Below are 56,645 nucleotides of genomic sequence, written 5' to 3' on the forward strand. Positions count from 1 at the left end.
TCCCCGCCCTCGAAGCGGACCACGGCCTCCAGCCGGATCCGCTCCCGCGCGGCCCTCTCAGCGTCGGTCAAGCCGCCGCCCTGCGCGTACCTCATGCCCCAGGGCTACCGGATCCACAGCCCCACCGTCAGGCGAACAGCCCCGACATCACCCAATCAAGTTCAGTACGGCCGCGTGCAGGTCCTGCGACCAGATGCCTTCGTCCGCCTGGCTACCGGCGACACCTTGCTGTCCTGGTTCATCGAGGTGGACCGGGCCACCGAGAGCCCCCGCCAGCTCGCGGCCAAGTGCCGCCGCTACCGCGCCTACGAGCTCACCGACCTGGAGTACCGGCAGCACGGCGTCTCCCCCGGGGTCGTGTTCGTCGTCCCAACCGAGCACCGAGCCGACCGAATCCGCCGTGTCATCGCCAGCCAACCGCTCGACGCCCGCGGCCTGTTCTGGGTGGCGACCAAGGCCGAGGCCGTCCAGACGCTGATCCGGCCCAAAATCCCGTAGCTCCATTCCAAAGTCCAAATCTGTCCGTAGTTTCATCACCTACGAAAGGAGGCTCTATGGCAAAAACGGCCATACCTATGCCCGACCAAGACAAAGACTTCGACTTCACGAATGAACGCCAGATGGCGCACCTCGATGTGGCGGCCTACTTCTACAAATCCGGCACCATCTGCGCTCGCTGCCTGCGGGATCGGATCATCCCGGCCTGGCCCATCCGGCGGCCGGGTGGCGCCACCACGGAGAACATCCTGGACGAGTATGCCAAGACGCTTGGCTTCGACCGGGACCGGCCGGCCTTCTCCTCGTACAAGTTCCCGCACCGGATGACGTACAGCGAACTCATGGACAGTGACCGCTGCTACGTCTGCCGCCGCAAGTTCTGATGCCCCGCGGGGGCGTCCACCCGGCTGGCTGTTAGCCCGACAGCCGGCCCGGCGGGCGCCTTGCCCGGGGCTGCTTGAGCGCTGAGCCTCAACCCGAAATCAGCGCTTGCACCTTGCATGAAAGGGGGTCAGCCATGTCTGAGCTGACCACCGAGATCCTGCGCGAGATCGCTCCGCAGGGTGTAGCGGGCCTGCTGCCCGCTGCTGTCCAGATCGGCGACCGCGCCGGGGTCATCCTGCGCGAGGTCGACGCCGACCTGGTCGAGCTGTACCACGCCGGCCAGATCACGCCGGTCGTCCTCCAGGAGCTTGAGTTCGAGCCGGTAACCGACCCGGCTGCCCGGGCCGAGGCCCTCCACGAAGCGGTCGAAGCCCTGGCCATCTGCCGCCGCGTGGCGCTGGAGAAGCACGCCGAGCAGCACCAGGCTCACCAGGGCCAGCTCGGCGCCATCCGGCAGTACGCCGTAAACCGGCACGAGGACGGCGACATCTGCCGTGAAGGCCTGGAGGACTTCCTGGCCGCCTTCGACTTCGAGCCGTACATCACCCGAGTCAGGGTCGACTACACGATCTCGGGCTCGTACGAGGTCGAAGGCCACGACGCTGCGTTCGTCGAGGAGGACGCCCAGGGCTACGTCCAGCCCAATCTGTCCAGCCTGGACGACGTGGTGGATGAGTCCTCGACCTTCGAGGTCACCTGCGTCGACGTGACCGAGCTGTAGAGGCCAGCCATGGACCTGCAGCTGCGCATCACGTTCGCTTCTGGCAGCAGCCCGCTCGACATCGAGCTGGCTCGCGTCTGGCTAGCCGAACAGCTCCGGTTCTTCACTGGGCTGGCCATCGCCGGCTACGCCGACGCCGTCCACCCGGTCACCACGTTCGAGATCACCGCGCTGTCGTACGTCGACACCGAGTAGATCGCACCTTTCCACTCTTCATTTCGGGAGCCCGTGCTAACCAGCGCGGGCTCCCTTTCTCATGCCTTCGGGCAGAAAGGACGGCAGCCATGCCTGCCAATGTGGAATCGATGTTCTCCGTCAGGGAGATGCCCTGGCATCGCGAGGGGCTGGTCCTGGACCAGCACCCGCGCACCTGGGCCGAAGCCCGGCAGTTGGCCGGCCTCACTTGGGACCCCATCACCGAGTCGGTCTACGAGCTGGTCGGCGTCGACGGCCACGGGCAACCGCACTACCGGGCCATTGAGGGCTGGCAGCGCATCGCTCGGTCCGACACCTCAGCCACGCTGTGGATCAACCGCGACAGCTACGCCGTGATCGACCACGGCGAGATGGGCGAGATCGTGGAGGCCCTGCTGGCCCAGCCCAACGTGAAGTGGGAAACCGCGGGCGTGCTGGACGAGGGCCGATCGGTCTGGTGCCTGGCGCTGCTCGACGAGCCGATTGTCCTGGCCGGCGACGCCACCACCGTGACGCTGCCGTACATCGGCATCACCAACCGGCACGGCTTGCCAGGCGGCTGCACCGCCCGCTGTACCGCAGTCCGCATCGTCTGCGGCAACACCTTCCGCGCCGCCGAGCTGGAGGGCGACCGCACCGGCACGACGTTCACGTTCATCCACAAGCGCGGCTGGCGCAACCGACTGACCCAGGCCCGCGAAGCCATCACCGGCGCTCGGCGCGAGATTCGCGCCTACGAAGAGCTGGCCACCGAGCTGCTGGGCATCCGCATCACCTCTCAGCAGCGTGAGCTGTTCGTCCGGGAGTTCATCCCCATGCCGCCCGAGGGCCTGGTGACCGACCGCGTCGCTCGGAACGTCGAAGACGCTCGGGCAGCCATCCGCGGCATCTTGGCGTCGCCCACCACCGCGCCGGTGGCGCACACCGCCTACGGGCTGGTGCAAGCCGCTGGCGAGTACCTCGACCACGTCCGGCGGTCCAGAAGCTGGGAAACCAAGCTCAACCGGACCCTCATTAAGCCGGAGCCGCTGAAGGCTCAGGCGCTGAGGCTGGTGCGGGAGGTGGTGGCGGCATAAAGCAACGGCTCCTCGGCGAAAGCCGGGGAGCCACTTCTGTCTTGCCATATTTCATCAAGAGAGTAATCATAAGGAATAGATAGTCATGAGTTCCAAAAAGCGACTTGATAAAGGGCTGCGGAGGCTGAATAAGTTCGAGCGACAGGAAGCAAAGGAGGTTCCGACCGGCGACACGCTGGTGGACTACATCAAGCTACTGTACGAGATGGACCAAGAAGCTAAGCATGCAGCCAAGCTGAGAAAGGACGGTGATGCCAGGTAGCGAACGACAGGTTGAAGATCTCGTTTTCACCACCGAGCCATGGCTGCTGCTAGTCGCTCGGGTGTCAGACTCAATGCAGATCGACGCTCTTCCCGCTCAGAAAAAGCGGCTCCTTGAGTATGCCTCGCGGCAAGCCCGACCTTTTGCCTATGTAGAGTTCGATGAAACCGCCTACAAGGGAGCACGGGCGGTTTTTAGGAAGAAGGTCATAGACCCTATCCTGCGAGCCCGATCACTCGCCATAGTCACCTTCGACAAGATCGACCGCTTTAGTCGGGATTCGTCGAGCGACGAGCGCGCCCTCTTCGGCAATCTGCTAAAGCAAGGGAGGATCGAGCTACACTTCCCGTCCGATAACCTCTTCATCCATCGCGACTCACCCGCTCCAGACTTGTTCCGCCTTGACATTGGCGTGGCTCTTTCTAGCTACTATGCCAGCTCAACCCGCGATAATGTCAAGCGCAAGTTTGAGGAGATGGTCGAGGACCGGGGCGAGTGGATCGCCAAAGCCCCCATCGGCTATCGGAACATCGACACGGGCGTCCATCGAGACGGCCCCAAGAGTCGAACGATCAAAGACATCAAGCCCGATGATAGATCGCGTCACCTCGCGGTCATGGCATTCGAGCTCCGGGCTACAGGGATGTCGTATTCTGCCGTCACCAAAAAGCTCCGGAAAGCTGGCATGGTGTCGTCCGAAAAAGGGCGCCCCATCCCCAAGCGCCAGGTGGAGCATCTGCTGCAGAACCCGTTTTACATGGGCCAAATGCGCTACCGCGGCCGCCTCTATCCACACAAGTACGAGCCCCTGATTCCTCGCTGGCTATGGAAAAAAGTGCAGGAGGTCAACGAGCGCCGTTCCACGGGACGGACGAAGTACGCCTCTAAGGAACATCTTTACCGCGACCGCATTCACTGTGGCATCTGCGGGTACACCGTTTTAACGGATGGCCCCAAGAAGGGCAAGTACTACTACCTTAAGTGCACCGAGTATGGCGGCAAGCATGGCGCTAAGTGGGTCAACGAATGGCAGATCACGGAGCAGGTGGCTTCGAGAGTTTTTGCCAACATTCGTATACCGGACGAGCGAGTTCCGTCACTCCTGAAGGAGCTGGAGCAAGACTCAGAGCAGGAAGCTCGGTTCCATAAGGAGAAGATCCGTCGGCTCCGAGCCGAGCACAGCCGGCTGGATGAGGAGGTGAAGGACATGTTCCGCGATCGGCATCGATTCACCATCCGTCCAGAACTCTTCGATGAGCTAGTCTCCGAGAAGACTGATCGACAGGCTGAGATTGGAGAGCAGATTGATCAAATAGAAAGCAACAATAGCCCTCAATTCCTCAAGTCCGCAAAGGGGCTTGTCAAGCTAGCGAGCCAAGCCCAGGGCCTCTTCCTGAGCGAGGATGTGAGGATGAGCCAGAAGAACAAGCTACTTAGCATTCCACTCTCGAACCTCACATGGGACGGCGAAAATATAGATTTTGAGCTCAAAAAGCCCTATGCAGCTATTTCAAGCTGCCAAGATAATGACAACTGGAGGGCCTTAGTGTCCAAGTTTAGAACTGAGTGTCGTGCGGAGATATTGGCACTGGGGCACGACATCAATTTTCGCGAGCTCACATCTGATATTTAACCCGCCCCACCCGGAGAGGCCGTGATCAGTGAACGCATCCTTCCGGGTGAGGAACCAGCACGGCTAGGATGCAGGCCATTCGCTCATGCTGCGCGAGAGCAAAGCTTGTCGCAGACCTCGTTGGAGAAGAAGTCAAGAGTGGCCGGATAGTCCATCCAGCTGAAGAACTGCCTCCCGAACTACAAGCTCGCCTGGATGAAATCAGACCAAAATGAAGGCTCCCACCTCCTCGCTTCATCCAAACGTTAAGACCATCACTCAACCTCAAAGAAAAAGAGTTGTGCTTACTTAGAGGGGGTGGTGAGTGACGGCCTTAACTGGATATACCATCGCATACGCACAGCATTGACGCAATAGTGAAATATCGCTAGGCGTCAGGCTGGAGCGAAGCGCCGGGCGCGAGGCAGCAATAACAGGCTCCTTTGAACCATTAAACATAAGTAGCTTGACTGGCCCCGGTAAATGCGATGGACAGGCAGGGGCTGCCCCTGTCACAGTGCGTGAATGGACCACGAGAGGCTTCGCCAGAAGCTTGCGCCGGAATCCGTCATGATCACCTTGGTCAGGGCGGGTAGCTTCCTGTCAGCCTACGAGCTGATCAAGTCGGAGATCGTCGAGAAGGTGCACGGCTTCTTCTGGAACGGGTTTCAGGACGGGCACCACACCTACGACGAGGCGCGGTATCAGCAATCGGTGCTGGTCCGAAACCCGAAGAACAGGTACGCCGCCTCCTGTGACTGGCTGGTTGAGATGGGCGCGCTCACGGCTGAGCAGGTCACGACACTCGGCGCCATCCAGAAGCACCGCCACGAGATCGCCCACGAGTTGCCCAAGCTGGTAATCGACCCGGACTTTGAGGTCAGAACGGACCTGCTGCTGGCTGCAGCGGAGGTGGTGCGCCGGCTAGGCGTCTTCTGGGGCTCGATCGAGGCGGACACCAACCCCGACTTCGACGGCACGGAGGTCGACTACGACGGCATCAAGTCAGGGTCGTACCTGCTCATGGAGTACCTGGTCACCATCGCTGGGCTGGCGGGGCAGGAGCAGCCCACCAGTGAGGCCGAACCAGTCTGACAAGCTCCTCCCCGGCGCGGCATGCAGCCCGGCTCTGAAATCCGTTGGCGGAGTGGTGGTCACCTGCCAAGGTGAGCAGATGACGGACAGCACCTTCTACTCCGACCGCACGGGTCACACGGTGCCGCGGGTTGACGAAGAACTTTCGGCATCCGTGTGGCGGGGCCTTGCTGCGCTCATCCAACGCCGGATCAAGGACGGATCGCTCGCCAGAGCCTTCCCTCAGTACGGCTGCACGGATGGGGACAGCTACATCACGGGAACCGACGAGGTGGCGTTCCTGGACTCGCTCGGAGTGCTGGTGCCCAGCCTCACAAGGACCGCCCTGCTTGATCCAGATCACCAGCCTGCCACCCTGGCCATCCTGGACGTCATCGACTTCGTAGCGCTCAACATCGATAAGCCAGCCCGGCGCGCTCACCACAGCTTCATGCAGCACGACCACCTGTTTTTCGATGATCAGCGCGAGGCGGACCCGTACCGGTTCAACACGCCTGCTCTCACTCCGGGGCAGGCTGAGTTCCAGCGGGACATCGAACTGATCTTCGCTCGGAACGGGATCGCGTTCACGCTCGGCGATGATCTTCGCATCCGGCGCCTCGGTCCCCCGGAGTCACGGTCTGTGATCTCAGACTTCAAGCCAGCCACTGGGGACGAGGCGCTGGACGCCAAGCTGACCGAGGCCGTGACCAGGTTTCTGTCTACAAGCCCCAGTGATCGCCAGGATGCGCTGGAGAAGCTGTGGGACGGCTTCGAGCGGCTCAAGACCCTGGAGCTAGGCGGGAAGGACAAGAAGGCGTCCGCGACTCAGCTCCTCGACCGAGCCGCTCACGGCTCTGAGGCGTTCCGCATGGTCCTGGAGCAGGAGTTCAAGGCGCTCACCGAGATCGGCAACAGGTTTACGATCCGACACCACGAGCACGACAAACACCCAGTGCCAGCTGACGCGGCTGTGGACTACCTCTTCGTGCGGATGTTGTCGCTGGTCTCTCAGATCCTTCGGGCAACGGGCCGACTGGCAGCCTGACCCTGGCGGGCCGAGTAGGGGCGCGCCACCTACCCGGCCCGCCAGCAGTGCTCGCTCGCTGCTGGCCGATCAGCTGCTACTCCTGGTCGTCGTCCTCGTGCACACGCCGCCACGTCCGGCGAATCGCGCCCCACGACTCCAGCACGTCCGGAACCTGGTCCAGCACGCCCTTGGCCGCGAAGAGGAAGATGCTCAGCACGCCGGCGCCAGCCAGCAGCGACAGGATGATGGTGGAGTCCACCGGTTCAACGCTCCCTTGGAACGGGTGGTCGAACCGGCAGGCACAGGGCAGGCTCAGTCCGACCACAGTGATGTGGTCTGGACTGAATCCCTATACCCGACTACCAGGAGACTCAGCGGCAAAGCTGGTGGAGCAACCGGCACAAACTGATCGTGCCTACGACTTGATCTGCCACACACTGCCTTCGCACGTCTTGAGAGGATCCGGCGCCCGCTGTCGGTGGCGGGACGGAACGTCGACACGACCCCGACTGGCTCAACCATCTGATTGGCCCGGAGGGGTAGGGCAGCCGCAAGGTCGGACTTCCGCCCTGCGTGGGCTACACGAGGACCCTAACAACATCGCTGCCCCGGCCGCCAAGGGATTTTCGGGGGTGCAGGACGGCCAAGGAGCGTGCCCCGGGAACACGCGCCCCAGGGCGTACGCCATCCTCCCGGTTGGCCGGCTCGCTGAGGACAGTGCCCACCTGTGGCTATGGGTGACCAACGCCGACCTGTTCCGGCAGATCAAGGTCATGGAGGCCTGGGGCTTCCAGTACCGAAGCTGCTTGACCTGGATCAAGCCCCGCTTTGGGCTCGGACAGTACCTACGCAACCAGACCGAGCACCTGCTGCTCGGCATCCGCGGTAGGGCCCCCATCCAGTTCCAGGGTCAAGGGGTCCTGGTTGTACGCCCCGCTCCAAGATCTCAGCCACAAGTCCGAGGAGCAGTACGCCGTCATCGAGCGGTGCTCCCCCGGCCCGTACCTGGAGCTGTTCGCCCGCCGCCGCCAACCCGGCTGGGGCGTCTGGGGCAACGAGGTGACGTGCAATGTAGCGCTGTAGCCCCACACCGGTGAAGGTCATGCCCTGCGGACAAGTCCGCGAGGCATGGCCGCCGAAAGCTGCTGTCGAGCTCCATAGCCACAGCAGGGACAGACTCTGGCAATTTGATAAAAACTATCATAATCTAAAGATATTAATGAGGGCAATGCCCGAATGAAACATCGCTCCGCTAATTCCTCAGCAGACGACCCTCGTCGCATGACGCATGAGACCCAGGTGCAGATGAAGGACTTCATTCGCACCTCGACGGCCAACCAGGGCTTGCCCGAGAAAATTACAGATCAGGCGGCGCTGCGCGAAGCAGCCCGGTTCGTCAAAGGCCGCGGCTGACGCTAGACCTTCCAGATAATCTCGATCCGACTGGTATCGAAGATCCACCGCTTGTAGCGATACTTCCCGCCAGCTGATTTCACGATCACCTTGTCGATGACTAGCCCAATGATCTGGCGCCGCCAACCAAGGTCCGGCATGTTAGCCCACGCGTCGCGCAGCGGGGTGTCAATCGGCACCGCCACCAGCGAACGCTTTGCGCTCAGCTTCTCAAGCCGCTTCGTGACACTGTTCAGGCTGGCTTCCGCCGCTTCCTTAGCCAACATGAACTGGTCACGGCCGAGGTTGTCAGGGTTGTCGCCGTAGTAATCCGCAATGAGGGCGTCCAGTCGCTGCCGTTTCGCCTGGTGCTCGGCTAGGGCCTCACCCAGCCCATCTGCAGCATCCTCCGTCTCCGCCAGCGCGCGGGCGAACTCCTCGCTGTCGAAGCGATACAGTATCGCCTCGGTTACGAAGTCCTCCAACGGTTCCGCCAGACGGGATATACGACCGCACGCTCGCTGCGATCCGGCGCTATCAAACTTCTTACACCGATAGCGGGGCTTAGGAGCGTCTCCGCCGGGATCACAACTCCGTTTCCCGTACATCCTCTTCCCGCATATGCCACAGAAGGCGAAGCCACTCAGCAGGTACTTGTACGGATCGCCCCGGCTATGGATGAAGCGCTTATATGCCTTCAGGGCAATCTGGAGCTCTTCCCACTCCTCGGGTGTGACGAATCCGTCCCAGCAAGCGTCATACAGCGTGCCATGGTGCTCCCGCTTCCCCATATAGCGAGGCCAGCTCAGCATCCTGACTATGGTCTGACGCTCCCATCGCCTGCCCTTGACGGTTGGGATCTCACGGGCGTTGAGGTCAACCGCAATCGACGCCAATGACTCGCCCTGGATGACCCGTCGGCGTATTTCCAGCCAGATCGCTCGCTCGTGCGGGATGTGCGTGATGCCGTCTGGCTCGAACCCGTACGCCCGCGAGCCGCCGTTCGGCAGCCCGTGGCGAGCTTGAGCAGCCTTCTTGCTGCGGACTCGGTCCGAGATGTTGTCGCTCTCGCCGGCCGCCGTGTTCACGGCGTCGCGGATGGCCTTACGGCCGACGCTGGTGCGCAGGTCGTAGTAGCCACCGCGGGTGGTGACGATGGTGTGCAGGCTGGTCTTCTTTGACCAGACCAGGTCGATGAGGGCCTCAGCTTCGAGTGGCTTACGAAACAGGCGGGTGACCTCGACGCACAGGATGATGTCGACGCCGCTGGCGCGGACCAGCGCCATGAGCTTCTCGAAGTCCTCGCGCTCCTCGCTGCTGTAGGAGGAGGCCGAGATGTCGTTGTCATCGAAGCTGGCGACGTGCAGCCAGTCGGGCCTCGACAGGCGGAAGACCGCGCACTCATCGAGCTGGATGGCAACGTTCTCGCCGCGAGCAGCCGGGTCTTTGGCGTCGTCATCCGACAGCCGCGCGTAGTCAGCGACGCGTTGGAGTGAGTGCGGACCTGCCAGAACTTGGACGCTGGGCATAAGAGCATGCCTCGTTATGTCCGAATTGTACCATCCGACAGGTCCCTTTGCCAGCACTCGCCTGGGCGAGCGTCCGCGCGCTCTGGCGGCTGCGGGAGGTGCCCTCGGCCGCGGCGGCCCTCGCCGCCGTGCTGGACGGCTCGGTGGCTCTGCTCGGCCGCGCCCTGCTCACCCCGCTCGGCCCGGATCGCGCCGAAGCCGGGACCGGGGCGGGGGCCACAGGCGCACCACGGGACCGGGACAGGCCGACGGGCGGCCGGTTCCCCGTGGCGAGGAACCGGCCGCCCGTCGGTTGAGCGGGCGGCGGGCGATCAGGCCCAGCTGGAGTGCAGCGGCTTGCCCTCGGCGTAGCCGGCCGCGCTCTGGATGCCGACCACGGCCTTCTCGTGGAACTCCTCCAGGCTGGAGGCGCCCGCGTAGGTGCAGGAGCTGCGCACGCCGGCGACGATCGAGTCGATGACGTCCTCGACGCCCGGGCGGGCCGGGTCGACGAACATCCGCGAGTGCGAGATGCCCTCCTCGAAGAGCGCCTTGCGGGCGCGGTCGTAGGCGGAGTCCTGCGACGTGCGGTTGCTCACCGCGCGCGCCGAGGCCATGCCGAAGCTCTCCTTGTACTGGCGGCCGTCGGCGGTGGTCTGGAGGTCGCCCGGGGCCTCGTACGTCCCGGCGAACCAGGAGCCGATCATCACGTTGGACGCGCCGGCGGCCAGCGCCATCGCGACGTCGCGCGGGTGGCGGACGCCGCCGTCGGCCCAGACGTGCTTGCCGAGCCGGCGGGCCTCGGCGGCGCACTCCAGGACGGCGGAGAACTGCGGGCGGCCGACGCCGGTCATCATCCGGGTGGTGCACATGGCGCCGGGGCCGACACCGACCTTGAGGATGTCGGCGCCCGCCTCGACCAGGTCGCGGACACCGGCGGCGGAGACCACGTTGCCGGCCACGATCGGGATCTGCGGGTCGAGCCCGCGCACCGCGCGCAGTGCGCTGATCATCGACTCCTGGTGGCCGTGCGCCGTGTCGACCACCAGGACGTCGGCACCGGCCTCGACCAGGGCCTTGGCCTTGCCGGCCACGTCGCCGTTGATGCCGACGGTGGCGGCGACCCGCAGGTGGCCCTGCGCGTCGACGGCCGGGGTGTAGAGGGTGGCGCGCAGCGCGTTCTTGCGGGTCAGGATGCCGACCAGGCTGCCCTCGGCGTCGACCACCGGGGCGAGCTTGCGGTGCGCCCCGCTCAGCTTGTCGAAGGCGGCGCGCGGGTCGATGCCGTCCTCCAGCAGCAGCAGGTCGCGGGACATCACGTCGGCGAGGCTGGTGAAACGGTCGACGCCCTGGCAGTCGGAGTCGGTGACCACGCCGATCGGCTTGCCGTCCTCGACCACGACCAGCGCGCCGTGCGCGCGCTTGTGCAGCAGCGAGAGGGCCTCGGCGACGGTGGCGCCCGGGGCGAGGGTGAGGGCGGTGTCGTGCACCAGGTGGCGCTGCTTGACCCAGCCGATGACGTCGGCGATCACCTCGGTCGGGATGTCCTGCGGGATGGCGACCAGGCCGCCGCGGCGGGCGACGGTCTCGGCCATCCGGCGGCCGGCGATGGCGGTCATGTTGGCCACCACCAGCGGGATGGTGGTTCCGGTGCCGTCGTTCGAGGAGAGGTCGACACCCTGCCGGGAGCCCACGGCGGAGCGGCTGGGGACCATGAAGACGTCGTCGTACGTGAGGTCGTACGAGGGCTTGAGGTCGTTCAGGAAGCGCATGTAAAAGGGCTCTCTGGCTGGGAGAAGGTACACCTCGGGTGCGGTTGCGGCGAGGCCGCCGGGCGCACTCGGGCGCCCGGCACCCAACGTTCGATTCTCCGCTACCCCGGGATCAAAAGCCAGTTCGGGTGCGATTGCTGGCACAGTGCACAACACGTGATCACCGGAGCCGTCCCGGGCTTGGACGTTCCTCCAAGTGATCGCCTTTTCGCCCCGGCCAGGGCCGCTCCCGTAGCATTCACGCGGTAACGGCGAGGCAATCCAGGAAAGCGGCAGCGGGCATCATGACGGCGGGCGTGGACATCGAGCAGGACATCGAGCAGGGCGGCGGCCCGGCGGCCACCGAGGAGGAGATCGACTACGGTCCCGGCCTCGACCCCGAGCGGCTGCGGCTCTGCCTCGACGTGATCGCCGAGCTGGACGAACTGCACGTCGACCACCCGGACGCGATCACCGTCCGCCAGGCGGTCGGCGGCATATTCCGTACGCTCAAGCAGCGCCGCCGCCAGGAGACCCGGGCCCGCAAGACCGCCAACGACCGCGAGGTCACCGCGCGCACCGCCACCGGCGCACCGAGCCGGATCGACGACGAGACGGCCGGCGCCTTCGGCCTGACCACCGTCACCACCACCGAGATCGCCGGCATCCTGGAGCGCCCCCGCTCCTGCTACACCTGCAAGCAGCGGTACGTCGAGGTGGACGCCTTCTACCACAACCTCTGCCAGAGCTGCGCGGTGAAGAACCGCGCCCGCCGCGACGCCCGCGCCGACCTCACCGGCAAGCGCGCGCTGCTCACCGGCGGCCGGGCCAAGATCGGTATGTACATCGCGCTGATGCTGCTCCGCGACGGCGCGCACACCACCATCACGACCCGCTTCCCCAACGACGCCATCCGCCGCTTCACCGCGATGCCGGACAGCGCCGACTGGCTGCACCGTCTGAAGATCATCGGCATCGACCTGCGCGACCCTGCCCAGGTCATGGCACTGGCCGACGAGGTCGCCGCCGACGGCCCGCTGGACATCCTGATCAACAACGCCGCGCAGACCGTGCGCCGCCCGCCGGAGTCGTACCGCGAGCTGGTCAACGCCGAGTCCGCGCCGCTGCCGGCCGGCATGCTCCCGCAGTCCACCACGATCGGCCGCTTCGGCAGCGGCAGCGTCGACCTGCCCGCGCTGCCCGCCCAGGCGAGCGGCGGCGGCGAGCGGATCTCCGCCGAGGACGTCACCTCCCTCGCCCTGGTCACCGGCTCCGCCACGCCCGCCCGGATCGAGGCCGGTACCGCGATCGACGCCGGCGGCCTGGTGCCCGACCTCGCGCCCACCAACAGCTGGGTGCAGACCGTCAACGAGGTCGGCCCGGTGGAGCTGCTGGAGGTCCAGCTCTGCAACTCCACCGCGCCGTTCATCCTGATCAGCCGGCTGCGCCCGGCGATGGCCGCCTCGGCGTCCCGTCGCAAGTACGTGGTCAACGTCTCCGCGATGGAGGGCGTCTTCACCCGCGGTTACAAGGGCGCCGGCCACCCGCACACCAACATGGCCAAGGCCGCGCTGAACATGCTCACCCGCACCAGCGCGCAGGAGATGTTCGAGTCCGACGGCATCCTGATGACCGCCGTCGACACCGGCTGGATCACCGACGAGCGTCCGCACCCGGACAAGATGCGCCTGGCCGACGAGGGCTTCCACGCCCCGCTCGACCTGGTCGACGGCGCGGCCCGGGTCTACGACCCGATCGTCCGCGGCGAGCAGGGCGAGGACCTCTACGGCTGCTTCCTCAAGGACTTCGACCGCGCCGCCTGGTAGACCCCGCGAACGGAGAACCGAGTTGACCACCGCACCGCTGATCGGCGCCGGCGTGATCGTGCCCACCGGGGACGGCCGGGTCCTGCTCGGCCGCCGGATCACCGCCGGCGAGCCGCCCACCTGGAGCCTGCCCGGCGGCAAGGTGGACGACCCGGGCGAGTCCTTCGAGCAGGCCGCCGCACGCGAACTCGCCGAGGAGACCGGCATCGTGCTGCCGGCCGCCGCCATGCGGGTGCTCGCCGTGCTGCTCGACCACGAGCTCGGCCGCCCCCGGCTCACCGCGGCCGTGCTCGCCCCGCCGAGCCTGGCCGCCGCCGTGGTCACCGAGCCGCACGCCTGCGCCGGCTGGGAGCGGGTCGCGCTCGACGCCCTGCCCGAGCCGATGTTCTACCCGTCCGCCCTGGTCCTCGGCAGCTGGCTGCCGGACCTGGCCGCCGTCCGGCGCGCCGGGACGCACGCCTACCCCGTCACCCGCAGTGCGCAGGTGACGGGGTAGGGCGCGCGACCGGTCAGCCGTTGCGGACGGCCTCCGGGCCGGTGATCCGCTTCAGCAGCGGCAGCGTCGAGGCGATGATGCCCAGCGAGGCCGCCAGTCCGAGCGCCACCAGGACGAAGTACACCGTGCCCGGCGACACCAGGTCGTACTCCATCTGCGACTTGAGGAACATCACGGACGCCGCGAAACCGGTTCCGGTCGCGATCGCGGCCACCACCACCAGCGGCAGCGCGCTCTCCAGAGCGATCACCCGCTGCAGCAGGCGCAGCGGCGCGCCGGTCAGCCGCAGCATCGCGAACGGCCGCTTGCGGTCGGACAGGAGACCACGGCCCTGGTCTCCGGTCCCCCGCTGAGGGCGCCCCGGTTCTCGTTGACGGTGCCGATGATGCAGACCGTCGCCGTGGTGACGAAGAGGGCGAGAACGAGGCCTGCGACGGATCGGAAGCCCGCCTTCGGGTCGTCGGCGAGGCGCCGGACGGCGATCAGCGTGGCCGGGCGGCTGGTGCGCCGGACGGCGATCAGCGTGGCCGGGCGGCTGGTGCGCCGGGCGACGCCCCGGGCGGCGGCCATGGTGAGCCAGGGGCCCGCGATCACCAGACCGAGCGTAGCTGGCGAGAACAGGGCGCCGACCTGGGGGAACAGTGATGTCGCGGACGGGTTCGAAGCAGGCAGTGGGCCCCGGGCGGGCGTGAGCGGGAGGCGGCCACACGCCCGCCCCCCGCTCCACACGGGCGGCCCGACAAGCCCCCACAGCGAGTCGGACCCGCCGCGTCCCGGCACATGGAGGACGCGGCCACGGCCAGCCTGCCCCACGCGGCCCACCCCTGCCGAGGGCCGAACGTCCCGGTCCTGCCACCTCCCGGCGCCGATCGCGCCCCCGGCCCGGGAACGCCACCGGGCCGTCAGGGCCCGTACCGGGCGGGCGCGGTGGTGCGAGCGCGCACGGCTCTTGTGCGCGGGCCGGGGCGGGGGGAGATTGGGAGCCGGAGCCCGGCGGACGATCCCGGCCGGGCGCCCGGAGCACCGCTGCGACCCACCACCCGAGGAGCACGCATCGTGTCCAGCACTCCCGGCCCGGTCCCGGTCCGGCCCGCGTCGCTGCCGCGGCGGGCCGGACGGCAGCTGCGGCGGGCCTTCGGCACCCACCCCGATCCCATGGTCCGGCCGCTGGACCGGTCGCGCAGCCGGGCGTGGTGTGCGGCCGGGCTGGGGCTGCTCCTCGGCCTGGCCGCCGCCGTCGGCGGCGCGCTGCTCGGCTACCAGGCCGTCGGGCGGGACGCCGACGCGAGCCTGGCACGGCTGCGCCAGGTCGACGCCGTGGTGACCGCCACCGACCGGCACGTGGCCGCGGTGGGCAGCCGGGCGGCGAGCGGTTACCAGGGCCGGGTGGCCGCCGAGGCCACCTGGACCGCGCCCGACGGGCAGCCGCGCACCGGCACCGTCGAGGTGCACCGGACGGCCGTCGTCGGAGCCACCGTCACCATCTGGGTGGACGAGGCCGGTCTGGTGACCGATCCCCCGGCCACCCGGACCGGCGTGGCGATCGAGGCGGTCTGTGTGGGCCTCGCGGGCTTCACCGTCCTCGGAGTGGCCGTCGCCGGGGCCCTCGCCCTGTGGCTGCGGGCCCTCGACCGGCGGGCCGACCGCACCTGGCAGCGCTCCTGGAGCAGGCTCGAACCGCTCTGGAGCGGCCGTACCAGCCACAGCCCGGCGGAGCGCAGGAGGACTGACGGGCGGCGGCCCCGGGGGCGCCCGACGGTGCCTCAGGACACGCCGTCCGGGCCGGTCCAGGCCGGGGCCGGGTGGCCGCTGGAGGCGCGACCGGTGACGGCGGCGACGGCGACGACCAGGGCCAGCGCGAGGGCGAGCGCGGTCGGCACGTCGGCGTTCAGGACGAGTGCGGCGCCGAGGAAGGCCCCGGCGAACATCCAGCCGGCCGAGGCCAACCGGCGCGGGCCGGCCCGGTCGGCGGCCAGGCCGGTCAGGGCCATGGTGAGCACCGTGGTGGTGAGGTCGGGGACCTTGAGGGACCGGACGACGGCGTTCTGCCACCCCATCGCGAGCCCGAGCAGGCCGGTCAGCACGTAGCGGACCGGCTCGGCGGTGTGACCGGCCAGCGCCGCCACGGCGGTGGCGACGGCCAGCAGCACCGCCTGGACGACGGCGGAGACCACCAGCAGCCGGCCCCGGTGGCCGGGCAGGCGCTCGCTGAGCCGGCCGCCCGCGAACGCGCCCGCCAGGAAGGCGCCCAGCGCGGCGAGCGAGGCGGTCACGGAGAAACCGGCCGCACCCGCCAGGGCGAAGCCCAGGAAGACGACGTTGCCCGTCATGTTCGCGACGAAGACATGGCCGAGGGCGAGGTAACTCACCGCGTCCACCAGCCCCGTGACGACGGTGAGCACCAGCAGCATCGACACCAGCGGGCCGTGGCGGGGGTCGTTCCACACAGCTGTCCTCCTCCGGTTCGGGCGTCCCGGTGGTTGGTCGCCGGCACTGCGTCCGTTCTACGCCCGTCCGCCCGCCCGGGGCACGCCGAACCCCCGCCGTGGCCCGGTCCGGGTCGGACGGGGGGTGTGGGCGGGGGGTGGGCGGGAATGTGGACCGGCCCCGGCCCCGGCACTCGGGCCGGGGCCGGGGCACAGCGCGGCAGTTCGCCGTCAGCAGTCCTTGAGCGTGGCGCAGAGCGGCGCGTCCATGGCCTTGGCCACCTCGGCGTCGGCCGGGCCGGCCCAGGGGACCTTGGGCTGGGCACCGGCCTTGGCGGTGGCCCAGAGCGCCAGCTCGTTCACCGTGCCGTCGGGGGCCGTCAGGTAGGTGTGCAGGACGACGGTCGTGCCGCCGGGCTGCGGGACGGTCACCGTCGCGGCGACGTACGTCGCGTCCTCGGGGCTGGTCACCTTGACCGTCGCACCGGGGGCGGTCCTCGCGCAGTCCTTCAGCTCGTCACGGAGGTCGCGGAAGACCGCGTGCGCGCTCTGCGCGACGCCGCTGCTGGGGCGCGGGTCGCCCTGGTACAGCAGGGTCTGCTGGGCCTGCCACTGGTCGGCGCCGCCCGCGCCGAGCAACGCCTGCGCGGCGGCCTGGCCGGCACCGAGGCTCTCGTTGTCCTTGGAGAGCGTGGAGTGGCAGAGTTCCTGGAGCTTGAAGACCGGCGCGCCGCCGACGGCCTTGGCGCTGCTCGCGGGAGCCGTCCAGTGGTGGACCGAGTCCAGTGGGACGGCCCGCGGGTTGATCCAGGCGCCGGCCGGGATGTCCCGGGCCCCGGGAGCGGCCGCCGACGGCTTGGCGGAGCCGCTCGACGGTGCCGTGGCGGGGCCGGTGGCCGGCGCGGCGGTGGAGCCGGTGGCCGGACCGGTGGCGGCCTTGCTCGGACCGACGTTCTGCTCCGCACCGTCGTCCGGCCCGCAGGCGCTCAGCGCGCCGAGACAGACGAGTGCGGCGGCCGTGGCGACGGCCGTCCTGGTGGTACGCAACTGACTGTTCCTTCCCCCGATGTCGTGATGCGCCGACGCGGGCCCCGAAGTCGGGCCGGCCGGTGATCCACCCCCGTGGTCCGAGCGGTGGTCAGCTCGCGTGTCGACGGCGTCGAAACCTAGTGCGAATGAATGGCGTCATGCAAACAGCCGAACCATCCGACGGGAGGTCCACCCGACCCAGGGATCATTTGAACGCGTTCAGATCTGCGCTAGGCTGCACCGCAGACAGACCGAGGAGACCCGAATGAGAATCGTCATACCCGGTGGCACCGGACAGGTCGGCCGGATTCTCGACCGCGCGCTGAGCGCCGAGGGCCATGACGTCCTCGTGCTGACCCGGCGCCCGCGGCGCGACCGCGAGCTCTACTGGGACGGCCGCACCCTGGGTCACTGGGCCGAGGCGATCGACGGCAGCGACGCGGTGATCAACCTCGCCGGGCGCAGCGTCAACTGCCGCTACACCCGGGCCAACCAGCGCGAGATGCTGACATCCCGGGTGGACTCCACCCGGGTCGTGGGCCGAGCCGTCGCCGCGGCGCGCAAGCCGCCGCGGGTCTGGCTCCAGATGAGCACCGCCACCATCTACGCCCACCGGTTCGGCGCCCCGCACGACGAGCGGGCCGGCGTACTGGGCGGCGGCGAGCCGGACGCGCCCCGCTCCTGGGACGCCAGTATCGCCATCGCCCGGGCCTGGGAGCAGGCCCAGCAGGAGGCCGCGACACCGGACACCCGCAAGGTCGCCCTGCGCTGCGCCATGGTGATGAGCCCCGACCGCGGCGGCGCCCTCGACCTGATGCTGCGCCTGGCGCGGTACGGGTTCGGCGGACCGATCGACGGCGGCGCACAGTACATGTCCTGGATCCACGACCGGGACCTCGTCCGCGCCGTCGGCTTCCTCCTCGAACGGGACGACCTGGCCGGGCCGGTCAACCTCGCCGCGCCCCACCCGCTGCCCCAGCGCGCCTTCATGCGGGCCCTGCGGCACGCCGGGGGGATCCCGGTGGGCCTGCCCGCCACCCGGTGGATGGCCGAGATCGGCGCCTTCGCCCTGCGCTCGGACACCGAACTGCTGCTCAAGAGCCGCTCGGTGGTACCCGGCCGGCTGCACGCGGCCGGCTTCGGTTTCGAGCACCCGCACTGGCCGGAGGCGGCGGCCGACCTGGTCCGGCGGATGCGCCGCGAACCGGTACCCGCCGGCGGCGGGCCCGCCCGTACGATGGCCCGGTAGGCGGCCGGCGGACGGCCGGGGAGACGGGCCGGGCGGGACCCGGCCGGGTGCGGGTGGAAGGGGCGTTCGGGCGGTGTTGCGCGGGTTCGGCGATCTGGAGGCCGAGATCATGGACCGGCTCTGGACCTGGGGCCGGCCGGCCACCGCCCGCGAGATCGTGGACGACCTGCAGCGGCAGCGGCCGCTCGCGTACACCACCGTCACCACCGTCGCCGACATCCTGCACACCAAGGGGTGGCTGCGCCGCGAGAAGGTGGGGCGGGCCTGGGTGTACGAGCCGACCTGCACCCGCGAGGCGTACACCGCCCAACTGATGCACCAGGCGCTGGAGACCACCTCCGACCGCGCCGGGGCGCTGCTGCACTTCGTCGACCGGATGAGCGGGGACGAGGCCTCGGCGCTGCTGGCGGCCCTGGAGCAGGTCAAGGCGCGGGATCCCCGGTGACGCTCGCGCTGCTCGCGCTCCACCTGGTCCTGGTCGGCGTCGTTCTCCCCCGGCGGCTGGCCGGTTCGCGCCGGCTCCAGGCCCGGCCGGCGGCGGGCGTGGCCGTCTGGCTCGCGCTGATGGCCTCCTTCGGCACCGCGCTGCTCCTCGCGGCGCACCATCTGGCGGCGCCGCTCGGGCACGACCCGGCCGGACTGGTCGGTCTGCTCCCGCACGTCGAGGCGGCCCCGGCCGCCGCCCCGCACGCACCCGCCTGGTGGGTACCGGCCTCAGTGGCTCTCGCCCCGGCCGCGGTGGCGCTGACCCTCGGGGTGCGGGCCGCACAGCTGCGGCGCCGGCACCGCGCGGTGCTGGACGTGGTCGCCGTCCGCGACCGGCGCCGAGGCACACTGGTGCTCGACGACGCCCGCCCGGCCGTCTACTGCCTGCCCGGCCGCCGGGCCAGGGTGGTGGTGTCGCGCGGCGCGGTGGAGCTGCTCGACGAACGCGAGCTGGCCGCCGCCGTCGCGCACGAGCACGGACACATCCGCGGCCGGCACCACCTGGCGCGGCTCGTGGTGGACACCTTCGCCCTGGCCCTCGGCCCGCTGCCGCTGGCCCGTACCGGCCGGGCGGAGGTGGCGCTGCTGCTGGAGATGGCCGCCGACGACGCCGCGCTGGTGGTGGCGACCCGCACCGAACTCGCCTCCGCGCTCTGCCTGCTGGCCACCGGGGGGCCGGTCGGCGGGCCGGCGTTCGCGGCGGCCTCCACCGGCGTCCTGGCCCGCGTCCAGCGCCTGGGCCGGCCCACGACCGACACCCGCACCGGCGCTCCCGTCTGGCGTTTCGCCGCGGTGTCCGCGCCGCTGCTGCCCTACCTGCTGGCCTGCGCGCCGCACCCGTAGCGGCCGCTCGCCGGACGGGTCCCGGCGGGCGGCTGCCGGGCCGTTCCGGCCGTAGCTCCACCGGCTCCCGCCGTGCCGCCCGTACCTGCACCGTCCTCCACTCTGCCGCCCGTATCTCCACCGTTCGAACGGCCGGACCCGGACAAGGGGCACGCCGGAGCCTGTTCACGGGCCTGACCCGTCGGCGGCGGCCTACGGGCGGACGGCCCCGACGTACGGCATCGCGTCGATCGCCAGCACCTCGACGTTCTTACCGGTGCGCGGGGCGTGGATCATCTTGCCGTCGCCGATGTAGAGGCCGACATGGTGGATGTCCGGGTAGAAGAAGACGAGGTCGCCGGGCTGGAGATCGCCGCGCGCGATCCGCTGGCCGACCTTCCACTGGTCCTGGGAGACCCGCGGCAGCTTGACGTCGGCGGCCTTCCAGGCGGCGCCGGTCAGACCGGAGCAGTCGTACCCGGCGGGGCCGGTGGCGCTCCAGACATAGGGCTTGCCGAGCTGCGCGTAGGCGAACTGGACGGCGGCCGCGGCCCGGCCGGTGGCCGGGCCGTTGTAGGCGGGGCGCTCGGCCGCGCGGGAGGCCCGGGCGGCGGTCTCCTGGGCGTTGACCTTCGCCCGGTCGGCGGCACCGAGCCGGTTCAGCAGTGCCTGCGCCTTGGCGAGCTTCTCCTGGATCGTCCTCTTCTCCTCGGCCAGGGCGGTGCCGGCCGCGTCAAGCTGGGCGAGGGCGGCGGCCGCCTCGGTGCGGTCCTGGTCGAGCCGGCGCTGCTCGCTGCGGGCCTGCGCGAGCAACGCCGCCTGGGAGTCGAGGACCTGGTTCTGCGCCGAGGCCCTCGCCAGGTACGCGCTCGGGTCGGAGTCGAGCATCAGCCGCACGGACGGGTCGATGCCTCCGTTGCGGTACTGCTCGGCGGCGACGACACCGAGCTGGGTGCGCAGCTGGTTCATCGCCTCCTGGCCGCGGACGACCTTGTCCTGGATCCGGTCGGCCTCGCCCTTGAGCTGCTGCTGCTTCTCCTGGAAGCCGTTGTAGCGCTCGATCGACTGCTCGGCCTCCTCGTTGAGCCGGTCGACCTGCTCCTTGACGGCGTCGAGCGTGGGCACCGGCTCGGCCCGGGCGGTGCCGGCGGCGAGCACGGCGCCGCCGGCCAGCGCCGTCGTCATGACCGCCATCCGGGCCCGACCGGGCGGGCTGGGCTTTCGGCGTTTTCCCATGGGCGTCGGGCTCCTTCACGGTGGTACGTGCGGTTTCACCGCGGTACGTGCGGTTTCCGCGGTACGTGCGGTTTCCGCGGTACGTGCGGTTTCCGCGGTACGTGCGGTTTCACCGCCGTACGTGTGGTTTCACGGTGACAGCGGACGGAGGTGCACGGGCGGCCCCCGTCCACTTCTACTAAGCAACTTAATAGATAGCCGGTACGGTTCCGCAACCCACCCGCAACCCGCGCCGTCCGCCCCGCCGTCCACTTCCTGAGAAAACCCCGACCGGATTCCAGTCGCCGGTTCCGCCGGTCGACCCCTCTGAAGTGCGACGAAGGGCAAAGCGAGGGCAAGGTCACACCCTCGCCCTCTGCTGCGCCGACGCAAACGAGCGCTAACCTGCGGGGCATGACGGTCCCGCCCGAAGGGCTTCCCCTGGCCGCCGAATTCCCGGCCGCACACCGCGAGAAGTGGCAGCACCTCGTCGAGAGCGTGCTGCGAAAGTCGGGTGCGCAGCCCGCCGACGGCGCGGCGGCCGAGCAGGCGCTCACCACCGCTCTCCAGGACGGGCTGCGCGCCCGCCCGCTGTACACCGCCGAGGACTCCTCGGCCGAGCCCGGCTACCCCGGCTTCCCACCGTTCGTCCGCGGCGGTCGGCCGCAGGGCAGTTCGGTGTCCGGCTGGGACGTCCGCCAGCGGCACACCGACCCGGACCCGCGCCGCGCCAACGAGGCCGTCCTGGCCGACCTGGAGAACGGCGGCAGCTCGCTCTGGCTGGAGCTGGGCGGCGACGCCCTGCCGGTCGCGGCCCTGCCCGAGGCACTGACCGGCGTCTACCTCGACCTGGCCGGCATCGTGCTCGACGCGGGACCGGAATTCACCGAGGCCGCCGAGCAGTTGTTCAAGCTCTACGAGGAGCGCGAGGTCTCCGCCGGCGCCGCCGCGGGCAACCTCGGCGCCGACCCGCTGGGCCTGGAGGCCCGCACCGGCCTGGCCGGGCGCACCGAGACGCTGCTCGCCGACGCCGCCACCCTGGCGGCCCGTTGCGCCGAGGGCTTCCCGGGGCTGCGCGCCCTCGTCGTCGACGCCCTCCCGTACCACGAGGCCGGCGCCTCCCCCGCGCAGGAGCTCGGCTGCTCACTCGCCACCGGCGTCGCGTACCTACGCGCGCTCACCGCCGCCGGGCTGAGCGTCGACGCCGCGCTCGGCCAGCTGGAGTTCCGCTACGCGGCCGACGCCGACCAGTTCCTGACGATCGCGAAGTTCCGTGCCGCGCGCCGGCTCTGGGCCCGGGTGGCCGAGGTGTCGGGGGCCGCGCCGGAGGCCTCGGCGCAGCGTCAGCACGCCGTCACCTCCGCCGTGATGATGACCGAGCGCGACCCGTGGGTGAACATGCTGCGCACCACGGTGGCCTGCCTGGCCGCCGGGGTCGGCGGCGCGGACGCGGTGAGCGTCCAGCCGTTCGACAGCGCGGTCGGCCTGTCCGACGCCTTCGCCCGCCGGATCGCCCGCAACACCCAGGCGATCCTGCTGGAGGAGTCGCACCTGGCCCGGGTCGTCGACCCGGCCGGCGGCTCCTGGTACGTGGAACAGCTGACCGACGAGCTCGCGCACGCCGCCTGGACCTGGTTCCAGGAGATCGAGCGGGCCGGCGGCCAGCGGGCCGCACTGGGCTCCGGCCTGGTCCGCGAGCGGATCGCCGCCACCTGGGCGGAGCGCTCGGTGGCGCTCGCCAAGCGGCGCGAACCCATCACCGGCGTCAGCGAGTTCCCGAACCTGGACGAGCAGCCGCTGGTCCGCCGGCCCGCTCCGGCCGGACCCGGCGGCGGGCTGCCGCGGGTGCGCCGCGCCGAGGCGTACGAGGCGCTGCGGGCCCGCTCGGACGCCCGGCTGGCCGCCACCGGCGCCCGCCCGGCCCTCTTCCTGGCCTCCCTCGGGACGGCCGCCGCGCACACCGCGCGGACCACCTTCGCCGCCAACCTGTTCCAGGCCGGCGGCATCGCGACCACGGCCGTCGAGACCGCGGTGGCCGAGCCCGGCGCCCCGGCCAGGGTCGCCGAGGCGTTCGCCGCCTCCGGCGCACGGGTGGCCTGCCTCTGCTCCAGCGACCAGCTGTACGGCGAGCACGCCGAGGCGGTGGCCGCGGCGCTCAAGGCCGCCGGCGCCCGGCGGGTGCTGCTGGCCGGCCGGCCCGGCGAGCAGCGCGAGGCGTACGAGCGGGCGGGCGTGGACGGGTTCGTCTTCGCGGGCGGCGACGCCGTCGCGGTCCTGTCCTCGCTCCTGGACGAGATCACCGACGAAAGCGGAGTGGCGTGATGATCCCCGACTTCACCGGAATCGGGCTGGACGGGGACGGCCGAGCGGACGTCACCGGCGAGCAGTGGCGCGCCTCCTGGCGGCAGGCCACCGGCAAGGACGTCGACGAGCTGCTCTGGGACACCCCCGAGGGCATCGGCGTCAAGCCGCTCTACACCGCGGACGACCTGGCGGGCCTGGACTTCCTGGGCACCTACCCCGGCATCGCCCCGTACCTGCGCGGCCCGTACCCGACGATGTACGTCAACCAGCCGTGGACGGTCCGGCAGTACGCCGGCTTCTCCACCGCCGAGGAGTCGAACGCCTTCTACCGCCGCAACCTGGCGGCCGGTCAGAAGGGCCTGTCGGTCGCCTTCGACCTGCCGACGCACCGCGGCTACGACAGTGACCACCCGCGGGTCACCGGCGACGTCGGCATGGCCGGCGTGGCGATCGACTCCATCTACGACATGCGCCAGCTCTTCGACGGCATCCCGCTGGACCGGATGTCGGTGTCGATGACCATGAACGGCGCGGTGCTGCCCGTGCTGGCGCTGTACATCGTGGCGGCCGAGGAGCAGGGGGTGGCGCCCGAGAAGCTGGCGGGGACCATCCAGAACGACATCCTCAAGGAGTTCATGGTCCGCAACACCTACATCTACCCGCCGCAGCCGTCGATGCGGATCATCTCGGACATCTTCGCGTACACCTCGCAGAAGATGCCGCGGTACAACTCGATCTCCATCTCCGGCTACCACATCCAGGAGGCCGGGGCCACCGCCGACCTGGAGCTGGCCTACACCCTGGCCGACGGCGTGGAGTACCTGCGGGCGGGCCTGGACGTCGGGCTGGACGTGGACGCCTTCGCGCCGCGCCTGTCGTTCTTCTGGGCGATCGGCATGAACTTCTTCATGGAGGTCGCCAAGCTGCGCGCGGCCCGGCTGCTCTGGGCCAAACTGGTCAAGCAGTTCGACCCGAAGAACGCCAAGTCGCTGTCGCTGCGCACCCATTCGCAGACCTCCGGCTGGTCGCTCACCGCGCAGGACGTGTTCAACAACGTCACCCGCACCTGCGTGGAGGCGATGGCGGCCACCCAGGGCCACACCCAGTCGCTGCACACCAACGCCCTCGACGAGGCGCTGGCGCTGCCGACCGACTTCTCGGCCCGGATCGCCCGCAACACCCAGCTGCTGCTCCAGCAGGAGTCCGGCACCTGCCGTTCGATCGACCCGTGGGGCGGCTCGGCGTACGTCGAGAAGCTCACCCACGACCTGGCCCGCCGCGCCTGGCAGCACATCCAGGAGGTGGAGGCGGCCGGTGGCATGGCCAAGGCCATCGACGCGGGCATCCCCAAGCTGCGCGTCGAGGAGGCCGCCGCCCGCACCCAGGCCCGGATCGACTCCGGCCGACAGCCGGTGATCGGCGTCAACAAGTACCGGGTGGACAGCGACGAGCAGATCGACGTGCTCAAGGTCGACAACTCCTCGGTGCGGTCCCGTCAGATCGAGAAGCTGCGCCGGCTGCGCGAAGAGCGCGACGAGGTCGTCACCCAGGCCACCCTGGACGCGCTCACCCGGGCCGCCGAGGCCGGCCCGCAGCGCGGCGGCTCGCTGGACGGCAACCTGCTCCACCTGGCCGTGAACGCGGCCCGGGCCAAGGCCACCGTCGGCGAGATCTCGGACGCCCTGGAGAAGGTGTACGGCCGCCACTCCGGCCAGATCCGTACCATCTCGGGTGTGTACCGAGACGAAGCCGGGCCGTCGGCCCCCCTCCAGCGCACCCGCGACCTGGTCGAGCGGTTCGAGCAGGCCGAGGGCCGGCGCCCGCGCATCCTGGTCGCCAAGATGGGCCAGGACGGCCACGACCGCGGCCAGAAGGTGATCGCCACCGCCTTCGCCGACCTCGGTTTCACCGTCGACGTCGGTCCGCTGTTCCAGACCCCGGCGGAGGTCGCCCGCCAGGCCGTCGAGGCGGACGTGCACATCGTCGGCGTCTCCTCGCTGGCCGCCGGCCACCTCACCCTGGTGCCGGCCCTGCGCGCCGAACTGGCCGAGGCCGGCCGGGAGGACATCACCATCGTGGTCGGCGGGGTCATCCCCCCGGGCGACTTCGACGCCCTCTACGAGGCGGGGGCGGCGGCCGTCTTCCCGCCCGGCACGGTGATCCCGGAAGCCGCCTTCGACCTGCTGAAGTCGCTCGCCGCCGACCTCGGCCACGACCTGTGAGCCGCTGAAGCGATGGCGCCCCGGACGATCGACCTCGACCAGTACGCCCAGGGGGTTCGGGAGGGCTCGCGCGCGTTCGTCGCGCGGGCCATCACCCTCGTGGAGTCCACCCGGCCCGACCACCGCGCGCTGGCGCAGCAGTTGCTCACCATGCTGCTGCCGCACGCGGGCGGGGCGGTGCGGGTGGGCATCACCGGCGTCCCCGGTGTCGGCAAGTCGACTTTCATCGACGCCTTCGGCACCATGCTCACGGGTTCGGGCCACCGGGTCGCCGTCCTCGCCGTCGACCCGACGTCCAGCCGGACCGGCGGCTCGATCCTGGGTGACAAGACCCGGATGGAGCGCCTCGCCGTCGACCCGAACGCCTTCGTCCGCCCCTCGCCGACCTCCGGCACCCTCGGCGGGGTGGCCCGGGCCACCCGGGAGTCGATGGTGGTGATGGAGGCGGCGGGGTACGACGTGGTGCTGATCGAGACGGTCGGCGTCGGCCAGTCGGAGACCACGGTGGCCGGCATGGTCGACTCCTTCCTGCTGCTCTCGCTGGCCCGCACCGGGGACCAGCTCCAGGGCATCAAGAAGGGCGTGCTGGAGCTGGCGGACGTGATCGCCGTCAACAAGGCGGACGGCCCGCACGAGACCGACGCCAAGGCCGCCGCCCGCGAACTCGCGGGCGCGCTCAGGCTGTTGCAGGCCCCGGACGCACCCTGGACGCCGCCGGTGCTGACGTGCAGCGGCCGCGACGGCAGTGGCCTGGACGTCCTCTGGGAGCGGCTCCAGCAGCACCGCAAGGTCCTCGACGCGACCGGCGCGCTGACGGCCAAGCGCCGCGACCAGCAGGTGGAGTGGACGTGGGCGATGGTCCACGACCAGCTCTTCGCCCGCCTGCACGCCCACCCCGAGGTCCGGCGCCTCGCGCCCACCCTGGAACACCAGGTCCGCGAGGGCACCGTCCCGGCGAGCCTGGCGGCCCAACAGATCCTGGACGCGTTCCGCGGGGAGTGACCCCACCGAGCCACCGCAACGGCCCCGGACCGGTACACACCGGTCCGGGGCCGTCCTGCCCGGCTCAGACGGCGCTGGCCGCCGCGAAGCGGGTGGAGACGTCCTGCCAGTTGACGACGTCCCAGAGCTTGGTGACGTAGTCCGGGCGGACGTTGCGGTACTGCAGGTAGTACGCGTGCTCCCAGGCGTCGAAGGCGAGCAGCGGGGTGGTGCCCTGGCCCACGTTGCCGTGGTGGTCGTAGACCTGCTCGACGATCAGGCGCTTGCCCAGCGGCTCCCAGGAGAGGATGCCCCAGCCGGAGCCCTGGACGCCGGTGGTGGCGGTGGTGAGCTGCTTCTTGAACGCCTCGAAGCTGCCGAAGTGCTCGGTGATCGCGTCGGCCAGCGCGCCTTCGGGGCGGTCGCCGCCCTCGGGCGAGAGGTTCTCCCAGAACAGCGAGTGCAGCACGTGGCCGGACAGGTGGAAGGCGAAGGTCTTCTGCAGGCCCACCAGGCCGCCGAACTGCTCCTTGTCCCGCGCCTCGGCGAGCTGCGCCAGGGTGTCGTTGGCGCCCTTGACGTACGCCGCGTGGTGCTTCGAGTGGTGCAGCTCCAGGATCTCGGCGGACATCGCGCGCTCGAGCGCGGAGTAGTCGTACGGCAGGTCGGGAAGCGTGTAGGTGCCCATCAGGACACGGCCCCTTTCGGCGAGTTCAACGGTGATGATCGTGCCGGGACAACACTATTGCGTATGAGTTGCAGGAACGAAGCATGGGCTCCTGCATATTCCCCGTGTGCCGTCGGGCACAATGGACGCGCAGATGTAATGAGCGGCAAGGGTGAGTGACCATGACCGGATCGCCGGTGGTGCTGGGGATCGAGTCGTCCTGCGACGAGACCGGTGCGGGCCTCGTCCAGGACGGGCGGCTGCTCGGCCAGGCGGTGGCGTCCAGCATGGACGAGCACGCCCGCTTCGGCGGCGTGGTGCCGGAGATCGCCGCCCGCGCGCACGTGCACGCCATGGCGCCGGTCGTTCAGGAAGCCCTGGGGCAGGCCGGGCTGACCCTCGCCGACGTCGGCGCCGTCGCGGTGACGACCGGCCCCGGGCTCTCCGGGGCGCTCCAGGTCGGGGTGGCCGCCGCCAAGAGCTACGCCTTCTCGCTCGACGTCCCGCTCTACGGCGTGCACCACCTGGCCGGGCACGTCGCCGCCGCGACCCTGGACGGCGGCCCGCTGCCGAACCCCTGCGTGGTGCTGATCGTGTCCGGCGGACACACCTCCCTCCTGCTGGTCCGCGACCTCGCCCGCGACCCGATCGTCCACCTCGGCGACACCCTGGACGACGCCGCCGGCGAGTGCTTCGACAAGGTCGCCCGGATCCTGCGCCTGCCCTATCCGGGCGGGCCGGCGATCGACCGCGCCGCGCGCGGCGGCGACCCTCGCGCCGTGCGCCTGCCGCGCCCGCTCACCGGGCCGCATGACGACCCGTACGCGTTCTCCTTCTCCGGCCTCAAGACCGCCGCCGCCCGCTGGGTCGAGGCCCGGCGCGCCGCCGGCACGGAGCCGAACGTCCCCGACGCCGCCGCCGCGCTCCAGGAGGCGATCGCCGACGTGCTCACCCGCAAGGCCGTCCGCGCCTGCACCGACCACGGCATCACCACGCTGGTGGTGGTCGGCGGCGTCGCGGCCAACTCCCGTGTCCGGACGCTTGCCGAGCGGCGCTGCGCGTCGGCCGGGATCACCCTGCGGGTGCCGCCGCTGCGGCTGTGCACCGACAACGGCGCGATGGTCGCCGCGATCGGTGACCTGCTGGTCCGGGCGGGCGCCGAGCCGGCCCCGGCCGATCTGTCGATCGACCCGTCGGCGCCGCTGGAGTTCGCGGCGCTCACCCCGTTCGCCGCGGCCCGGGCCGCCTGACCCGCTCCTCCGTGCGCCCCGTCGGGCCCGTCCGCCCCGGCGGTCTGACTGTCTTCTGACAACGTTTCGGTTGCGGCGGGCACCAAATCCGTTCAGAGGCCTTCCCGCCGCCGTGCGACATGTGCCATTTTACATGTCACACATCGAGCGGTCGCGTCCCCCAACAACGCGGCCCCGAACGGCCCCGGAGGCCCCCACAGATGCGTCCCTCCCGGATTTCCAAGGCCACCGTGCGCGGAGTCCCCGCGCTCGGCGCGGCCTTCTTCCTCGCGCTCGGCCTGCTCGCCCCCCAGAGCCAGGCCGCCCCGGTTGGTTCGGCCACTCCTGCGGCCAAGGCCGCGACCGGCACCGCCTCGGCGCCGGCGCCGAGGTCGATCCCGGTGCCCAAGTCTCCCGACGCGAGCATCGGCGACCGCCCGCTCGCCGCCGAGAGCGCCGGCAAGGGGACCGTCACGAAGGCGGCCCCGCAGACCCCGCGGGCCGCCACCAAGGACGCCAAACAGTTCTCGGCCGCCGCCGCGGCAGCCGACTGCAGCATCTCCGGCGTGCTCGGCGCCTCGGGCAGCGCGCTGGTCCAGCAGCTCAAGGCGCTCCCCGACGTCACCTGCACCTACCCGCTGTTCGACCTCACCGGGACCGACGCCGGAAGGGTCTTCAAAGAGACCCAGATGGTGACCGTCTCCGACGCGCTGCGCACCGCCTCGGCCACCTACACCGGTGACAACAGCGCGGGCATCGGCCAGCTGGTGATGTTCCTGCGCGCCGGCTACTACGTGCAGGGCAAGAACACGGCCGCCGTCGGCGCCTACGGCACCCCGCTGCAGACCTCGATCCGCGGCTCGCTGGACGCCTTCTTCGCGGCCCCGCACAGCCAGGACGCCACCGAGGCCAACGGCGCGACCCTCAACGAGGCCGTCACCCTGATCGACAGCGCCCACGAGAACGGCCGGTACGCCGGCATCGTCAAGCGCCTCCTGGCCGGCTACACCAGCAGCTGGCCGAACGCGATGGCCACCGCCGTCCAGCACGCCGGGTGGGTCATCGAGGGCGGGTTCGACGCCAAGCGGGCCGACACCGCCTTCGTCGCCGCCCTCCAGGCCGACCCGACCATCGCGACCACCTGGGCCGCCTTCGTCACCCGCAACGCCGCCCAGATGAACGGCGGCGACGTGGTCACCAGCATCGGCATGCTGCTCGGCAACCTGGTCGGCAACGACGCGCTGCGGGCCCAGGGCCGCCCGCTGGTCAAGGACCTGATCAACCGCTACCCGCTCGTCGGCGCCACCGGCCCGCTGACCATGAACCTGGTCTGGTTCGCCGAGAACCAGGACAAGGGCAACTGTTCCTACTACGGCACCTGTGACCTGCCGGCCCGGCTCGTCCCGCTGGTCCTGACCGTCGACCACACCTGCAACGCCAACCTGCGGATCCGCGCGCAGGAGATGACGGCCCAGCAGCTGTCCGACACCTGCACCAGCCTGACCAACCAGGACGCCTTCTTCCACAAGGTCATCAAGGACAACGGGGCGATCCCCGGCGACCTGAACACCAGCCTGGAGGTCGTCGCCTTCGACGACTACTACAACTACAGCCTGTACGCCTGGATCATGTACGGCATCGCCGTCGACAACGGTGGCATGTACGAGGAGGGCAACCCGGCCAAGGTCGGCAACCAGGCTCGCTTCATCGCCCACGAGGCCGACTGGCTGCGCCCGAGCTTCCAGATCTGGAACCTCAACCACGAGTACACCCACTACCTCGACGGCCGCTACAACATGGCCGGTGACTTCGAGGCCGGCATGACCACGCCGACCATCTGGTGGGTCGAGGGCATCGCCGAGTACGTTTCGTACAGCTACCGCAACGTGCACTACGACGCCGCCATCACCGAGGCCGGCAAGAAGACCTACAAGCTCAGCCAGCTCTTCGACACCACGTACGACAACGCCGACCAGACCCGGATCTACAACTGGGGCTACCTGGCCGTCCGTTACATGCTCCAGTCGCACCCGCAGGACGTCGACGCACTGCTCGCCAAGTACCGGGCAGGCGACTGGGCCGGCGCCCGCACCCTGCTCACCTCCACCATCGGCACCAAGTACGACGCCGACTTCGCGAGCTGGCTGACCGCCTGCGCGGCCGACAACTGCGGCACCCTGCCGACCGTCACCCAGACCCCGCTCTGCACCGCCGCTGACATCCGTCAGTTCGACAAGAACTGCCGCCGGGACAACGTCGCCGCCGCCACGGGCAACTACAGCTACAGCTTCCTGAGCCTGCCCGCCGGTGTGCGGCAGCTGACCATCACCACCAGCGGCGGCTCCGGCAACGCCGACCTGTACTACGGCGGCAGCAACTGGGCCACCACCGGCTCCTACCAGGCGAAGTCCACCAACGCCGGCAACGGCGAGACCCTGACGATCACCAACCCGCCGTCCGGCTGGGTCTACTTCAGCCTCTACGCCCAGCAGGGCTTCAGCGGCGTCACCGTCACCACCCAGTACCAGTAGGCCGCTCCGGCGGCACCCACCAAGGTCCGCCGAGCTCCGAGGGCCCCGCCACGCGGCGGGGCCCTCTGCCGTGCCAGGAGGGCCTCCCGGGCCCATCGGGACGCCGTCCTGGCGGCCCGCCACCACCCCGTCCGCGACAACCCTGGGCTCGCACCGCCCGCGACAACCCGGGCACTCGCCCCGCAGGTGCTCTCACCACCGCCCGCGGGCACCCGGCCTGACAACGTTTCGGTTGCGGCGGGAGGTAATCCGGTCCGAGGCCTTCCGCATGTGATGCGACATGTGCAATTTTACATGTCACACATCGAAGGCCGCGTTCCCCAACAGCGGCCACGACGGCCCCGGAGGCCCCCACAGATGCGTCCCTCCCGGATATCAACGGCCAACGCGCGCAGACTTCCCGCGCTCGGCGCGGCCTTCTTCATCGCGCTCGGCCTGTTCGCGCCGCAGAGCCAGGCCGCCCCCGTCGGCACCACGACCCCGGCCGGCCCCGGCGCCACCGCGAGCGCCGCCCCGGCGCCGCGGTCGATCCCGGTCCCCAAGTCGCCCGACGCCAGGAACAACAGCACCTTCAAGCTCTCCTCGCAGGACTACGGCAAGGAGGCCACCGCGCCGGCCGCGCCGGCCACCGCACCGGTCACGGCGGCCAAGCAGTTCTCGGCCGCCGCCGGCGAGCCCTGTCCGGACCTGTCCGGCTTGATCAACGCCACGGGCAGCGCGTTGATCCAGCAGCTCAAGGCACTGCCGAACGTCACCTGCGCCTACCCGCTGTTCAACCTCACGGGCACCGACGCCGGGAACGCCTTCGGCGAAGCCAAGATGGCGACCGTCGCCAACGCCCTGCGCGACGCCTCCGCCGCCTACCCCGGCGACAACAGCACGTCCGTCGGGCAGCTGGTGATGTTCCTGCGCGCCGGCTACTACCTCCACGAGGTCTACCCGAACGTCGTCGGCACCTACGGTCCGACGCTGGACACCGCGTCCCGCGGCGCGCTGGACGCCTTCTTCGCCGCCCCGCACAGCAAGGACGTCACCGACGCCAACGGCGACATCCTCAACGAGGTCGTCACGGTGATCGGCCAGACCAAGACGCTCGGCCGGTACTCCGGCGTCCTCCAGCGGATGCTGGCCGGCTACAACGGCACCTGGCCCCAGAAGATGAACCTGTCCCTGCAGCACTTCGACTGGATCATCGAGGAGGGCTTCGACCCCAAGGCCGACAGCCAGGGTCTGAAGGCGGCCCTCAAGGCCGACGCCGGCCTCCTCACCACCTGGGCCGACTTCATCACCCGCAACGAGGACCTGCTGAACCGCGACGACATGGTCAGCAACATGGGCCGCTACCTCGGCTACGCCCTCGTGGTCCCCGAGCTCAAGGACCGGCTCCGGCCGCTGCTCAAGGACCTGATCAACCGGTACCCCAACGTCGGCCCCACCGCCCCGATCACCATGAACCTGGCCTGGGCCACCCGCAAGTTCGACAAGGGCAACTGCGCGGCCTACGGCATCTGCGACCTCAACACCCGCCTGATGCCGGTGATCCTGCCGATCCAGCACACCTGCAACCCGGGGCTGAAGATCCGCGCCCAGGACGTGTCCGCCGCGCAGCTGGCCACCACCTGCACCAGCCTGGTCAACCAGGACGCCTACTTCCACAAGGTGATCGGCGACAAGGGCGCGCTCCCCGGGGACGTGAACACCAACCTGGAGGTCGTCGCCTTCGACGACTACTACAACTACTCGCTGTACGCCTGGTCCTTCTACGACATCGACGTGGACAACGGCGGCATGTACGAGGAGGGCAACCCGGCCCTGCCCGGCAACCAGGCCCGCTTCATCGCCCACGAGGCCAGCTGGCTGCGCCCGAGCTTCCAGATCTGGAACCTCAACCACGAGTACACCCACTACCTCGACGGCCGCTACAACATGGCCGGCGACTTCGAGGCCGGTATCACCACCCCGACCATCTGGTGGGTCGAGGGCATCGCCGAGAACATCTCCTTCGGCTACCGCAACGTTCGCAACAGCGATGCGATCACCGAGGCCGGCAAGAAGACGTACAAGCTCAGCGAGCTCTTCGACACGGTCTACGACCAGACCGGGGACCCCGACGTCAACTCGAACCGGGTCTACCGGTGGGGCTGGCTGGCGGTCCGCTACATGCTCCAGGAGCACCCCGCGGACATGCAGGCCGTGCTCACCAAGTACCGCGCCGGTGACTGGAACGGTGCCCGTGCCATCCTGAAGCAGACCATCGGCACCAGCTACGACGCCGGCTTCGACGCCTGGCTGACCGCCTGCGCGACCAACGACTGCGGCTCGCTGCCGGACGCTCCGGTCACCCCGGCCACCCCGCTCTGCACCATCGCCGACCCGCGCCAGTTCGACAAGAACTGCCGCCGGGACAACGTCGCCGCCGCCACGGGCAACTACAGCTACAACTTCCTGTACCTGCCCGCCGGTGTGCAGCAGCTGACCATCACCACCAGCGGTGGCACCGGCAACGCCGACCTGTACTACGGCGGCGGCAGCTGGGCCACCACCGGCTCCTACCAGGCGAAGTCCACCAACGCCGGGAACGGCGAGACCCTGACGATCACCAACCCGCCGTCCGGCTGGGTCTACTTCAGCCTCGCCGCCGGACAGCAGGACTTCAGCGGCGTCACCGTCACCACCCAGTACCAGTAGGCCAGTAGGCCGGTACCGATAGGACAGTCGTAGCACCACGGCACTCCCGGCGAAGGGCCCCGCACTCAGCGGGGCCCTTCGTCATGCCCCGGTGCCGGCGGACCAGACGACCAGCGGCGGCCGGACAGCGGCGCAGAGCGGTTGCCCCTCGGCATCGGTCAGACCGAGCCGGGCCACCAGCATCCCGCTGCGCACGGCCGCCTCGGCGGTGTCCCGCTCGACCGCCGCCAGCATCAGCTTGGCCCGGCGGAACATCGTGCGGCCTCCACCACCGCCCGCGACCCAGGAGAGGTAGACGAACCGGGCACCCGGGCCGCCCTGGACGTACGGGCCGAGGAGGTCCACCCCCACCGGGAGCGCCTTCGCGGTGCACTCCAGGGTCCAGACCGCCCCGGCCGCGTCCCCGGCCACCGGTTCGAGCAACTCCTCCGGCCTGCCCCGCCGTTGCACGGCGACGTGGATGTCGTCGTAGCCGGGGAAGCCCGGGGCCGCGGGGCAGCTGCGCCCCGGCAGGTCGGTGGCCTCGATCCTGATCCGCACGCTCGTGTTCGCCATGGCACCATCCTGCCGTGTGGCACCCGCGCCGGCCGGGACAGGCGACGCCCGGGACGCGACCGGCGGCCTCAGTGCAGGACGGGCGGCCGGAGGGCGAGGACGGCGGGCACGGCCTCGGGGGCGGCCAGGCGCAGCAGGCCGTGCCCGATCCCGGCGAGCCCGACCAGCAGCGAGGGGCTGTGGACGCCATGCGGCAGTCCGCAGACCCAGCCGCGCGCGTCCAGGGCGTCCAGGGTGGCGGCGGCCTGGCGCAGACCGGCCGCCCGCCAGCGGCCACCGGCGAGCAGCAGCGGCTCCAGGTTGCCGAAGTCGCCGTGACAGAGGGAGAAGTTGAGGCCGAAGCCGTGCCGCAGCACGGTGTCCAGGGCGGTGTCGCGCTCCTTGCGCAGCAACTCGCCGTCGACTTCCGGCAGCAGGGCCCGCCCGGCCCCTTCGGCGCCGACCGGCTCCACCGGGCCCAGCTCGACGCGGGCGAGTGCGATGCCCGCCGCGCCGTGGCACCAGAGCGCCGGGTAGGACGGCGCGTCCGGCCCGTCGTCCTCGCGGACGTCGCGCCAGTTGGCCGCGGCCGGGTCGAACAGGGAGCGCTCGTACTCCAGGGCGGAGAGGGCGAGTTCGGGCAACCGGCCGTCGCCGAGCAGGGCGCCCGCCCGGGCCAGGGCCCAGGCGATGCCGGAGCCGCCGTGGGCGAACCCTGCGAGCGGTCGGGAGGCGGCGCCGGCCAGCGAGGCGGGCAACCAGCCAACGCCGCCCTCGTGGTGCGGGCGGCCCTGCCCGGCCAGGCGTTCGGCGCAGCGCGCCAGCGCGTCGGTCACCGCCGGACCGGGGCGCACCGCGGCCCAGGCGGCGAGGCCGCCGATGGTGCCGGCGCTGCCCGCGATCAGGTCGTGGTGGACGTCCTCGCCTGCCGTGGCGGCGGCACGGACCACCAACATGGCTGCCAGCTCGTCGAGTTCAGGATCGGGACCGGACCAGTGGGCGGCGAGCTGGGCGAGGGTGTAGAGCAGGCCGCCGGTGCCCGCCAGTCCGCCGCCGAGGCGATCGGCCCGGCGGCGGATCTGCCGGCGGAGCGTCGCTTCGGCCGCGGTGGCGGCCCTCCGGTGCTCGCGGTCGCCACCGACTCGGGCGAGCTGGTCGAGGAAGAGCACGACACCGGCGGTGCCGCTGTACAGGTCCGGCCCGAGTTCGGCGGGCGCCCAGCGGCCCGGCGGGGCCCAGTTGGGCCCGGCCCAGGCGAGATCGGCGCGGCCCCGGTACGCCTCGCCCAGCAGCTGCTCACCGGCTGCCACGGCCTTCTCCAGGGCCCGCGCCCGCAGTCGGCCGAGGTCTTCGGCCGGCGGGCCGTCCGGGAGGTCGCCGGGCGGCGCCGCCGGATGGGCGCGGGCCACCGCCTCCGCGCGGCCCGCCATCGAGGCGGAGGCTGCGGGCCCGGGCTCGCGGGCACCGTCCGCCGTGGTGACGGAGAGGCGCAGCAGCTGGACCTGGCGGGCGAGGTCCTCGGGGCCGAGCCGGTCCACCTTGGCCAGCACCGACTCCAGGGCCGGCCGGACCGCGACACCGGGCACCACGGAGCCGTCGGAGGCACGGGCGTCCACGCCGTCCGGCCGGACGGTGAAGACCGGCACGTCGCCGCGCCACAGGTCGGCGCGCTCGTGCGCGAGGAACGGCAGGGCGTGCTCCTCCCAGGCGACCAGCGCCCAGAGCCGGTCCAGGTGACGCTCCTGGTCGAGGGCGTCCCGCAGCAGGTCGGGGTGCGAGCCGGTGGCGAGCAGACTGCGGTACTCCAGGGTGTCGCGGCGCAGAAGCCTGGTCTCGTCCGCCGCGAAGGACCGCACCAGTGACCGGAGTTGCTCCTTGTCCTCGGCCAGCAGCAGGTACGCCTCGGTGAACCCGGCCTCCAGCTCGGCGGTGAAGTCGGCGAGCCGCAGCGGCTCTCCGGGCGGGACGGGCCGGCTGCCGGCCGCCTCGACGGGCAGCCGCCGGTACTCGATGCGCAGCTCGTCCGTCCCCTCGCCGACCAGCACGGGGACGGCGCGGGGCGGCAGCGCGGTCGGGTCCCAGCCGAGCGCGGAGAGGTCGGCGCCACCGTTGCCGTCCTCGTCCCACATCCGTTCGGGCAGCAGCCCGGAACGGAGCACCGAGTGCGCGGCGTCGTGGCGGGCGAGGCGCTCGGACTCGGAGAGGTCCTTGGCGGGCTCGTGCAGATCGGGGTGGAGCAGCGCCTCCAGGTCGATCAGGACGGGCCGGTCGCGGACGGCGATCAGGTTCTGGGCATGGCAGTCGACCGCGTCGAGCAGGTACAGCAGGGCCGCGAGGGCGCCGGCGCGGTGGTAGAAGTCCCGCAACTCCGCCCGGTCACGGGCCGGTTCGGCGGTGACGTGGGCCACCCAACCGTAGCCCTCGCCGAGCAGGTGGGGCAGCACGGGCAGGGGCAGGCGCAGCCGCGGGTTGAGCCGTTCCACGAGCTGCTGGAAGTGCAGCTCGGCGCCGAGCGGGCGCGGCTTGTAGACCACCCGGACGCCGTCCTGTTCCCACCGCAGGGCGCAGACGGTGGCACCGCCGCGGTGCCGGTCACCGAGGCCGGTGGCGAGTTCGGTGAGCCGGCCGAGCGGGCGGCCGTCGGCGAAGGTGTGGGAGAGGGCGGGGAGGTCGGCGGCGAGCCGGCGGAACAGGGTGAGGTGGGTGTCCGTCCACTGCTCCGCGGCCACGGCGAGGCGGCGGGCCAGCACCGGGTACTCGGCGAGGAGTCGCAGCGCGCGCTCGGGCGCGGTGAGCCCGGCCAGGAACCCCCGGTACCGCTCCTCGGCGGTGTCGCCGGTCAACCCTCCCGAGAGCCGGGCGACATGGAGCTCGGTGATCACGGTGCGGACGGCCAGGGCGTGTGCGGTGGCGGTGAGCGCGGGGGTGACCAGCGCGGTCAGCTCCTCGGGGGTGCCGAGGGAGGACAGCGCGGGATCCGCCGTGCCGAGGGCGGCGAGGCCGGCGCGCAGCCGCTCGACGGCGTCCGCCAGCACTGGCGCGGCGAGGGCCGCGAAGGCGTGCTGCTCGTCGAGCGCCGGCGGGCCGGTCTGAGCGGGCGCCTCGAAGGCGGCGGCCAGCCGCTCGGCCCACGGCTCGGGAGCGCCGAGGCGCTCGGCCAGGGCCTCGGGCGGCTCGGCCAGCAGGGCGCGCATCGCCGCCGGATCGAGTCCGTCGGCGGCGAGGCGGCGTTCGAACCAGCCCGGCCGGTCGAACGGCGGCTGGGCGCGCCAGCGGTCGAGCACCCGGTCGGCCCGGGCTCCGCGCCCGGTCTCGCTCTCGGTCCCGCGCTCGGTGGCGGTCTCGGTGGTGGTCTCGGTGGCGGAGGCGCTCGGCCGTCCGCGCCGGGCCGGCAGGACGGCTCGGGCCGCGGCCCGCCGGAATTCGGACACGTCGGGCACGGCCGGCGCCGCCTCTCTGGTCGGTCGGGGTTCCCCGGGGTCGGGTCTCAGGCCCGCCGGAGGGATCGTCGCCTCGGGCGTACCGCGCTCACGGCGAGGACCGGCTCGGGGGTACGCCCGAGGAGGGGGCACCGAGGGTGGACGCCCACGCCCCCGGCGGGGCGCCCACCGGGGGCTCAGTAGCTACAGAGGCGCGCGCAGCTGGAGTACGAGTCGCAGGTGCTGTTCTGCACCGCGGCGGTCACGTACACCTCGCCCGCCGGGTCCCCGGCCGGGTGGAGCTGGTGACCCTGGCCGAGGGTCAGCCGGTAGTCCTCGTCCTTGAGTGCGCGGACCTGCTCTGCCGTGGGCAGCATGGTGCCTCCTGAAGGGAGTGGAATCCGGTACGGACGTGCCGAACTCCGGATCCTCCCAGCGCACCACCGGCCACACCAGGGTCGTGCATCCACCCGACCCGGTTTCCGGCCAGGATCGCCCGGCCCACGACTCCGCTGGCCGGAGCCCCTCACCCGGGCCGGGCGGCTCCTGGACCGGCCGCGTTCCCGGCCTCCGGCGGCCCGCAGCCGACCGGAATCCGGACGGCGGCGACCGGGCGGGACGGTCGGGACGTTTGAAACCGCGGGTCCCGGACAGGCGCCCGCTCCTGTGGCACGCCCGTCCGGCCGCGGTCAGGATGGGAGGCCAGGGAACAGCCCAGGGAACAGCCCCGCCCCGATCGGAGTGCGATGACCGACCAGCACAACGTCGTTCTGCTCACCTTCCCGGACCCCTCCGCGTGCCGTCCGGCGTTCGAGGAGGCGGAGCACCTGACCGGCGTTCGTCAGGCCGCCGTCCTGGAGCGCTCGGCCGACGGCCTGCTGGAGACCAAGGACGGCTATGTCCGCGGGGCCGGTGTGGCGACCGTGGGCTCCGGCGTGGTCGGCGGCCTGATCGGGCTGCTCGGCGGACCGATCGGCTCCCTGCTGGGATTCGCCGCCGGTGCGGCGCTCGGCAACGCCGCCGAGGAGGGCCGCAACGCCACGGGCGGAGCCGGCCTGATCGTGCTCTCCCCACGGGTGCCGGACGGCGCGGCCCTGCTGGTGCTGGACATCCGGGAGGCTTCCCCCGCCGCCGCCGACGAGTTCGCCGCCCGGCACGGGGCGACGGTCGAGCGGATCGGCGCCGAGGAGTTCGCCGAGCAGGTCCGCGCGGCCGAGCAGCGCGCCGAGGAGTCCGCGGACGACGGGCCGGACGGGCCGGACCGGCCGGGCGGCACCGCGGTGGCCTGACGGCGCCCCGCGCCGGGCGGAGCCGGACGGCGGGGGCCGAGCCCCGCCGTCGACTCCGTCACGGCGTCGACTCCCTCACCCTGCGGGGCGGATGATCCGCCGGACCAGCTCCGGGGTCCACTCCACGTACTCGACCTCGGCGCCGTCGGCGTGCCGGGCGTACAGGAAGCGACCGGTCGGCGAGGTGGTCTCGGGCGTGGTGATCACGGCGCCGGCGGCCAGCAGGGTCGCCCGCAGCTCGGCCAGGTCGGTGACGACCACGGTCGCGGAGGCGTGCGCGTACCGGGCCCGCTCCCCGGCCGGGCCGGCGATCACCAGGAAGTCCCCGACGGCCGCCAGCTCGATACTCTCGAAGCCCAGTCGCAGATCGGGCTCGGCGCCGGTGAGCGTCCGCAGCAGCGGAAGGGCGTCGTCGAGGCTGTCCACCCAGAGGCGGGCATAGGTCTTCAGAACGGCCATGCGCACTCCGATTCGTCCGGACCGCGGCGACACCCGGCGCCGCGGTCTCCACCGGCCACCCGCTCACCCTAGGCGCGCGCGGGGTTCGGGTGCGGAAGAACGGGTGCAGAAGAACGGGTGCGGAGGAACCGGTGCGGAAGAACCCGCCTCCCGGTGACCGCGCGGGTCGGGGCAGCCGGCTCACCGGCGCGTGCGCAGCGTCATCCGCAGGCGCCGGTGCCGGGAACGGCTCGCGGCGGCTACTTCGGGGGGACCGGGCGGTCGTAGACGTTGTCCGGGGTCGCGATCTCGGTGATCGCCCGGGCGAGCAGGGTGGACGGCTCCTGGCCCTGGAAGAAGACGTCCGTGTTGATCTCGATCACCAGGGTGGCCCGCTGCGCGGGCAGATGGACGGCGACGGTCTCGTAACCGGGGATGGAGCCGTTGTGGCCGATCCAGCCGCCGGTCTCGAAGATTCCGAGGCCGTAGCTCGTTCCGGGGAAGCCGGTCGGCAGCACCTTGAGCCGCTCCCGCTGGGTCTGCGGGCTGAGCAGCGTCCCGGTGGCGAGGATCCTGGCCCAGCGGCGCAGGTCGTGCAGGTCCGAGATCATCGCCCCGGCCGCCCAGGCCCAGCTCGGGTTCCAGTCCGTGGCGTCCGCGACCTCGCCGTTCAGCGTCTGGTCGGTGTAGCCGCGCGCGTGCGGCTCGGGGAACTCGGGCCCGGTCGGGAACAGCGTGTGGCGCAGGCGGGCCGGACGGAGCACCCGCTCGTCGATGAAGTCGACGAGGCTGCGGCCGCTGACCTTCTCGACCACCAGGCCGAGCAGGACGAGGTTGGTGTTGGAGTACTCGAACTTCTCGCCCGGGCCGAAGGTGTTCGCGTGCTTGAATCCGTAGGCGAGCACCTCCCGCGGGGTGAACGGGCGGCTCGGGTCGCTCTCCAGCGCCTGGATGAAGTCCGGGTCCGAGGTGTAGGGGAAGAGGCCGCTGCGCATCTCGGCGAGCTGACGCAGCGTGATGTCGGGACCGCAGGGCACGCCCTCGACGTAGTCGGAGATCGGGTCGTCCAGCCCGATCCGGCCGTCGTCGACGAGTTCGAGCAGCGCGGTGACGGTGAAGGTCTTGGTCTCGCTGCCGATCCGCTGGAAGAAGTCCGTGGACATCGGCTTGCCGGTGGTGGTGTCGGCGACCCCGGTCGCGCGGACGTAGCTCCCCTTGCCCGGCATCCACAGTCCGACGGCGACGCCGGGGATCCCGGCCTGCTCGCGGACGTCCTCGATGGCCTTGTCGAGCCGGGCGGTCAGCTCGGGGCCGAGACCGCCGGGCGGGTAGTCGTCCTGGAGGTACCGGTCGGCGCTGACGGCGTGGAGGGCCGTCGCGGGGGTCACCGCCGTCGGGGCCAGCACGGACACCGCAAGGAGCGCGGCGGCGAGCAGACGGCGGGAGGGGGTACGTCGCATGGCCGGCGCCTCTTCCATCTCGGGGGCTCAGATGGCAAACGTCACCATCAGGACCCCGGGTGCCGGTTCTGGTCCGGTGCGCGTTCCGGCAATTCCACTCGTTCGGAGCCACCCGGTTCACGGCCGCCCGGTGGGGGTGGCAAGGCCGCCGCTTCGACCGGCGGCCGGTACGGCCCTCGACCGTACCGGCGGTGCCGTGCCCGCTCCGGCGGTCCTCGCGGACGCCGGGCCGGGCCGCCTCCTGACGGCCCCGGCCGGCGTCCGGCCGTGCGGAAACGCCGAGGCCGGCGGCCGGGACGGCTGTATAGCCCACAAGATTTCGTACTCACTTCTGACGCAGGTCGCCACCGACGGTCGGCGTCCGACCGCCGAGGATGTGGAGCGGGCCCGTCCGACCACGGCTCCGCGCGTCGACCGCCCCGCCCGGACCCGCCCGGTCACCGCCCGGCAGGGCACGCTCTGCATCGCCACCTCCGCACCGAAGGACCCAACGAGTGAGCATCCGCGAGATCAAGCCCGGCAACCGCGGCTACCTGTACGTCAACAGCCACCCGACCGGGTGCGCGGCCGTGGTCGACCACATGTGGCAGCAGGTCCGGGAGGTCGCCACCGACGAGCCCGGCCCGGTCGCCCTCGTCATCGGTTCCAGCGCCGGCTACGGCCTGGCCGCGACCGTGGTCGGCCTGCGCGCCCACGGGATGCGCGGTCTGGGTATCGCCTTCGAGGGCGCCGAGACCGCGCGCCGCACCGCCGGCGCGGGCTGGTACCGCACCGCGCGGACGGCCGAGCTCGCCGCCGAGTCCGGCGCCGACTTCTCGTTCCTCAATGCGGACGCCTTCTCCGACGCCGTCAAGGACGAGGCCACCGACCGGCTGGCCGAGCGCTTCGGCAAGGTCGACCTGCTCGTCTACAGCATCGCCGCCCCGCGCCGCACCGACCCGCTGACCGGCGAGGTCCACCACTCCGTCATCAAGCCGCTCGGCTCCGACTACCGGGCCAGGACCCTCGTGTTCGAGGACGGCGTGCCGCAGCTCGGCGACCTGCACCTGACGGCCGCGGACGATGCCGAGCGCGACGCGACCGTGCAGGTCATGGGCGGCGCCGACTGGCAGCTGTGGGTGGACGCCCTGCAGTCCAAGGGCCTGCTCGCCGACGGCTTCCGGACCGTCGCGCTGTCCTACGTCGGGTCCGACATCACCGCGCCGATCTACCGGGCCGGCACCATCGGCGCGGCCAAGCAGCACCTGGAGGACACCGCCCGTGCCCTCGACACCCGGCTCGAAGGCATCGGTCACGCCTACACCGTGGTCGCCGGCGCGGCCGTCACCCAGGCGTCCACCGCCATCCCGAGCATCGCGCTCTACACCAGCATCCTGCACCGCGTCACCGCCGACCGGTGGCAGAGCACCGTCGACCAGGCCGAAGCGCTGTGGAGCCGGTTGACCGGCCGCGCGGACCTCGGACTGGACGACCGGGGCCGGGTCCGCCTGGACGACTGGGAGATGGACCCCGACGTCCAGGCGGCCGTCCGCGCGGTGTGGGACCGGGTGGGCAGCGAGTCCATCGAGGTCAGCGCGGACACCGGGTGGTTCCACGACCAGGTCGGCCGGCTCTACGGCTGGAACGTCCCCGGGATCGACTACGCCGCCCCGGCCGAGACCACCGTGCCGTGGCCGGCTGACGCGTCCGCCGACGCCTGACCGCACGTCGACCCGTTCACCGCCGGTGGTTGCCCGGGGGCGCCGGGGCGGCGCCCCCGGGCAACCATCGCGGTCCGGCCCCCGGCCGGTCGGGCGCTCACCGCGAGCTGTCCCGGACGACCAGTTCGGCCGGCAGCACCAGCCCCTCCCCCGGCGGCTGCTCGCCCCGCACCTGGGCCAGCAGCAGTCGCACCAGCCCGGCCGCGATGGCCGGCAGGGGCAGCCGGACGGAGGTCAGCGCGGGGTGCAGGTGCCGGCAGAGCGGCGTGTCGTGGAAGCCCACCACCGCCACGTCCCGGCCGACGGTCAGGCCTTCGGCACGGACCGCCTCGTAGACGTCGATGGCCAGCAGATCACTGCCGGTCGCGATGGCCGTCGGCCGGTCGGCCCCGCGCAGCAGCGCCCGCACGGCCGCGACACCGACACCGACGCCGGCGCCCTGGGCCCCGGCGCCCCGCTGCCCCGGTTCCACGACGGTCAGGCCCAGCCGGTCCGCCTCCGCGCGGAAGCCCTCGCGCCGGTCCGCCATCCACGGCAGACCGGCCGCACCCCCGACGAAGCCGACCCGGCGGTGGCCCTGCGCCGCGAGGTGCCCGGCCACCTGCGCCATCGCCGCGGTGTTGTCGATGTCCACCCAGTGCTGCGGACCGGCGGCGCCGGTCCGCCCGAAGGCGGCGAACGGCACGCCGGACCGCACGACGTGGGCGACCCTGAGGTCGTCCCGCAGGACGTCCGCCAGGACGAGGCCGTCCACCTGGCGGGCCGCCAGCAGTTCGTCGATCGCCGGCCGCGGGTCCGCCGTGCCGGGCGCCGGGCGGAAGAGCAGCACCCGCTGCCCCTCGGCGCCCGCCGCGTCGACCAGCGCCTCCAGGAAGCCGGCCATCAGCGGGTTGGGGTCGAACGGGTCGTCCACCGGGGCGAGGTAGCCGAGCGTGCGGCGGGCCCCGGTGCGCAGTGAGCGGGCCGACTGGTCCGGCTGGTAGCCGAGCCGCTCGACGGTCGCGGTGACCCGGGCCAGGGTCTCCGGCCGGACCTTCTGCGGTGCGTTGATGGCGTTGGAGACGGTCTGCCGGGAGACCCCGGCCGCCCGGGCGACCTCCTCGATCGTCGTGGCGCCGCGGCGCGGCCGGGACACTCCCTCGGACATGGGTCCTCCGCTCGGTCGGTCAGGGGTCATGCGGTCACGCGACCAGGCAATCACACGGCCGCCCCGGGCCGGTGGCCGGTACGGGCCCGGTACGGGCGCGACAGCCGTCCGACCGGCCCGGACCGACCGGACTCAGGGTCGGCGCAGCGTCAGCAGCCCGCCGCGCGGTACGGCCACGACGGCCGACCCGGTCAGGTCGAGGACGCCCTGCCGCAGCACCCGCCCCCGGGCGTCCTGGACGGTGGCCTCCGCGTCCCCCGAGCCGCCCAGCAGGTGGACCTCCGGGTCGGCGTCGGCGTTGGCGACCAGCAGCGTGCGCCACGACCCGGCGACCGCCCGGACGGGCAGCGGCGCGTACCGCCCGACCACCACGGTGTCCGGGCCGGCGGCCGTGACCATCGGGTAGCCGAGGTCGGGGCGGTCCGGACGCAGCTCGCCGAGTTGCAGGGTGGCGAGGTGCTCGCGCACGAGGCCGAGCCAGAAGGCGAGGACCTCGCGCTGCTCGGGGGTCTGGGCCGCCAGGTCGACCGAGATCTGCGGCACCGAGAACAGCACGTTGATGAGGTGGCAGGCCACCTGCTCGGGCGGCTCCGCCGGGTGCCACATGAGCATGTCCGCGTGGACCGCCATCGGTCCGGCGACCAGTCGGGTGTCGATGGTGCGCTGGCGGTTCTCGGCCGGGCTGAGCGGGCAGTCGGTGGCCCGGACCATGGTGGTGTAGGGCCAGAGGCCGGGGCTGACGTAGGGCTGCCGGTGCTCGATCATGGCGTGCGGGCGGGCGGCGGCGATCCGGCTCCGGATCCCGCCGAGCAGCCGCTCGACGCCCTCGGCCACGGTGGCGCAGTCCGCCTCCGGCCCGGCCGGGGGCGGGTCCTGGACGTCGAACCAGTCCACGAAGTCGATCTTCAGCCCGTCCATCCCCCACTCCTCGACGGCCCGGGCGAGCCGGTCGGTGAGGTGGTCGCGGACGACGGCGTAGCGCGGGTCGGCCACGATCACGCCCATCCGGTCGTCCTCCTTCAGCGCGTACCGGCCGAGCTTCCGCGCTGCCTCGCTGTCCCGGCCGATGAACGGCAGGGCGTACCAGAGCATGTACTGGACCCCGAGGTCGTGCACGCGCTGCACGTGGGCGGCGGTGTCGGGCAGCGAGATCGGCTCCCAGTCCCCGCAGTGGGCGTAGCCGCGGGTGCGGTCGCCGGTCATCCAGCCGTCGTCGACGATGATCAGGTCCAGCCCCAGCTCCTTGCCGAGGGCGGCCTGGGACTCGACCGCCGCGGGGCTGACGTTCTGGTGCAGCGAGTACCAGGTCGAGTACGCGGGCAGGCGGGCGGCGTCCGGGACGACGGCCTCCCGGTCGGCCCACCACCAGCCGGCGATGCCGGCCAGGCAGCGGGCGAAGTGCCGGCGCGAGGTGTCGATCCGGACGGTCAGCCGCCCGGTGGCCTGCACCCAGAACCGGAACTCGGCGGTCTCCTCGACGACTCCGGCGCCGGCCAGCACGTCCGCCCGGTCGGCGGCGAAGGCGCAGATCGCCACGTCGCCGGTGCCGACGAGGGCGGCGACCGGTGCGCCACGGGTGAGGGACACCCGGCGCGGCGCGCTCCAGCTCGCCGGCAGCCAGCCGGTGAGGCTGCTGTCCGGACTCCAGAAGGCGGTCGCGTCGACGCACGGGACGCGCCACTCGATCCGCACCTCGCCGTCGTCGGCCGCGGTGACCTCGACGACGCCCTCGTCGGTCACCCGTGCCGTGACCTCGCCGGTGACCAGCAGGTCCAGCCCCTCGACGGCCAGCGGGCGGCGTCGGCCGGCGGCGGCCGCGCCGGCGTGCGGCTCCCAGATCTCTTCCATGGTCAGCCCTTCGTAGCGCCGGCCAGCAGGCCGGAGATGAACTGCCGCTGAAGGACCAGGAAGAGGACCATCATCGGCACGGTGGAAACGGCGGTCCCGGCGAGGATCGCGCCGTAGTCGGTGCTGCTCTTCATGCCGTGGAGCGTGGCGAGCGCCACCGGCAGGGTGTGCATCTCGGCGCTGCGCAGGGCGATCAGCGGCCAGACAAACTGGTTCCACGAACCCAGGAAGAGGAAGATCGACAGCGCGGCGAGCACCGGGCGCATCACCGGGACGACCACGCTCCACAGCACCCGGAACTCGCCGGCGCCGTCGACCCGGGCGGCGTCCAGCAGTTCGTCCGGCATCCCGCTCAGGGCCTGACGCATCAGGAAGATCGCGAACGGCACGCAGAGGCCCGGCAGCACGACGGCCTGGTAACTGTCGAGCAGGCCGAAGGACATCATCATCTTGAACAGCGGCACCAGCATCACCTGCTCCGGCACCACCAGGGTGGAGAGCAGCACGGCGAACAGCACGGTGCGGCCCCGGAACCGGAACTTGGCGAAGGCGTAGCCGGCCAGCAGGGCGACGATCAGCGCGCCGACCGTCTGCAGCCCGGCCACCAGCAGCGAGTTGACGAGCACCCGGCCCAGCCCGATCTTGGCCTGGAGGCGGTCGACGTTGTCGCCGAAGCTGTCGCCGGGCAGCAGCGCCGGCGGCCAGGAGAAGATCTCGCTGTCCTTGTGGCTGGCGGCGACCACCAGCCAGTAGAAGGGGCCGACCGAGAGCCCGGCGACTCCGGCCAGCACGAGGGTCAGGGGCAGGCCGCGCAGTCGCGTCTTCCGAGCGCCGCGAACACCGCGCCGACGCCCGCTCTCCGTGGTCACGGTGGTCATGAGCGCTCTCCCATCAGGCGCATCTGGAGGGCGCCGAGCACCGACACGATCAGCGTGAGGGCGTAGGCGATGGCGGAGGCGTAGCCGAAGTCGAAGTACCGGAAGCCGTTCTCGTACAGGTACATCGAGACGGTGAGGGTGGCGTTGTCCGGGCCGCCGCGGGTCAGCACGTAGGGCTCGTCGAAGAGTTGCAGCGTGCCGATGGTGGAGAGCACCACCGTGAAGAGCAGCACGGGCCGCAGGGCCGGCACGGTGATCGACCAGAAGCGGCGCAGCGGTCCGGCGCCGTCCACCATCGCGGCCTCGTACAGCTCCTTGGGGATGCCCTGCAGGCCGGCCAGGTAGATGACGGCGTTGTAGCCGGTGTAGTGCCAGGTGAGGACGAGGACGATGGACATCCGGGACCAGAACGGATTGCCGAGCCAGTCCACCGAGGGGAGGCCGACGGCGTCGAGGAGCCAGTTGATGGCGCCCTGGTCGGTGTTCAGCAGGAAGGCGAACATCACGCCGGTGGCCACCAGGCCGGTGACGGAGGGCATGAAGACGCCGAGCCGCCACACGGCGCGCCAGCGCACGACGGCCGAGTTGATGCCGACGGCCAGGAAGAGCGCCAGCCCGAGCATCAGCGGCACCTGGACCACGAGGATCACGCCGGTGTTGCGCAGGGCCGTCCAGAACAGCGGGTCGTCCAGCAGTCGCCGGTAGTTGGCCAGCCCGGCGCTCTTGGTGGCCGAACCGGAACCGGTGGTCAGCGAGAGCAGCAGCGAGGAGATGATCGGGTAGGCCTTGAACACCGCGAAGAGGATCAGCGCGGGGGCGAGCAGCAGATAGGGCAGCGCGCGGCGGCGCAGCACCGCCCGGCGCCGGGCCGGTGTCGCCACCGCCCCGACGGGCTCGACGAGTCGGGCGGTGGCGGTCATGCGACGGTGCGCCCGGTCTGCTGGGCGAGCTGCTTGGCCGCGTCCTGGAGCACGGCCGCCGGGTCGGCGCCCTTGACGAGGACCTTGACCTGGGCGTCGCTGGCGAGCTTCAGCGCGCGGGCGTAGTCGGCGGAGTAGTTGGTCGCGTCCGCGCCCTCGCCGAGCAGGTCGGCGAAGGTCTTCAGGACGGGCTGGCCGCCGTAGAAGCGGTTCGGCGCCGCGTACATCGGATCCGCGTAGGCCGCCGTCAGGGACGGGAAGACGCCGCCGGCGGTGAACATGCCGTTGACCGAGGCCGGCCGGGTGAGCGCGTACTCGACGAACTTCCAGGCGGCGACCCGGCGGGGGCTGGACGCCGCGACGGCGAGGTGGGTGGAGTTGACGATCGCGGCGCGCTTGCCGCCGGCGGTGACCGCCGGGGGCCGGGCCAGCCGCCAGTTCCCGCTCTGGTCGGGGAGCTTGGTCTCCAGGTAGTGCGCGGCCCAGGCGGGCAGCGGGGCGACGGCGACCTTGCCGGCCTTCACCAGGTTGAGCCAGCCCTGGTCACCGGCCGCGTCGCCGACCAGGCCGGCGTCCTCCAGGCGCTTGAGGACGGTGAGCGCGCGCACCGCCTCCGGGGAGCCCAGGGTGATGGCGCCCTTGAGGTCGAAGTAGAACGCGCCCTGGAGCTGCATCAGCGACTGCAGGAAGTCGAGGTCGGCCTCGGGGGTGGCGGGCTTGTTGATGCCGATCAGGGATATCCCCGGGTTGGCCGCCTTGAACGCGTCGGCGGCGGCGAGCACGTCGTCCCACGTCTCGAAGGTGGCCGGGTCCAGGCCCGCCCTGTCGAAGTAGTCCTTGCGGTAGTAGAAGCCGAGCGGGTTGACCTCCCAGGGCAGCGCGTAGGCGTGGCCGTCCTTGCCGCTGACCACCGGCCAGAGCCCCTGGGCGAACTTGTCCTTGTGGGCGTCGGCGCCGAGCGCCGAGAGGTCGGCCAGGCCACCGGGGAACTTCTCCAGGTAGCCGGGGAGGTAGTCGCAGCCGATGTGCAGCACATCGGCGAGACCCTGCCCGCCGGCTGCCAGACCGACGGTGATCTTGTCCCAGATCGCCGGGTTGCCGACGTCCTGGACATCGACCTTGATCCCCGGGTTGTCCTTCTCGAAGGCCGGGACGACGCCGCGCAGCGCCTGGGCCGCGGTGGTCCAGGACCAGACGGTGACGGTACCGGTGGCGGCGTCACCGCCGGTGCCGGTGAGGGAGTCGGACCCGCCGCAGGCGGCGAGCGCGCCGCCCGCGGTGAGGGCGAGCGCGCCGGCGCCGGTGGCGCGCAGCAGGTCCCGACGGGAGACAGATGACATGGCTGACCTCTCTGAGGGGTGGTGGCGGGGTGGGGCACGGCACCCTCGCGGGTGGCGACGGGTTGCGACGGAGAGCTGGAGCGACGGACGGACCGGGCCGGTCAGGCCGGCGGGGCCGGTAGGGCGGACGGGCGGCGTGCGGACGTGCGGCGGACGGCGGACGGCGGACGGCGGACGGACGTGCGGCGGGCGGCCGGGTCCGGTCAGCCCGTGGGCACCGCGCGCAGCGCCTCGGTGAGTCGGGCGACGGCGTCCGGGCGGTCGGTGGAGGCGTGCGGCGAGAGCCGGACCCAGGGCGTGCGCAGGGTGGTGGCGAGGCCGGCCGCCGTCAGGGCGTCGTGGACGGCCTGCGGGTCGGCGCCCGGCAGGTGGAAGCGGGCGATCCCGCTGCCCGTGGCGGATCCGGCCACCCGCCACCCCGGCGGGCCGGCCGGCCCGCCGGCCGCCGACCCACCCCCCGCCGTCCGCGCACCCACCGTGCGGGCGGCGTCGAGCAGGGCGTCGAGCGACTCGCCGATCCGGGCGTTGATCGGCCCGACGCCGACCCCCCGGACGAGTTCCAGGGCCGCGCCCAGGGCCGCGACGGCCGGTCCGTCGGGATTGGTGAGCGTGTGCGCGACGGCGCCCGGACGGGCCGGGCGCGGGTGGTCACCCGCGCCGATCGGGTCGATGACGCCGGACCAGCCGCCGAGCCCGGGTTCGAGCAGCCCGGCGACACGGTCGCGCACCATCAGCAGCGCGGCGCCCCAGCCGGCCCGCAGCCACTTCTGGCCACCGGAGGCGAGCACGTCGGCGGCGTCGGCGTCGAACTCGACCGCACCGAGTGCCTGGATGGCGTCCACCACGAGGACCCGGTCCGGTCCGATCACCTCCTTGATCGCGGCGAGCGGCGCCCGGAAGCCGGTCGCGGAGTCCACCGCGCAGACCGACACCGCCCGCACCCGGTCGTCCAGGTGGGCCCGGACGGCCTCGGCGGTGACCGGGCCGTCGATCAGGCGCACCGTGAGGCGGCCGTTTCCGGCCGCGCGCAGCCAGGGATAGACGGCGCCGGGGAAGTCGTCGCGCCCGACCAGGACCACACCCTCGCCCCGGACGGCGTGGGCGGCCGCGAACATTCCGTGCGAGGTCGACCCGACGAAGGCGATCTCGTGCGGCAGACAGCCGAGCAACTCCGCCGCCGTCCGTGCCGTCCGCGCCACCGAGCGGTCCAACTCGGCCAGGGCCGCGAGACCCTGGCCGTGCATCAACTCGGCGGACCGGGTCAGCACCGTGCGCACGTCGGCCGACACCGGCCCGACCCGAGCGAAGTCCAGATAGCCGGCCGGCTCGTCGAACTGTCGCAGGTACTCGGGGAGGGTCCGCGCCGACATGAGACAACCCTTCGATTTGAACGTTCAAACAGACATAACTCATCAGAACCAAACAGGTTTCAACGAGAGAGCCATAGTGAAGCTCGCACCCCGAGCAACGTCAAGACCTTCGCGCAAAGAACACGAATGGATAACAGGCACGCAATCTCTTGCAAGTGCAATTTCACATTACTATGTTACGACCTGTCACCCTCCGCCTGCCGTCGCTCGGCAGGCCATCCGCCGCCCTTCCTCCCCCCTCCGGCGGCCCGGGCACGACACCCCCACGCCTGACACCCCCCACGCCCCACCGAGGAGACCCGGTGCCCACCTCCAGAACCATGCGCAACACGCTGCTCTCGGCAGCCCTGGCCACGACCCTCGCCGTGCCGCTGGTGCAGAGCGCCCAGGCCGTCGGCGCCGCGCCCGCCAGCACCGCCCGCTCCGCCGGCGTCACCAGGACCCCGGCGCAGGCCACCGATCCGGCCGCCGACCAGGTCGCCCACCGGGCCGCCCCCGGCGGGCCCGGCGCCGTCGGCCCGCAGGGCGGGCCCGGCGCCGCCGCACTCCAGCCCACCACCGGCACCCCCGACGGCGACCCGGCCGAGGCCGCCCTCGCCGCCGTCACCACCCAGGCGACGCCCTGCCCGCCCGAGGTGTTCACCTCCCTCACCCCGGCCCAGCTGACCGACTTCCTGACCGACCGCAGCCACACCTACCAGGACTGCCTGCGTCCGCTGCTGACCAGTTGGAACGTTCAAACCGCCAAGGTCATGACCCCCGCGCACGTCCAGGCCGTCGCCGCGCGGATCAGCCAGCTCTCCTCGCGCTTCGACAGCGCCAACAACCTCAACCAGCAGGAACTCTGGTACTACCTGCACATAGCCGTCTACTTCGACTTCTCCTACGGCGAGATCAACCTCGGCGACGCCGTCACCGTGGCCGCCGTCGACCGCGCCATCCGCGACTACACCGCCAACCCGCGGGTGTTCGAGCCCACCACCACCAACGGCTCGACGATGGGTGAGCTGCTGCAGACCGGCAGCGCCCCCGGCCTGCGTCTGGCGCGCATCCCGCTGGTCAAGCAGATCGTCCGGACGTTCGCCCCCGGCAGCAGCGTCATCGGCGACCCGGGCTGGAACTGGGCCGTCCAGGGCGCTCTGCAGATCAACTTCCAGGGCATCAGCAACGTCGGCGAGGATCCGCAGGGGCTCTTCCGGGCCGCGGTGGCCGCCGACGCCGACTACCGCGAGGCCTTCCGCGCCTACGCCGGCTACGCCCACCTCAAGGGGACCTACAGCGAGTGGGCCGCCTCCGACGCCATGTTGGAGTACGGTCGCTTCGCCCAGATCGACGCCCTGAAGGCGGAGGTCAAGTCCCGGATCGGCGCCCAACTGGAGCTCACCGCGGCGACCTTCGGCCGGATGAGCAAGCCCTGGGCCAACCTGGTCGGGCCGGTCAACGACCTCGGGCTCTGCACGCAGTACGGCGTGTGCCGCGCCGACATCGAGAGGGTGCTCTTCCCGAACACCTTCAGCTACGACAACGGCACCCTGGTCGTGCGCACCGCGCTCGACCGGGCCACCGCCGACCAGCTCTACTACGCCACCAAGCAGGTCAAGGCCCAGTTCTTCCGCGTCCTGGGCACCGACCAGCCGATCGCCGGGGACGACCACCCGGTGCTCACCGTCCAGCTGTACGACACCAAGAGCCACTACCAGGCCTTCCAGTCCATGCTGTTCGGGATCGGCGACGTCAACAACGGCGGCATGTTCCTGGAGGAGCGCTCCACCTTCTACACCTACCAGCGGACCACCCAGGAGTCGTACTTCAGCCTGGAGGAGCTCTTCCGCCACGAGTACACCCACTACCTCAACGCCCGCTGGGCCATCCCCGAGTCCGGCTACACCAGCCGCTGGCCCTCCGACGCGACCTTCGCCATGAACGAGGGCACCGCCGAGTACTTCGCCGGCTCCACCCGCGACGGCGGCGTGCGGGCCCGCAAGTACATGGTCCGCCAGGTCGGCTGGGACGACGAGGCCGGGACACCGCGCCTGACCGTCGACCAGGTCCTGCACGCCACCTGGGCCTCCCAGGGCTTCCGCGCCTACCCGTACGCGGCGACCTTCTTCAACCTGCTCGGCGAGCGGCACCCCGACCAGCTGGCCGAGATGTACCGCCTGCTGCGCGCCGACGACAAGGCCGGCTACGACGCCTGGCGCGACCGCCTCGGCCGGGACACCGCGCTCCAGCACGAGTACACGGCCTACCTGGACGCCGAGATCCCGCTCGCCGACTCCCTCTACGTCCCCGTGACCACGTACACCGCGAACAGCTCCCTGCGGTACGCCTGGGCCGCCGAGGTCCAGAGCGCCTTCACCACCGCCACCCAGAACGCCCCGCTCTGCAAGGACAACGGCGACTGGAACAACAAGATGCGCTTCAGCTGCTCCGGACGCATCACCGCCAACCTCACCAACACGGCCGACGCCGGCAAGGTCCGGGCCGACATGGCCGCCACCGTCGATACCTACCTGCTCGGCCGGGGCGGCGCCGCCGCCAACAACCTCGCCGACATGACCTGCTGGTTCGGCAAGGTCGACGTCTGGCCCACCGGCCAGGCCGGCACCGCCGACTACACCTGCGAGGGCCCGCTGCGCCGCTGACGGACGGGGCCCGACCCGACCCGGCACCCGCCGCCCGACGGCGGTACCGGGTCGGGTCGGGTCGGGCCCTCCGGGCGGGCTCAGTCGTGCGGCGGCAGCCCGCTGATCTGGTGGTCCGCGACATTGAGCGCCTCGTTGACCAGCCGGCGCAGATGTCCGTGCCGCAGGGCGTAGACGACCCGCCGCCCGTCCTTGCGGGTGGTGACCAGGCCCGCCAGCCGGAGCTTGCCCAGGTGCTGGCTGACCGACGGACGCGCCGCGCCGCACGCCTCGGTCAGCGTCGTGACGTCGGCCTCGCCCTCCCCCAGGCGCTGCATCAGCGCGAGCCGGGTGCGGTCGGCGAGCAGCGCGAGGACGGCGGCCGCCGTCTCCAGCCGCTCGTCGTTCCCCGTCGCCCTGTCGTGCCCGGTCGGCCCGGCGTTCACCGCCGGCCCGGCGGCCGGTTGTGGCTCCCCGGCCGGCCGCCGCCGGCCGTCCGGCTGCTGCGACCGGCGTGCACCTGATAGCCGTAGGCTCCCGCTCATGGCCTCATCGTAGAGGGCTCACCCGTTCGCACCCGGCGCCGGCCACCGGGGCGCACGCCCCCTCCGCGCCTCCGCACTCGGCGCGGCACCCGAATGAGTCGCCGCCGGTCACCGGACCGCTTCGGACACGGAGCAACGATGAGTGCCCCACCACTCACCTTCCGGAGGCATTCCGTGCCCATGCTGGCGATCAAGGGAACGTACCGGCTCATCGGCAGCGAGCCCGACGGCGACACCGTGCACTTCCTGCCGCAGGATCCGGGTTTCTGGTGCGACGTACCCGGCGAGCACCGGGTCGAACGCAACAGCCGCGGCGGCGGCAAGATCCGCATGGAGGGCATCGACGCCCTGGAGACCCACTACTCGGGTGTCGGCCCCGACTCCGTCCACCAGCCGCTGTGCCTGGGCGCCGTCGGCGCCCGCGACGAGCTGATCTCCTGGCTGGGCTTCAGCGACGTCGTCCGGGGCTCGGACGGGAAGGTCACCGGCTCGACCCCCGAGGTCGTCCCCGGTTTCGTCCTCACCAGTGGCGCCGACACCTACGGCCGCTGCATCGCGCTGGTCGGCCGGGGCGACCTCCCGGTGAACGTCCCGAACGGCCGGCGGATCGACGTCACCCCCTCCCTGCTGCACCAGACCGCCAACCACCACCTGCTCTCGCTCGGCCTGGTCTACCCGACCTTCTACAGCAACCTCCCCAAGGAACTGCGCCTCGACATGACCGCCACCGCCCAGCAGGCGCGGGCCACCAAGGCGCCCACCGGCGTCTGGGCCCACGACGTCACCACCACCGGCACCACGATCGACGACCTCAAGTCGATCACCGAACACCAGGTGATCCTGCCGAAGCTCTTCCGCCGCCTCGCGGACTACATCCGTCTCTTCGGCCCCTCGCTCACCTGCTTCCCCGCCTTCCTGGCCGGCGAGGGCGAGGAGTTCTTCCTCCCCGAGCAGACCACCTCCGTCACGGGGCTCCAGCGCGTCGTCGAGATCGACGGCAACACGATCAGGATGACCCGGAACATCGAGGACATCGTCCTCGTCGAGAAGTGACCGCCGGCCTCCGGCCGCTCCCTCCCGCGTACGGCGCGACGCTCGCGCCGCACGCCCCCGTCGTACTCACCGCTCCCGCAGGTCGATCACCCGGCGGATCTTGCCCACCGAACGCTCCAGGGTGTACGGCTCCACCACCTCGACCTCCACGGTGACGCCTACGCCGTCCTTCACCCCCCGGGCGATCGCCGCCCTGGCGGCCTCCCGCTGCTCGGGCGCGGCGCCGGGGCGGGCCTCGACCCGGACCGTCATGTGGTCCAGCCGGCCCCGGCGGGTGAGGCGCAGCTGGAAGTGCGGCGCCACGGCCGGGGTGCGGAGCAGGATCTCCTCGACCTGGGTCGGGAAGACGTTCACCCCGCGCAGGATGATCATGTCGTCGCAACGGCCGGTGACCTTCGCCATCCGCCGGAAGGCCGGCCTGGCCGTCCCGGGCAGCAGGCGGGTGAGGTCGCCGGTGCGGTAGCGGACGACGGGCAGCGCCTCCTTGGTGAGCGAGGTGAACACGATCTCGCCGCTCTCGCCGTCGGGCAGCACCTGATCCGTGAGCGGGTCCACCACCTCCGGGTAGAAGTGGTCCTCCCAGATGTGCAGCCCGTCCTTGGTCTCCACGCACTCCTGCGCCACGCCCGGGCCCATCACCTCGGAGAGGCCGTAGATGTCGACGGCGTGGATGTCCATCCGCTCCTCGATCTCGTGGCGCATCGCCTCCGTCCACGGCTCGGCGCCGAAGATGCCGACCCGCAGCGAGGTGCTGCGCGGATCGACGCCCTGTTTCTCGAACTCGTCGAGGAGGGTGAGCAGATAGGAGGGGGTGACCATGATGATCTCGGGCCGGAAGTCCAGGATGATCTGCACCTGCCGGGCCGTCATGCCGCCCGAGGCGGGGATCACGGTGCAGCCGGCCCGCTCGGCGCCGTAGTGCGCGCCCAGGCCGCCGGTGAACAGGCCGTACCCGTACGCGACGTGCACCTTGTGGCCGCGCCGGCCACCGGCCGCCCGGATGGAGCGGGCGACGACGTCGGCCCAGACCGAGAGGTCGTGGTCGGTGTACCCGACCACGGTGGGCCGGCCGGTGGTGCCGCTGGACGCGTGGATCCGCCGGACCTCCTCCATCGGGACGGCGAACATCCCGAAGGGGTAGCTCTCCCGCAGGTCGGCCTTGGTGGTGAAGGGGAACCGGGCCAGGTCCGCGAGGGTCCGGCAGTCCTCGGGGGTCACCCCGGCCGCGTCGAACTTGCGTCGGTAGAGCTCGACCTGGTCGTACGCGTGGCGCAGGGTGGCCCGCAGGTGCTTCAGCTGGTGCCCCTCCAGCTCCTCGCCGGTCATCCGCTCCCCGGCGTCGAGCAGTCCGGCCGGGAGCGGCTCCCCCCGGCGTGCACCCGGGCGGGACGGGCCGGTCGCTCCAGCGCTCATCGCGTCTCCTTGCCCTCTCCGCCCCGCACCAGGTGCCGACCGATCATTCGGTCAGCGCTCGAAGGCCCAGTAATCCAGTACCCGAACCACCTGTCAAGGGATGCGGCCCCTCACCCCGGACACCTGGTCGGGCCCCTGGGGGAAGGCGGCCCCGGCCGGGTCGTCACCACGTCCGGGCGGCCGCCAGCAGGTGGTCGCGGACCCGGGCCTGCTGCGGGCTCGCCTCCGCGCCGGGGCGCTGGACGAGGTAGCCGGTGTTGATCGGCGGATCCTCCGGGTCGGCCAGCAGGACCAGCCCGCCGTCGGCCAGCCGGTCCGCGCAGAGGTAGCGCGGGACGACCGCGAAGCCCGCCCCGGCGGCCACCGCGGCGACGACCCCGCGCAGATCGGGCACGGTGAGGGCGGCCCGGCAGGTGAGCCGGCGGCCGTACACATGACGCCAGTAGCGCCGGACGATCGGCAGGTCCTCGGCGTACGCGACCAGCGGCACCTCGTGCAGGGCGGCCGGGCCCTCGACCGCGAGCCGCCCGCGCACGCGCTCGGCCCAGACCGGCGCGGCGACCAACACGAACTCCTCGTCCCCCAGCGGCACGGCCGACAGGGTGCGGCCGCGCGGCCGGCTCGTCGCGATGACCAGGTCGTACCGGCCCGCGCGCAGCTCCTCCAGCAGCGGATCGGTCAGGCCCGCCGTCACCCGCAGCCGCACGCCCTCGGCGACCAGCGGGGCGAGCGCGGGCAGGACGAGCGTGCCGAGCAGTTCGGCGGGACCGGCCAGATGGACGGGTTCGGCCCCGGCCTCGGGGTGGACGCCGGTGCCGGTGGCGGCCGCGAGCGCGTCGAGCGGCCCGGCGATCCGGGCGGCGAGCTCCTCCGCCACCGGCGTCGGGGCCACCCCGCGCGGCAGCCGTTCGAACAGCTCGCGCCCGCCCTGACGCTCCAGCGCGCGGATCTGGGTGGTCACCGTGGGCTGGGAGAGGCCCAGCACCTGGGCGG

General features: G+C 71.5%; 50 protein-coding genes and 1 pseudogene (1 of these 51 running past the window's edge). 28 read left to right on the forward strand and 23 right to left on the reverse strand.

Annotation, left to right across the window (positions count from 1 at the left end):
• Positions 1–174 precede the first annotated feature (174 nt).
• The 9 genes from AB0J08_RS23560 (at position 175) to AB0J08_RS23600 (ending at position 6,870) form a co-directional block, all read left to right on the forward strand.
• Positions 175–498: a replication-relaxation family protein gene (locus tag AB0J08_RS23560; protein ID WP_360637567.1), complete on the forward strand. Its 324-nt coding sequence runs from the start codon at positions 175–177 to the stop codon at positions 496–498.
• 122 nt (positions 499–620) lie between these two features.
• Complete coding sequence (locus tag AB0J08_RS23565) at positions 621–881, forward strand: hypothetical protein (RefSeq protein ID WP_360637570.1); 261 nt, start codon at positions 621–623, stop codon at positions 879–881.
• 134 nt (positions 882–1,015) lie between these two features.
• A complete protein-coding gene (locus AB0J08_RS23570; protein ID WP_360637573.1) occupies positions 1,016–1,603 on the forward strand; it encodes a hypothetical protein in 588 nt (195 codons plus the stop codon).
• Positions 1,604–1,612: 9 nt separating this feature from the next.
• Positions 1,613–1,798 carry a hypothetical protein gene (locus AB0J08_RS23575; protein ID WP_360637576.1) on the forward strand — a complete coding sequence of 62 codons (186 nt, stop codon included), beginning with the start codon at positions 1,613–1,615 and terminating at the stop codon, positions 1,796–1,798.
• Positions 1,799–1,887: 89 nt separating this feature from the next.
• Complete coding sequence (locus AB0J08_RS23580; protein WP_360637579.1) at positions 1,888–2,874, forward strand: DUF932 domain-containing protein; 987 nt, start codon at positions 1,888–1,890, stop codon at positions 2,872–2,874.
• A gap of 85 nt (positions 2,875–2,959) precedes the next feature.
• The gene (locus tag AB0J08_RS23585) at positions 2,960–3,136 is read left to right on the forward strand and encodes a hypothetical protein (RefSeq protein WP_360637582.1); all 177 of its coding nucleotides are present in this window, start codon (positions 2,960–2,962) and stop codon (positions 3,134–3,136) included.
• The gene (locus tag AB0J08_RS23590; protein ID WP_360637585.1) at positions 3,126–4,769 is read left to right on the forward strand and encodes a recombinase family protein; all 1,644 of its coding nucleotides are present in this window, start codon (positions 3,126–3,128) and stop codon (positions 4,767–4,769) included. The genes AB0J08_RS23585 and AB0J08_RS23590 overlap by 11 nt, the downstream gene beginning before the upstream one ends.
• 504 nt (positions 4,770–5,273) lie before the next feature.
• Complete coding sequence (locus AB0J08_RS23595; protein WP_360637588.1) at positions 5,274–5,843, forward strand: hypothetical protein; 570 nt, start codon at positions 5,274–5,276, stop codon at positions 5,841–5,843.
• A gap of 79 nt (positions 5,844–5,922) precedes the next feature.
• Positions 5,923–6,870, forward strand: a complete 948-nt coding sequence (locus tag AB0J08_RS23600; RefSeq protein ID WP_360637591.1) for a hypothetical protein — start codon at positions 5,923–5,925, stop codon at positions 6,868–6,870.
• Between the two features lie 76 nt (positions 6,871–6,946).
• On the opposite strand, the gene AB0J08_RS23605 is transcribed toward AB0J08_RS23600, so the two are convergent.
• Positions 6,947–7,111, reverse strand: coding sequence for a hypothetical protein (locus AB0J08_RS23605; RefSeq protein ID WP_360637594.1), 165 nt, complete (start codon positions 7,109–7,111; stop codon positions 6,947–6,949).
• A 70-nt stretch (positions 7,112–7,181) separates the two neighbouring features.
• Between AB0J08_RS23605 and AB0J08_RS23610 the strand changes: the two are divergent.
• From AB0J08_RS23610 to AB0J08_RS23620, 3 genes and pseudogenes are all read left to right on the forward strand, one after another.
• Positions 7,182–7,688: pseudogene (locus AB0J08_RS23610) on the forward strand (MT-A70 family methyltransferase); the annotation flags it as partial.
• Positions 7,689–7,776: 88 nt separating this feature from the next.
• A complete protein-coding gene (locus tag AB0J08_RS23615; RefSeq protein WP_360637597.1) occupies positions 7,777–7,935 on the forward strand; it encodes an MT-A70 family methyltransferase in 159 nt (52 codons plus the stop codon).
• Between the two features lie 198 nt (positions 7,936–8,133).
• On the forward strand, positions 8,134–8,265 hold the full coding sequence (locus AB0J08_RS23620) for a hypothetical protein (RefSeq protein ID WP_360637600.1): 132 nt from the start codon (positions 8,134–8,136) through the stop codon (positions 8,263–8,265).
• Between the two features lie 2 nt (positions 8,266–8,267).
• On the opposite strand, the gene AB0J08_RS23625 is transcribed toward AB0J08_RS23620, so the two are convergent.
• Positions 8,268–9,773, reverse strand: coding sequence for a recombinase family protein (locus AB0J08_RS23625; RefSeq protein WP_360637603.1), 1,506 nt, complete (start codon positions 9,771–9,773; stop codon positions 8,268–8,270).
• Positions 9,774–9,820: 47 nt separating this feature from the next.
• On the opposite strand from AB0J08_RS23625, the gene AB0J08_RS23630 reads away from it, so the two are divergent.
• Positions 9,821–10,069 carry a hypothetical protein gene (locus AB0J08_RS23630; RefSeq protein WP_360637606.1) on the forward strand — a complete coding sequence of 83 codons (249 nt, stop codon included), beginning with the start codon at positions 9,821–9,823 and terminating at the stop codon, positions 10,067–10,069.
• Positions 10,070–10,084: 15 nt separating this feature from the next.
• Here the strand turns inward: AB0J08_RS23630 and AB0J08_RS23635 are convergent, their stop codons facing one another.
• On the reverse strand, positions 10,085–11,524 hold the full coding sequence (locus AB0J08_RS23635) for a GuaB1 family IMP dehydrogenase-related protein (RefSeq protein WP_360637608.1): 1,440 nt from the start codon (positions 11,522–11,524) through the stop codon (positions 10,085–10,087).
• Positions 11,525–11,826: 302 nt separating this feature from the next.
• Between AB0J08_RS23635 and AB0J08_RS23640 the strand changes: the two genes are divergently transcribed.
• Together AB0J08_RS23640 and AB0J08_RS23645 are read left to right on the forward strand one after the other, a co-directional pair.
• Positions 11,827–13,329 carry an SDR family NAD(P)-dependent oxidoreductase gene (locus tag AB0J08_RS23640; protein ID WP_360637770.1) on the forward strand — a complete coding sequence of 501 codons (1,503 nt, stop codon included), beginning with the start codon at positions 11,827–11,829 and terminating at the stop codon, positions 13,327–13,329.
• Between the two features lie 22 nt (positions 13,330–13,351).
• On the forward strand, positions 13,352–13,825 hold the full coding sequence (locus tag AB0J08_RS23645) for an NUDIX domain-containing protein (protein ID WP_360637611.1): 474 nt from the start codon (positions 13,352–13,354) through the stop codon (positions 13,823–13,825).
• Positions 13,826–13,838: 13 nt separating this feature from the next.
• Here AB0J08_RS23645 and AB0J08_RS23650 read toward each other — a convergent pair whose 3' ends face one another.
• The 4 genes from AB0J08_RS23650 to AB0J08_RS23665 all read right to left on the reverse strand — a co-directional run bounded on the left by AB0J08_RS23650 (position 13,839) and on the right by AB0J08_RS23665 (position 17,298).
• Positions 13,839–14,117, reverse strand: a complete 279-nt coding sequence (locus tag AB0J08_RS23650; protein ID WP_360637614.1) for a hypothetical protein — start codon at positions 14,115–14,117, stop codon at positions 13,839–13,841.
• Positions 14,105–14,419 carry a hypothetical protein gene (locus AB0J08_RS23655; protein WP_360637617.1) on the reverse strand — a complete coding sequence of 105 codons (315 nt, stop codon included), beginning with the start codon at positions 14,417–14,419 and terminating at the stop codon, positions 14,105–14,107. Before AB0J08_RS23655 ends, AB0J08_RS23650 begins: the two co-directional genes overlap by 13 nt.
• Positions 14,420–15,588: 1,169 nt before the next feature.
• Positions 15,589–16,236, reverse strand: coding sequence for a YoaK family protein (locus AB0J08_RS23660; protein WP_360637773.1), 648 nt, complete (start codon positions 16,234–16,236; stop codon positions 15,589–15,591).
• A 246-nt stretch (positions 16,237–16,482) separates the two neighbouring features.
• Positions 16,483–17,298 (reverse strand): hypothetical protein, encoded by an 816-nt coding sequence (locus AB0J08_RS23665; protein ID WP_360637620.1) that lies wholly within the window; start codon positions 17,296–17,298, stop codon positions 16,483–16,485.
• Positions 17,299–17,545: 247 nt separating this feature from the next.
• Here AB0J08_RS23665 and AB0J08_RS23670 point away from each other — a divergent pair, with 247 nt between their 5' ends.
• The 3 genes from AB0J08_RS23670 (at position 17,546) to AB0J08_RS23680 (ending at position 19,858) form a co-directional block, all read left to right on the forward strand.
• Positions 17,546–18,529 (forward strand): TIGR01777 family oxidoreductase, encoded by a 984-nt coding sequence (locus AB0J08_RS23670; protein WP_360637624.1) that lies wholly within the window; start codon positions 17,546–17,548, stop codon positions 18,527–18,529.
• 76 nt (positions 18,530–18,605) lie between these two features.
• Positions 18,606–18,974, forward strand: a complete 369-nt coding sequence (locus AB0J08_RS23675) for a BlaI/MecI/CopY family transcriptional regulator (protein WP_360637776.1) — start codon at positions 18,606–18,608, stop codon at positions 18,972–18,974.
• Positions 18,971–19,858 (forward strand): M56 family metallopeptidase, encoded by an 888-nt coding sequence (locus tag AB0J08_RS23680; RefSeq protein WP_360637627.1) that lies wholly within the window; start codon positions 18,971–18,973, stop codon positions 19,856–19,858. Before AB0J08_RS23675 ends, AB0J08_RS23680 begins: the two co-directional genes overlap by 4 nt.
• Before the next feature lie 192 nt (positions 19,859–20,050).
• Here the strand turns inward: AB0J08_RS23680 and AB0J08_RS23685 are convergent, their stop codons facing one another.
• On the reverse strand, positions 20,051–21,073 hold the full coding sequence (locus AB0J08_RS23685; RefSeq protein ID WP_360637630.1) for a C40 family peptidase: 1,023 nt from the start codon (positions 21,071–21,073) through the stop codon (positions 20,051–20,053).
• A gap of 393 nt (positions 21,074–21,466) precedes the next feature.
• Here AB0J08_RS23685 and AB0J08_RS23690 point away from each other — a divergent pair, with 393 nt between their 5' ends.
• Genes AB0J08_RS23690 through meaB form a run of 3 tightly spaced genes read left to right on the forward strand, consistent with a single transcriptional unit; the run spans position 21,467 to position 26,580 of the window.
• Positions 21,467–23,374, forward strand: a complete 1,908-nt coding sequence (locus tag AB0J08_RS23690; protein WP_360637633.1) for a methylmalonyl-CoA mutase subunit beta — start codon at positions 21,467–21,469, stop codon at positions 23,372–23,374.
• Positions 23,374–25,578, forward strand: a complete 2,205-nt coding sequence (scpA, locus tag AB0J08_RS23695; RefSeq protein WP_360637636.1) for a methylmalonyl-CoA mutase — start codon at positions 23,374–23,376, stop codon at positions 25,576–25,578. Before AB0J08_RS23690 ends, scpA begins: the two co-directional genes overlap by 1 nt.
• A gap of 12 nt (positions 25,579–25,590) precedes the next feature.
• A complete protein-coding gene (gene meaB, locus AB0J08_RS23700; protein WP_360637639.1) occupies positions 25,591–26,580 on the forward strand; it encodes a methylmalonyl Co-A mutase-associated GTPase MeaB in 990 nt (329 codons plus the stop codon).
• A gap of 64 nt (positions 26,581–26,644) precedes the next feature.
• On the opposite strand, the gene AB0J08_RS23705 is transcribed toward meaB, so the two are convergent.
• Complete coding sequence (locus AB0J08_RS23705) at positions 26,645–27,247, reverse strand: superoxide dismutase (RefSeq protein WP_360637642.1); 603 nt, start codon at positions 27,245–27,247, stop codon at positions 26,645–26,647.
• 161 nt (positions 27,248–27,408) lie between these two features.
• Here AB0J08_RS23705 and tsaD point away from each other — a divergent pair, with 161 nt between their 5' ends.
• From tsaD to AB0J08_RS23720, 3 genes are all read left to right on the forward strand, one after another.
• Positions 27,409–28,476 (forward strand): tRNA (adenosine(37)-N6)-threonylcarbamoyltransferase complex transferase subunit TsaD, encoded by a 1,068-nt coding sequence (tsaD, locus tag AB0J08_RS23710; protein ID WP_360637645.1) that lies wholly within the window; start codon positions 27,409–27,411, stop codon positions 28,474–28,476.
• Positions 28,477–28,676: 200 nt separating this feature from the next.
• Positions 28,677–30,986 carry a collagenase gene (locus tag AB0J08_RS23715; protein ID WP_360637648.1) on the forward strand — a complete coding sequence of 770 codons (2,310 nt, stop codon included), beginning with the start codon at positions 28,677–28,679 and terminating at the stop codon, positions 30,984–30,986.
• Between the two features lie 357 nt (positions 30,987–31,343).
• Entirely contained in the window at positions 31,344–33,674 is a 2,331-nt protein-coding gene (locus AB0J08_RS23720) for a collagenase (protein WP_360637651.1), read from the forward strand.
• An 81-nt stretch (positions 33,675–33,755) separates the two neighbouring features.
• Here the strand turns inward: AB0J08_RS23720 and AB0J08_RS23725 are convergent, their stop codons facing one another.
• The 3 genes from AB0J08_RS23725 to AB0J08_RS23735 all read right to left on the reverse strand — a co-directional run bounded on the left by AB0J08_RS23725 (position 33,756) and on the right by AB0J08_RS23735 (position 38,004).
• Positions 33,756–34,229, reverse strand: coding sequence for a DUF5990 family protein (locus tag AB0J08_RS23725; RefSeq protein WP_360637654.1), 474 nt, complete (start codon positions 34,227–34,229; stop codon positions 33,756–33,758).
• Positions 34,230–34,297: 68 nt separating this feature from the next.
• Entirely contained in the window at positions 34,298–37,648 is a 3,351-nt protein-coding gene (locus AB0J08_RS23730; RefSeq protein WP_360637657.1) for a type 2 lanthipeptide synthetase LanM family protein, read from the reverse strand.
• 176 nt (positions 37,649–37,824) lie between these two features.
• A complete protein-coding gene (locus tag AB0J08_RS23735) occupies positions 37,825–38,004 on the reverse strand; it encodes a hypothetical protein (RefSeq protein WP_360637660.1) in 180 nt (59 codons plus the stop codon).
• A gap of 369 nt (positions 38,005–38,373) precedes the next feature.
• Here AB0J08_RS23735 and AB0J08_RS23740 point away from each other — a divergent pair, with 369 nt between their 5' ends.
• Positions 38,374–38,916: a histidine kinase gene (locus AB0J08_RS23740; RefSeq protein WP_360637663.1), complete on the forward strand. Its 543-nt coding sequence runs from the start codon at positions 38,374–38,376 to the stop codon at positions 38,914–38,916.
• A 75-nt stretch (positions 38,917–38,991) separates the two neighbouring features.
• On the opposite strand, the gene AB0J08_RS23745 is transcribed toward AB0J08_RS23740, so the two are convergent.
• Together AB0J08_RS23745 and AB0J08_RS23750 are read right to left on the reverse strand one after the other, a co-directional pair.
• Entirely contained in the window at positions 38,992–39,375 is a 384-nt protein-coding gene (locus AB0J08_RS23745; RefSeq protein ID WP_360637666.1) for a VOC family protein, read from the reverse strand.
• Positions 39,376–39,614: 239 nt separating this feature from the next.
• Positions 39,615–40,814, reverse strand: coding sequence for a serine hydrolase domain-containing protein (locus tag AB0J08_RS23750; protein ID WP_360637669.1), 1,200 nt, complete (start codon positions 40,812–40,814; stop codon positions 39,615–39,617).
• Between the two features lie 494 nt (positions 40,815–41,308).
• On the opposite strand from AB0J08_RS23750, the gene fabV reads away from it, so the two are divergent.
• Entirely contained in the window at positions 41,309–42,514 is a 1,206-nt protein-coding gene (gene fabV / locus AB0J08_RS23755) for an enoyl-[acyl-carrier-protein] reductase FabV (RefSeq protein ID WP_360637672.1), read from the forward strand.
• Between the two features lie 97 nt (positions 42,515–42,611).
• Here the strand turns inward: fabV and AB0J08_RS23760 are convergent, their stop codons facing one another.
• The 6 genes from AB0J08_RS23760 to AB0J08_RS23785 all read right to left on the reverse strand — a co-directional run bounded on the left by AB0J08_RS23760 (position 42,612) and on the right by AB0J08_RS23785 (position 50,017).
• The gene (locus AB0J08_RS23760) at positions 42,612–43,661 is read right to left on the reverse strand and encodes a LacI family DNA-binding transcriptional regulator (RefSeq protein ID WP_360637675.1); all 1,050 of its coding nucleotides are present in this window, start codon (positions 43,659–43,661) and stop codon (positions 42,612–42,614) included.
• A 132-nt stretch (positions 43,662–43,793) separates the two neighbouring features.
• Entirely contained in the window at positions 43,794–45,509 is a 1,716-nt protein-coding gene (locus AB0J08_RS23765) for a glycoside hydrolase family 36 protein (protein WP_360637678.1), read from the reverse strand.
• A 2-nt stretch (positions 45,510–45,511) separates the two neighbouring features.
• A complete protein-coding gene (locus tag AB0J08_RS23770) occupies positions 45,512–46,387 on the reverse strand; it encodes a carbohydrate ABC transporter permease (protein WP_360637681.1) in 876 nt (291 codons plus the stop codon).
• On the reverse strand, positions 46,384–47,307 hold the full coding sequence (locus tag AB0J08_RS23775; protein ID WP_360637684.1) for a sugar ABC transporter permease: 924 nt from the start codon (positions 47,305–47,307) through the stop codon (positions 46,384–46,386). The genes AB0J08_RS23770 and AB0J08_RS23775 overlap by 4 nt, the downstream gene beginning before the upstream one ends.
• Positions 47,304–48,647 (reverse strand): extracellular solute-binding protein, encoded by a 1,344-nt coding sequence (locus AB0J08_RS23780; RefSeq protein WP_360637687.1) that lies wholly within the window; start codon positions 48,645–48,647, stop codon positions 47,304–47,306. The genes AB0J08_RS23775 and AB0J08_RS23780 overlap by 4 nt, the downstream gene beginning before the upstream one ends.
• A 203-nt stretch (positions 48,648–48,850) precedes the next feature.
• The gene (locus tag AB0J08_RS23785) at positions 48,851–50,017 is read right to left on the reverse strand and encodes an aminotransferase class V-fold PLP-dependent enzyme (protein ID WP_360637690.1); all 1,167 of its coding nucleotides are present in this window, start codon (positions 50,015–50,017) and stop codon (positions 48,851–48,853) included.
• Positions 50,018–50,319: 302 nt separating this feature from the next.
• Here AB0J08_RS23785 and AB0J08_RS23790 point away from each other — a divergent pair, with 302 nt between their 5' ends.
• Positions 50,320–52,662, forward strand: a complete 2,343-nt coding sequence (locus tag AB0J08_RS23790; RefSeq protein WP_360637693.1) for a collagenase — start codon at positions 50,320–50,322, stop codon at positions 52,660–52,662.
• 80 nt (positions 52,663–52,742) lie between these two features.
• Here AB0J08_RS23790 and AB0J08_RS23795 read toward each other — a convergent pair whose 3' ends face one another.
• Positions 52,743–53,087, reverse strand: a complete 345-nt coding sequence (locus AB0J08_RS23795) for a metalloregulator ArsR/SmtB family transcription factor (RefSeq protein ID WP_360637779.1) — start codon at positions 53,085–53,087, stop codon at positions 52,743–52,745.
• Positions 53,088–53,324: 237 nt separating this feature from the next.
• Between AB0J08_RS23795 and AB0J08_RS23800 the strand changes: the two genes are divergently transcribed.
• Positions 53,325–54,239, forward strand: coding sequence for a nuclease (locus AB0J08_RS23800; RefSeq protein ID WP_360637696.1), 915 nt, complete (start codon positions 53,325–53,327; stop codon positions 54,237–54,239).
• Between the two features lie 66 nt (positions 54,240–54,305).
• On the opposite strand, the gene paaK is transcribed toward AB0J08_RS23800, so the two are convergent.
• Both paaK and AB0J08_RS23810 read right to left on the reverse strand, forming a co-directional pair.
• Positions 54,306–55,652 (reverse strand): phenylacetate--CoA ligase PaaK, encoded by a 1,347-nt coding sequence (paaK, locus tag AB0J08_RS23805; protein WP_360637699.1) that lies wholly within the window; start codon positions 55,650–55,652, stop codon positions 54,306–54,308.
• 163 nt (positions 55,653–55,815) lie between these two features.
• Positions 55,816–56,645, reverse strand: partial view of a LysR family transcriptional regulator gene (locus AB0J08_RS23810; protein ID WP_360637702.1) — the 3' portion only. The gene runs 118 nt beyond the window's last position; 830 of the gene's 948 nt are visible here — the last part of the coding sequence; its start codon lies off the right edge, out of view; it ends in the stop codon at positions 55,816–55,818.

Origin of the sequence: Kitasatospora sp. NPDC050463 (assembly GCF_040655255.1) — a bacterium.
GTDB lineage: Bacteria > Actinomycetota > Actinomycetes > Streptomycetales > Streptomycetaceae > Kitasatospora.

Bases quoted from the DNA above. Each gene is read 5' to 3' on its own strand.
- AB0J08_RS23565 (WP_360637570.1), top strand. From the start codon at position 621: ATGGCGCACCTCGATGTGGCGGCCTACTTCTACAAATCCGGCACCATC.
- AB0J08_RS23570 (WP_360637573.1), top strand. From the start codon at position 1,016: ATGTCTGAGCTGACCACCGAGATCCTGCGCGAGATCGCTCCGCAGGGT.
- AB0J08_RS23575 (WP_360637576.1), top strand. From the start codon at position 1,613: ATGGACCTGCAGCTGCGCATCACGTTCGCTTCTGGCAGCAGCCCGCTC.
- AB0J08_RS23580 (WP_360637579.1), top strand. From the start codon at position 1,888: ATGCCTGCCAATGTGGAATCGATGTTCTCCGTCAGGGAGATGCCCTGG.
- AB0J08_RS23585 (WP_360637582.1), top strand. From the start codon at position 2,960: ATGAGTTCCAAAAAGCGACTTGATAAAGGGCTGCGGAGGCTGAATAAG.
- AB0J08_RS23590 (WP_360637585.1), top strand. From the start codon at position 3,126: ATGCCAGGTAGCGAACGACAGGTTGAAGATCTCGTTTTCACCACCGAG.
- AB0J08_RS23595 (WP_360637588.1), top strand. From the start codon at position 5,274: ATGGACCACGAGAGGCTTCGCCAGAAGCTTGCGCCGGAATCCGTCATG.
- AB0J08_RS23600 (WP_360637591.1), top strand. From the start codon at position 5,923: ATGACGGACAGCACCTTCTACTCCGACCGCACGGGTCACACGGTGCCG.
- AB0J08_RS23620 (WP_360637600.1), top strand. From the start codon at position 8,134: ATGACGCATGAGACCCAGGTGCAGATGAAGGACTTCATTCGCACCTCG.
- AB0J08_RS23625 (WP_360637603.1), bottom strand. From the start codon at position 9,773: ATGCCCAGCGTCCAAGTTCTGGCAGGTCCGCACTCACTCCAACGCGTC.
- AB0J08_RS23635 (WP_360637608.1), bottom strand. From the start codon at position 11,524: ATGCGCTTCCTGAACGACCTCAAGCCCTCGTACGACCTCACGTACGAC.
- AB0J08_RS23650 (WP_360637614.1), bottom strand. From the start codon at position 14,117: ATGCTGCGGCTGACCGGCGCGCCGCTGCGCCTGCTGCAGCGGGTGATC.
- AB0J08_RS23660 (WP_360637773.1), bottom strand. From the start codon at position 16,236: ATGCTGCTGGTGCTCACCGTCGTCACGGGGCTGGTGGACGCGGTGAGT.
- AB0J08_RS23670 (WP_360637624.1), top strand. From the start codon at position 17,546: ATGAGAATCGTCATACCCGGTGGCACCGGACAGGTCGGCCGGATTCTC.
- AB0J08_RS23685 (WP_360637630.1), bottom strand. From the start codon at position 21,073: ATGGGAAAACGCCGAAAGCCCAGCCCGCCCGGTCGGGCCCGGATGGCG.
- AB0J08_RS23690 (WP_360637633.1), top strand. From the start codon at position 21,467: ATGACGGTCCCGCCCGAAGGGCTTCCCCTGGCCGCCGAATTCCCGGCC.
- scpA (WP_360637636.1), top strand. From the start codon at position 23,374: ATGATCCCCGACTTCACCGGAATCGGGCTGGACGGGGACGGCCGAGCG.
- meaB (WP_360637639.1), top strand. From the start codon at position 25,591: ATGGCGCCCCGGACGATCGACCTCGACCAGTACGCCCAGGGGGTTCGG.
- AB0J08_RS23705 (WP_360637642.1), bottom strand. From the start codon at position 27,247: ATGGGCACCTACACGCTTCCCGACCTGCCGTACGACTACTCCGCGCTC.
- tsaD (WP_360637645.1), top strand. From the start codon at position 27,409: ATGACCGGATCGCCGGTGGTGCTGGGGATCGAGTCGTCCTGCGACGAG.
- AB0J08_RS23715 (WP_360637648.1), top strand. From the start codon at position 28,677: ATGCGTCCCTCCCGGATTTCCAAGGCCACCGTGCGCGGAGTCCCCGCG.
- AB0J08_RS23720 (WP_360637651.1), top strand. From the start codon at position 31,344: ATGCGTCCCTCCCGGATATCAACGGCCAACGCGCGCAGACTTCCCGCG.
- AB0J08_RS23725 (WP_360637654.1), bottom strand. From the start codon at position 34,229: ATGGCGAACACGAGCGTGCGGATCAGGATCGAGGCCACCGACCTGCCG.
- AB0J08_RS23735 (WP_360637660.1), bottom strand. From the start codon at position 38,004: ATGCTGCCCACGGCAGAGCAGGTCCGCGCACTCAAGGACGAGGACTAC.
- AB0J08_RS23740 (WP_360637663.1), top strand. From the start codon at position 38,374: ATGACCGACCAGCACAACGTCGTTCTGCTCACCTTCCCGGACCCCTCC.
- AB0J08_RS23745 (WP_360637666.1), bottom strand. From the start codon at position 39,375: ATGGCCGTTCTGAAGACCTATGCCCGCCTCTGGGTGGACAGCCTCGAC.
- AB0J08_RS23750 (WP_360637669.1), bottom strand. From the start codon at position 40,814: ATGCGACGTACCCCCTCCCGCCGTCTGCTCGCCGCCGCGCTCCTTGCG.
- AB0J08_RS23760 (WP_360637675.1), bottom strand. From the start codon at position 43,661: ATGTCCGAGGGAGTGTCCCGGCCGCGCCGCGGCGCCACGACGATCGAG.
- AB0J08_RS23765 (WP_360637678.1), bottom strand. From the start codon at position 45,509: ATGGAAGAGATCTGGGAGCCGCACGCCGGCGCGGCCGCCGCCGGCCGA.
- AB0J08_RS23770 (WP_360637681.1), bottom strand. From the start codon at position 46,387: ATGACCACCGTGACCACGGAGAGCGGGCGTCGGCGCGGTGTTCGCGGC.
- AB0J08_RS23775 (WP_360637684.1), bottom strand. From the start codon at position 47,307: ATGACCGCCACCGCCCGACTCGTCGAGCCCGTCGGGGCGGTGGCGACA.
- AB0J08_RS23780 (WP_360637687.1), bottom strand. From the start codon at position 48,647: ATGTCATCTGTCTCCCGTCGGGACCTGCTGCGCGCCACCGGCGCCGGC.
- AB0J08_RS23785 (WP_360637690.1), bottom strand. From the start codon at position 50,017: ATGTCGGCGCGGACCCTCCCCGAGTACCTGCGACAGTTCGACGAGCCG.
- AB0J08_RS23800 (WP_360637696.1), top strand. From the start codon at position 53,325: ATGAGTGCCCCACCACTCACCTTCCGGAGGCATTCCGTGCCCATGCTG.
- paaK (WP_360637699.1), bottom strand. From the start codon at position 55,652: ATGAGCGCTGGAGCGACCGGCCCGTCCCGCCCGGGTGCACGCCGGGGG.